Genomic DNA, 57,671 nt, shown 5'->3' on the forward strand with positions numbered 1-57,671 from the left:
TGCAAGGTAGTGTCAACCACCTCTTCGATGTCGACGATCTGGGGATTGGTGATTTCGAAGAGGAGGCTGGAGTGAGCTTCGAAGACGTTCGGTTTACGGATCTGGTGGGCGGCAAGTAGACCGACCAGCACCACAGCGGCGAGAAAGCCGAGCAACCAGCGCTCCCGGATCATGAGGAGATAGTCCCGGAGGGAGCGTTGCTCGTTTTGTCCGGTTGTCTGGGCGCTCCGTCGAGGCGGGCCGCTTTTTCGGGAATCGTCGTGAAAATTGGATTGGTTGCCGTTGGACCTCATAGGAAATGATGGATGTAAGTTTCGGTAGGAGGGGTGTTTTAAAACAGTCTTTCGGGCACCCAGATCACATCGCCGGGATGGATGTCGACCCGGTCTACGGAGTCGCCGCGGCCTCGACCGGTGATCATTCGTTCGACATTCACCGTGAAGTCCATGGTTTGACCGCCGGGGCCTTTGCGGGTGACCCGGACTCGGTTGGAGCGGGCGATACCGGTGAAGCCGCCGGCCCGGGAGATCACTTCGACGATGTCGAGAGAATTGGCTTCAATCGGAAACTCCAGTTTTCCGGGAGAGGCGACCGCCCCGAGGACGGAAACCTCTTTCGGGGCGTAATCGGCCACCCGAATCGTGACCATCGGTTCACGCAGGAACCGGTTCTCCACGTATTCCTTTTCGAGGAATTCTTCGGCTTGGCGGACCGTCATTCCCGCCAAGCGGGTGGTTCCGAGAAGGGGGACGCGAACCTGCCCCTGCCCGTCGATCCGCTGCTCGACGGTCAAATCCGGCTCGCCGTAGACGATGAGTTCAATTCGATCGCGGACGCTCAACTGATAATTGGCAGCGGCGGCGCTGCGGTTTTCCCTGAGGTTGGCGGAGGATTCGGATTGGCCCTCCAGCGTCGACGGATTCGCCGCGAAAAGCAAAGCGACGCATACCAGGTGGATCAGCCAAAACGCTCCGGCGAAGGCTGCGCGTTTCGGCCGACGATTGCCTGCGGTTAAAGTCGATTCGATCATAGATGTCGCACTAGAAGGAGTATCGAGTAAAGAGTTGGACGGTTTGACGGATAAAATCGGCGGGTGCTTCGTTGGACGAATTCGCTGTCAGCGCATAGCGGAACCCCGCGTTCCAGTAGCGGGAAAACTCATAGTCGACTCCCGCCCCCAGGTAGAAGCTGTCGTCGCGGCGGGCGCGCTCGCCGCGGAAATCGAGATGGCGGAAGCCGACCCGCCCGCGAAGATCGATCTTTTGGTTCAATTCGTGATCGACGTCGAGGTAGAGCCCTGTCGTTTCGACGGATTCGTCCGTCGGCGAGATATCGACGTCTCGATTGGCGGAGAGCGTGACGTCGGTCTTGGGCCGCCAGTCCCAGATCACTGAAATCACGGTGACGAGAAGTCCTCGGTCGGGCCCGGCTCCCCGGGCGTCGGTGTGTTGATAACCGGCGGCCACGCTTCCGGTCAGCTTCGGAGCGAGGACACCAACCGCTCCCAAAAAGAGGGCGTGGTCAAGGTTGTCCACCTCGGCGCCGTCCGCCGGTACATTTCCGCTCGATTGGGCCTGTCGGATCCGGTAATCCGCGAACCAATCCAAGTGAGGGGAGTAGCTCCAGCGGAATCCGAAAGTGCCGGTGATCGAGTCGATGTTGCTGAAGTTGTTCACCGTGGTTCGGTCGTAGGCGAGGGTGTTGCTCAATCCCAACCGCTCGCTGACCCGATAGGTGGTGGTAAGCCCGAGGACCGTTTGCTCCGTGCGGACCCGGTCGTTGACGAAATCGTCGACGGCCGTCTCCTGGGTAAAGGCGACGAAAGCCTCACCATCCAAGGGCGAATCGGCGCTGACTGGATAGGTGACGCGCAGGGAGCCAAAAAAATCTTCGGAATCCTCGGCAGAGACATCGAGAAACCGGGTCACATTGACCCCCGCCCGAGCGTCGATCGTTCCCCGACCGGCTTGACGCAGGAATTGGAGTTCGGGAATCAAAGATAGGATCACATCACTGGGCGCTCCACTACGGCCGTAGATATTTGAGTCGTAAACCAACCGGCCCTCAGTGTTCAGAATCACTTCACCCCGAGCGACTTCCCAGAACGCGGTGACTGAGGGAGGGACTGCCGTGAAGAGCGCCAAAAACAATCCCAATCCGGCTGCGGCGCGCCCCATCCGCGGGGGGGCGACGCCCGGCAACAACCGGCTTTTCCTATTCCGGCGAATAGGTTCGTTGGAAACAGAGACTTTCATCGATAATGCACTATAAGAAAGGGGGCGGTTCCGGACAATCGGGCCGACCCCTGTCACGGTTCTCAGGCATTGGGCGAGGTAGACAGGGGAATCACCGGTCGGAATATTCCGGGAAACAATGAGTGAGGGACTTTGGGGCTGCGGGAAGTCGGCCTGTCGGGCCATATCCGCAGGATGGGCAACAGGTTAAAATCTTGTCGAGGGCCCCACCCCTCGATGGGAGAACCCCTGAGTTTACGCGGGTGGTGTCCCCTTTGAGAGAGGCGGCTTGGGGGGAAGGAGGGTCACGATGGTCGCACCCCAGCCTCCGGCGATCGGGTCGGCCTGGCGGTAGGAAACGACCGTCGGGAGGCGGGCCAGCAAACTCTGAACGGTGCGGCGGAGCGTTCCTGTTCCTTTGCCATGGATCACCCGGACCTCAAGGATTCCTTTCGCGCGGCAGGCGGAGAGGTATTCCGGAACGAGGTCGCCGACTTCGTTGGGACGAAAGGTGTGCAGATCGAGGGTCCCGTCGATCGGAATTTCGATCGGCTCCTCCTCGTCGGGATTATCCGGGAAATCGGTCATGCGAAAGGTCCGTACGCCCAAGGACCGCCGGCTTTCGCCGACGGTCCCGGAACCCAATAACCGTAGATCAAAACGAATCCTTGCAGAAGGAAATAGAGCGTGAGCTCTATTCGTTTTAACAAGTTCTCAGAAACGGGTCGCGGGAAAAAGTTCAAAAAATTATTCACATCCGCTTTTTAATCGAGAAAAGCGGTGAGAGGACTGGTTGGTTCGGCCTTGTTTCCGGCTTCCGGGAGGCCCAATTCGAAGGCGCACCGGCCGGCTTGGGCGGCGGCGGCGAAGGCGCGGGCCATGCGGATCGGGTCGGAGGCGATGGCGATGGCGGTGTTGACCAAAACCGCGTCGGCTCCCAGTTCGAACGCGGCGGCGGCGTGCGACGGTTGGCCGATTCCGGCGTCGATCACCACCGGGACGCGCGCCTGCTCGATGATGATTTCGAGCTGGTGCCGGGTGTCGAGGCCGCGATTGCTGCCGATCGGAGAACCGAGAGGCATCACCGTGGCGGTGCCGACGTCCTGAAGGCGCTGGGCCAGAACCGGATCGGCGTTGATGTAAGGGAGCACGACGAACCCTTCGGCGACCAGGATCTCGGCGGCCTTGAGCGTTTCGATCGGATCGGGCAGGAGGTAATTCGGGTCGGGATGGATTTCGAGTTTCACCCAATTCGGGAGTCCGGCGGCCTGGGCCAACCGGGCCAGCCGGACCGCTTCGTCGGCGTTCATGGCCCCGGCGGTGTTGGGCAGGATCAGGTAGCGGTCGGATTCCAGATAATCGAGTATGTTGGCGAACGGATCCTTTTGTCCGCTCAAGTCGGCTCGTTTCAAGGCGACGGTGACCAATTCCGTTTCGGAAGCCGCCAAAGCTTCCTTCATGGTCTCGTTGCTGGAAAACTTGCCGGTGCCGACAAAGAGCCGCGAACGAAACTCGCGGCCGGCGATCACCAGCGGTTCGGATGGAAACAGAGTGGTCATAAAATCGAATTTCCGAATCTAGAAGGAAACCGGGCTGAGGCAAAAGATAATTGATCGGATTCGCGCGAAGTCGCTTCGGGCGCGATTGAAAGTGGTGGGAAAAACAGACAATCATCTGTCATTGCGAGGAAGGAGGAACGACTGACGCGGCAATCCACGTTCCGGTAAAGGGGGCGCGGGTCGCTGTTTCGTGGATTGCTTCGTCGGCGGAGCCTCCTCGCAATGACACGACGGTCGCTTCCAGCGGTTCTTTCCGTTGGCTTGCAAAAGGCGAGGGAGGCGGGGAGAATGGGGCTTTATGGCAACGAGATTCGGAAGGATGACGAGGGGGGCGGGAGTGGTTGTGGCGTTGGTCTGCGGGGCGGCCGCCGGAGTTTGGGGTCATGGTCCGGGCGACGGTGCCGGCGGTTGGTCCGAGGCTTTGTTGCCCGAAGCGGAAGCGAAGTTGGAGGAAGGCGATCTTGCGGGGGGAATCGACCTGTACCGGGCCGCTCTCGCCGAGGCCGAAGGGCCGGAGGCCCGTCTCGCGTTGGCGGGGCCGTGGGCCCGGGCGCAGTTTATCGGCGGTCGACTCCGGGAAGGGCTGGCGGTGTTCGAGGACCCGGCGCGGGCTCCGGGGGAACCGTGGGAGGCGGCGGTGATGCGGGCGGCGGTTTGGCAGTTTCTCGATGATCTGGCGACGGCCCGGAATGAAATCGCCGACTTGTCGGATGCGGAGTTGCCGGAGCGGTTCGCGGGGACCTTGGAGTTGCAGCGGGCGGTCTGGGCGGCGGAGACCGGGTCGGCGGAGGAGGCGATCGCGCTTTTTCGCGTGGGAATGGAGGCGGACGATTCAGCCGAATCGGTGATTCATTATATCGAGGCCTTGATCCGGGCGGAAGCCGGGGATGATTTGGCTGAATTTGTGGAAAGTAGGATGGGGCGCCTCGAAACGGAAGGGGAGCTGTGGCGGGGGTTTTTGCCGGAGCTGACGGAGAATGAGGCATTTGATCCGACCATCGCGCTTCTCGAACAGGGGTGGAGAAATTCGGAAGAGAACCTGGTGGTTCTGTTTGCCCTGGCGGAACTTCGGCTGTTTCAAGGACGAATCGAGGAGGCGGAGGAGATGTTTTGGCGGATTTTCGAAACCCGGGAGGCGACCGCCGGAGCAAGCGGAATACGTTACTTTCAGCGTCTTAACGCTTTTTTGCCGAACCGGTTTTCGGTGAAGAACCGGATTTCCCGGGCGACGGGTCGCTACGGTAGTCCGATGGCGCGGGATTTTATGTTGTCGGGATTCGACGACAACGTCCGGGTGGGGAGCGTCGAACAGGCCCGCGATCTCGCGTTGCATTATCTGCGGGAGTTGCGGCTTCCGGTCGAGTCGAGCGGGGATTTTCTCGCCCGGGTGAGGGACGGCCTCGATGCGGGCGGGCAAGCGGCCGGTCCGAGGATCCTCGCGTTCGCGGCCATGGGTGCGCCGAAGGCGATGTTGGACGAGGTCGAGGCGTTTGTCGAAAGCGAGGTGAGGGACAATGGGGCGGCCGAATTCTCGCTCTTCGCGATGAACCGTTATGTTCTGAGTTCGAGCCGGTTTCCGGAAGTCGGCGAACGTGTGCTGCAATTGACTCCGAAAATCGCCGGCAAGTTTGAAGATGAGCGACCGTCCGGTTTCGCGGAGCGGACGGATGAACTGCAGGCCCGAATTCTTCGTCGGCTGGGTGAACGCCCGGAGATGACCGGAGAGGCCGATCCGAGGGAACAGGCGCTGGAACGGATGCAGCGGGCGGTCGAGGAGGGTGATATCGAAGGGGCCGTGGGATATTACCGGGCGGCGATCGCCGACGGTTCAGCGGAGGAATTGCGATCGGCGCTTTTATATTTGGCGGGACTTTTTATGCGTGAAGGCAGGTTTGATCGAGCGGCGGATTTGGTCGCCGAATATTTGGAACCGGTCTATTCGAAAGATCCCCGCGCCCGTTTTTTTGTCCCGGTCGATTGGGAGCGGGCGGGACCGTTTCCGCCCCCCGGTCCCTTTTTCAATGAAATGGAGATGGAAGAACTCCAGGGAGCGTTTTCCACGGTCGCGCAAAGCGACGCGGCGGGATTGTTGAAAGAAAAAATTGCCGGGAGTCGCGCCGAGTTGCCGGAGAATCGACGGGCCGGGGCGGCGGCGGCGCTCGCGACGTTCCATGTTTGGTCGGGCGAAGAGGAGGAGGCTTTGGCGGTGATTCGCCAAAGCGCGGAGGAATTGAAGGATCCGGCTCTGCGGGTGTTGGAGGCTTATTTGCTGGGAATGCGGGAGGATTTCGCGGAGGCGCGGGAGTCGTTGGAGGAAGTAGTGGCCAATGGCGGCCCGCTTCGGGAAGCGGCGTTGCGTCTGCGATTTGCTTGGGCGGTCGCGGCGGGCGATGCGGAGGAAGCGACGCGGGACGCCCGGGCCTTGAGTGAAGTCCGGTTGCCTGGAGGGGATCGGTTGCGAGTGGCGGCCGGCTTGCTCTCGGTCGGCGACCGGGACGCCGGAACCGCCTGGTTGGAAGGAGTCCGGGCGGAGGAAGTCGGTTGGCATGATGGGGAGTTGTTTCAGGAATTGCGGTGGGAGGTTCTATTGGCGGAAGGAGAGCGGGAACGGGCGGCGGGTCAGGCCAGGTTCGTGTTGTTGAAGGATCCGGCGCTTTCTCCGGCCCGTCCATTCGACCGTTTGCGCGCCGGCGCCCACCGGGTTTTGGATCGCACCGGCGAAATCGAGGGATATGCCCGCGATTTGGAAATGCTCCTGACATTGGCTCCGGGCTCCCGGACGCTGCATGTCCTGCTGGGGGATCAGGCGACCTACCAAGCTTCCCAGGCGGCGGACCGGGGGGATGGCGAAGCTCGTCGCCGGCATCGGGAGACGGCGCTCAAACACTACCGGACCGCGTTCGAATTGCGTCCGGACGATCGCGAGGCACGGGTTGGTTATGCCGAATGGTTGGCCCGGGAGGAGTTTGCCGAATTGGCGGCGGAGGAGTATTGGGAATTGGCGCACCAAGATGCCCAGATGGTGTTGATCGATTTCACCAGCGTGTTGGACGTCTTCGAGAAGGCGGGCGATTTGGCCCGTTGGGTCGACTTTTTCGACGAGTGGTCGGCGCCGGAAGCGGCGTCGATGGACCAGTTTTACGGATTGCAGCCGACCGAGCACTTAATTCGGCCACTCGGGGAACGACTGTTGAGGCAAGGGGAACGGGCTGACGCGGCTCGGGCGTGGGCCAATGGGTTGCGGTTGAATCCGATCGGGTTCACCGAGCAAATTCGAGTGGCTCTCTCCAGACTCTATCGGGAGGAAGAGGATCGGGAAGGGGTGCTCCGACTCCTGAGAGATTACGTGGCGGAACCGAATCCCGACCGTCATCTTTATGCGGTGCAACCGTTTGCCACCCCGGCCTCACGTTGGGTCGAACGGACCGTCGGCGCGGGTGGCCGGGATGCGCCCCCGGTCGACGTCCTGATTGAGGACTCGATCCAATCCGGACACGTCGAGGAATTGAGGGCGGCGGTCGGTGCGTGGCGCGAGGAATGGCCCGATCGATTTTCGTTGGAAGTGTTTGAGGTTTATCTCGCGGCCCACCTGGGCGACGACGGGTGGTCCGAGGCCTTGGAACGGATTGAATCCGGTCTGCCCGGGCGCGAAGGATTCGTCCAGGGGGCATGGCCCTTGGTGGAAGAAGTTTTCAAGCGGTTTTGAGGATCGTTTCCGGCCATCGAAAAACCTTGAAGGGTTTTTCGCGGGAGTGGGGTTAGACTTGGCAGATGAAAGACGAAGACGCGAAACTCGACCGGCTCCTCGGGGAATGGCAACCGTCGGCGCGGCGCAATCCTGATTTCGGGGCGGCGGTCTGGCGGAAGATCTCCGAGCGGGAAGAGACCCGATGGGAAACCGTTGGCGACGATCGGAAAGTTGTGTCGTTCCAGGAGCGGTGGACCGGATTAGCCATGGCCGCTTGTCTCGGGATGGGGGCGATCCTGGCGGGGATTGGTTTGGCGGAGGTGCGGTTGCAAGGGGAGCGGGAGATCGCTTCCGTCCAGAGTCCCCAGCAGGCGTATTTTGAATCGATCAACCCGGTTGCCTTAGCACGGCACGAACACGTCCACCAATGAAAAACTGGGTCTGGGCAATCTTAACGGCTGTCGCGCTGGGCGTGGTGGCGTTTGGCAGTTATTCGACCTGGCATCATGCGGCGGCGGACAAACGGGGCGGCGAGTCCGACCGGCTGGAATGGCTCCGGGTTGAATTTGCCTTGAGCGACGAACAGTTCGCGCAAGTCCAGCGAATCCACGCCGAATACGCTCCGGTTTGTGAAACCCTGTGCGCGATGGTGGTCGAGGCGAAGCGGGAGTTTGAGCGGGCGATGCTCGAATCGGCGGACTATTCGGAGACCATCGACGGAAAACTGGTGCACCTGACCCGCATCAAGGAAGAGTGCAACCGGTCGATGCTCCAGCATATTTACGCCGTCGCGGCGGTGATGGAGCCGGAGCACCGGCAGCGATACCTCGAAATGGCGCGAGGACAATTCACCCGCGAGATGCATGGGCATTAAAAGGAAATCGCGAGGAATGTCGCCTCGGTTTGCCTTCGTCGGCTATTTTAATAACATCTCCGCGAAACGATGACCGCCGAAGAAAAGAGCGACGCCACCCTGATGCAGGAGTTGCGGGATGGAAACGACGGGGCGCTTTCGATCTTGATCGAACGTTGGCAGGGACCGTTGTTGTCGTTCGCCTTTCGATATACCCAAAATCAAGTCGACGCGTCGGACGTGGCGCAGGAGACGTTCGTGCGGGTTTATCAGAGTCGGGAACGTTACCGGCCGAAAGGGAAATTTTCCACCTGGTTGTTTACGATCGCCGCTAATCTTTGCCGAAATCGGGCGCGGTGGCGCAAACGGCATCCCTCGGTGCCCCTCGAATTTCCCTCCGACGACGGCCGGACAACGGACGGCGAGGAGTGGCTGGAGGACGAGCGGGCGACTTCACCGGATGATTCTCTGTTGCGGGGGGAACGGATCGACGCGGTGAAGGAGGTGATCGGAGAATTGCCGGACGACCTCAAGGTGGCACTGATTTTATTTCAATACGAAGGAATGTCGCACCAGGAGATCGCCGAGGTGGCCGGGTGCTCTCCCAAAGCAGTGGAGACCCGGCTCTACCGGGCCCGAGGTTTCTTGAAAAAGCGGCTCGCTCGTTTCCTGCGCGACGATGTGATTCCGGGGCGGCCCCCGCCGTTTATCACATTGTGAACAGGAAAACCGATCCGACGACGAACAGTATGATCAAAATCAGCACGATGAAGCCGCCGACCGCCAGCTTCATTCCGAACTTTTTGATCAACCAGCCTTTAAGCAGAAATTTCAGGAGTTTCACCTCTCCAATCTAAGCAAACTGAGCTGATTTCGCAAAAACGGTAGGGACGTTCTTCCGTCAGGCGGTTCGACCGGTCAGGCGGCGGGTGCAAAGCTTTTCCAGTTCGACCACCAGAAGCGTGACCAGTCCGGCGGCGAGCACCAGGAGCAAGGTTCCCGCCGGCAGAGCGGCGGTTCCGAACAGCACCTGGACGGGCGGCAGATAGGTGAAGGCGGCCTGCAGGACCAGGAGGACGCCGATGGCGAGCCAAACCTTTGGATTGCCGAATAGACCTTCGCGGGTCAGGACGTTGCCGTAAATGTAGCGGCTGCTGAACAGATAGAAGATGCTCGCCATCACCAGGACATTAACGGCGGTGGTCCGGGCCACCTCCAGGCTGGCCGCCTCCTTCATGTAGACGAACGATCCGAACGCCAAGGCCAGCAAGATCAATGAAACGTAGGCGATTCGGAAAACGAAGTAGCCGGTCAGTATCGGCTCTGACGGATCCCGGGGCGGCGTTCGCATGAAGCCGCGTTCCGGCGGTTCGAAGGCGAGGGCGAGGGCGAGGGTGACCACCGAGACCATGTTGACCCAAAGGATTTGCACCGGGGTGATCGGGAGGACGCTCCCCATCAGGATCGCCAGCACGATGATGCTGGCTTGGCCGCCATTGGTCGGGAGGAGGAACAGGAGCGTTTTCCGGAGATTGGCGTAAACCGTGCGGCCCTCTTCGACGGCATGTTCGATCGAGACGAAATTGTCGTCGGCCAGAACCATCTCGGCGGCTTCCTTGGACGCCTCGGAACCTTTGATTCCCATCGCCACCCCGACGTCGGCCCGCTTCAGCGCCGGAGCATCGTTCACCCCGTCGCCGGTCATTGCCACCACGTGGTTTCGTTTCTGCAACGCCTGGACCAACCGGAGCTTGTGTTCCGGGCTGGTCCGGGCAAAGACATCGTTTTCCTCGGCCAACCGGTAGAGTTTGTCGTCTCCGGTTGATTCGATGTCGTGGCCGGTGATCGCGTGCCGACCGTCGCCGATATTCATTTGCGCGGCGATGGAGCAGGCGGTCGCGGCGTGGTCCCCGGTGATCATTTTTACCCGGATGCCCGCGGCGTGACAGGTCTTGACCGCTTGGATCGCCTCTTCGCGTGGGGGGTCGAGGATGCCGACCAACCCGACCAGGACGAGGTCCTGCTGCACGTGGGAATGATCGATTTGAGAGGCGGCGCTTGCGGGCTTGGAAGCGAGAGCGAGGAGGCGTTCGCCGCGGGCGGCGGTCTCCTCCAGTTTGCGTATCCAAAAATCCCGGTCGATCGGGGTGTCGCCATCCGGGCCCCGCTGGGCGGAGCACATGTCGAGGAGACGGTCGGGCGCTCCTTTGACGTAGATGATGTCGGCGTCCTGGTGGAGAGTCGCCATGTATTTGTGCTCGGACTCGAAGGGGACGTGATCGGTGCGGGGCGTTTGTTGATTCAGATGGTCGCGGGAGAAACCGGCTTTGAGGGCGAGGGTCAAAAGCGCACCTTCCGTAGGATTCCCGTTCAGTTTCCAAATGCCATCCTCGTCCTGGTCGAGTTGCGAGTCATTGCAGAGGACCGCGGCATGGAGAAGTTCGCGGAGGACCGGGTGGTCGGAGGAATCGGCTTTGTTGCCATCGGCTTTGATCTCGCCCTTCGGCTCGTAGCCGGTGCCGGTGACAGTGAAATTCCGGGCTCCGGTGATTATGGTCCGGACCGTCATTTCGTTGCGGGTGAGGGTTCCGGTCTTGTCGGAACAAATCACCGTGACAGAGCCGAGGGTTTCGACCGCCGGCAATTTCCGGATGATGGCGTTGCGTTGCGCCATCCGGCGGACGCCGATTGCGAGGGCGATGGTCATGATCGGGGGCAATCCTTCCGGGATGGCCGCGACGGCGATGCCGACGGTGGCGAGAAAGAGCTCGTCGAAGGTGTAATCGCGGAGGAAAAAACCGAAGGCGAAAACCGCCGCGCTCGAACCGAGAATCACCAGACTCAGCCACCAGCCGAATCGATTGATCTGGCGCAGAAGGGGGGTGGTGAGTTCTTCCACCTCGGAGACCATTTCGCTGATCCGTCCGATCTCGGTTTGCCCGCCGGTGGAGGTGACGATTCCGCGGCCCCGGCCTTGGGAGACGATTGTTCCGGAATAGGCCATCGAGAGTCGATCGCCCAGACCGGAGTTTTGCTCGACCGGTTCGGGAGATTTTTCGACCGCTTCGGATTCGCCGGTCAGGATCGCTTCCTGGATTTGGAGGTCCTTGCAGTCGAGCAGACGGATGTCGGCAGGGATTTTGTCCCCCGATTGCAGGAAAACGATGTCGCCCGGGACCAGTTGGTCGGCGGGGATTTTGCGTTTTCTGCCTCCACGCATCACTTGGGCGTCGAGCGACAGCATCTTACGGATGGCGTCGAGAGCCTGGTTGGCCTTCCCCTCCTGGATGAAGCCGACAATGGCGTTGACGATCACCACGCCGAGGATGACCGCGCTGTCGATCCAGTGTTGGAGGAGAGCGGTGACGACGGCGGCCGCCAGCAAAATGTAAATGAGGATGTTGTGGAATTGGGCCAGGAAACGTTGGATTGGCCCTGGGCCGCTTTGTCGGGGAAGGGTGTTCGGCCCGTATTCGTCGAGGCGTTGGCGGGCGGTTTCGTCCGTTAGGCCGTCCGAAGGGTGAGAGCCCAAGCGGGTCACCGCTTCGTCGGCGGCGACGGAGTGCCAGGGAGTCGAGGACGGATTCGAAGGGTCGGTTCGGTCGGCGGGCTGGTTCATGGGTGCTCCGATTCCAGCTTGGAGACTCTTTCCAGAACGGGCAAGACACTATCGGGGTTCAAGGAGATCGAATCGATGCCGGCTTTCACCAGAAACTCGGCGAATTCCGGATGGTCGCTGGGAGCCTGGCCGCAAATTCCGACGGGGCGTTTCTTTTCGTGGGCGTCGCGGATCAAATTGGAGATGGCGAGTTTGACCGCCTTGTTTTGCTCGTCGAACAAATGCTTCAACTCCCGGCTGTCGCGATCGACCCCGAGCACCAGTTGGGTCAGGTCGTTGGAGCCGATCGAGAAACCGTCGAATCGGTCGGCGAAGTCTTTGGCGAGGAGAACGTTGGACGGGATCTCAATCATCACGTAAATTTTGAGACCGTTTCGCCCGCGCTCCAGGCCGGCCTCCTTCATCACTTCGAGAACCCGGTCGCCCTCTTCCGGGGTGCGGCAAAACGGAATCATCACCACTACATTGTCGAACCCCATAACTTCCCGGACCCGGCGGAGGGCCTGGCACTCGAGGAGGAAGCCATCGCGGTAATGGTCGTTGTAGTAGCGTGATGCTCCGCGGAATCCAAGCATCGGATTGCTTTCGCGGGGCTCAAAATCCTCCCCGCCGATCAGTCCGGCGTATTCGTTCGTTTTGAAGTCGCTGGTCCGGACCACCACCGGATCCGGATATTGGGACGCGGCGATTTGGGCGATGCCATAGGCGAGGTGATCGACGAAAAAGTCCGGTTTCCGTTTGTATCCGGCGGTCAACGCGGCGATCCGCTTTTTCGCGGCCTTGTCGGTCACCCGTTTGGGCTCCAGGAGGGCCAACGGATGGATCTGAGTCGAATTGCTGATGATGAATTCGATCCGGGCCAAACCGATGCCCCGGCAAGGCAGTTTGTGCCAGCGCATGGCGGCGCCCGGACTGGCGATATTCATCATGATCCGGGTGCGGGTCTCGGGAGCCCTCTCCAGCTGGATCTCCTTTTCGTCGAACTTCAGGATTCCTTTGTAAAGGATCGCTTCGTCCCCTTCGGCACAGGAGAGGGTGACTTCCTGGCCGGTCTTGAGAACCTTGGTCGCATTCCCGCAACCGACCGCCGCCGGGATCCCCAGCTCGCGACTGACGATCGCCGCGTGGGCGGTTCTTCCTCCGAGGTCGGTGACCACGGCGGCGGCCCGTTCCATGATCGGCCCCCAGTCGGGGTCGGTCATCTCGGTAACCAAAATCTCCCCGTCTTTGAAGCGGTCGCCCTCCTGCGGTTTTTTCAACACCCGGACCTTTCCGGCGGCGATCGCGTCGCCGATCGCCGCGCCACGGACCAGTTCCCGGGAACGCTCGCGTAGGGCGTAGGTCTTGAGCACTCCGAGCTGTTTGCGGGATTGCACCGTTTCGGGCCGTGCCTGGACAATGAATACATCGCCGGATTTGTCCTGCGCCCATTCGATGTCCATCGGTTTGCCGTAGTGTTTTTCAATGACGCATCCCCAGCGGGCCAGGGTCAGGATTTGTTCATCGCTCAAGACGAACGCCGCGCGCTCCTTACGTCCGGTTTTCACGTTCTTGACCTTGGCTCCTCTGCCTCGGGCGTAAACGGCCTTGATCTCTTTCGTTCCTTTGCGTTTGCGAATGATCGGGACCAATCCGGATTGGGCGAGCAAAGGCTTGAAGACGAGGTAATCGTCCGGATTGACTTCGCCCCCGACGACCGTTTCGCCAAGTCCCCAGGCCGCGCTGATGACGACGGCATCGGTAAATCCGGATTCGGTGTCGAGCGTGAACATCACCCCGGCGGCCCCCTTGTCGGCTTGCACCATTTTTTGGATACCGACCGAGAGGGCCACTTCCAGATGGTCGAAGCCTTTGTCCTCCCGGTAACTGATGGCGCGGTTGGTGAACAAGGATGCCAAGCAACCGCGGCAAGCCTCCAGGAGGTCGCGCTCCCCGGTCACATTGAGAAAGGTCTCCTGCTGGCCGGCGAAACTCGCTTCGGGCAAGTCCTCGGCGGTGGCGCTGCTGCGGGCGGCGACGCTCAATTTCCGGCTTTTGTAGCGCCGCGAAAGCTCCTGGTAGGCGCCGGTGATCGCCGCCCGAAGGTCATCGGAGAATTCCGCTTTGCCGATCAGTTTTCGGATTTCGCTGCCGGTTCGGTCGAGGGTTTGCTTTTTCCGTTTCATCCGGTCGATTTGGTGACGGATCTTCTCCTCCAAATCATTTTCGGCGATGAAATCCCGGTAAGCCTGGGCCGTCGTAGCGAATCCGTCCGGCACGCGGATTCCCTGTTCCTTCAGTTCGCGCAGCCTCTCGCCGAGGGAAGCGTTCTTGCCTCCAACTGCCGGGACGTCGTTCGAACCAAGGGTGTCGAACCAGCGGATGTATTCGTTGTTCTCCGCCATCGGAGTTTTCAGCGAGAGGTGAGCGGAACGCCGGTCGGGGATAAGATCTCACCGGTGTAAAATCGGCCGTCCTCCGACGCCAGGAAAACGAACGAAGGCGCGATTTCGGCCGGTTGGGCGGCCCGTCCCCAAAGGTTGCTCGAACCAAACGACTCGACTTTGTCCTCGAACCGGGTCGCCGGGATCAGGGGAGTCCAAACCGGTCCGGGGGCGATGGTGTTGGCCCGGATTCCCTGGTCGGCCAGGCTGACCGCGAGGCTTCGGGTAAAGTTGTGGATCGCGGCCTTGGTCGCGGCGTAGTCGGTGAGCCGGGGATGTCCCTTGAAGGCGACGACTGAGCCGACGTTGAGGATGACGTCGCCGGCGCGCATGCGGGGCACCGCGCATTGGGCCGTCCAGAAGTAGGAAAAGAAGTTCGTCCGGAAGGTGCGTTCGAGTTGTTCCGGGGTGATTTCGAGAAAGTTTTCCACCTCATGGTGGAACGCGGCATTGTTGACCAAAATGTTGATGCCGCCGAGCTCATCCACAGTCCGTTCGATCAATGATTCGCAATGGGACCGGTCTTGGATGTCTCCATCCATCGCGATCCCTTTCCGACCGGCTTTTTCGACCCACGAAAGGGTTTCCCGGGCATCCTCATGTTCGTTGTAGTAGGCGATCGCCACATCGGCCCCCTCCCGGGCGAACGCGATCGCCACCGCCCGGCCAATCCCGCTGTCGCCGCCGGTGATCAACGCTTTCTTGCCGGCGAGTTTTCCGCCCCCTTTGTAGGTCTCTTCTCCATGATCCGCTTTTGGACTCATTTCCCGGTCGGAGCCGGGCCATTTTTGATCGGGCTGGCGCCCGGGCTCGCCCTCAAGGATCTCGCTCCGTTTTGGATTCGATGGGGCATTCAAGCCGTGATGCATATCTTCGTGCCGTTTGATCATAGTTCCTCCTTTTAGTGAAAAACGCGTCTCCCTTACCATCTTAACCCGGCGACGGGCCGGTGTCCAATGAACGGGCCGGGGAGATGGGCGGAGGCCGCCGTCGCAAAGTTTTTTCTTATTTTTAATGATTTGCATTTGCATCAAGGAAGAGGGGCTTCATAGTGATCGGCGATGTCTAGTGAAGGAATTTCCTCTTTGTCGGATGAAACGATGCCACTGCCGGAATCGGCCCGCCGGGTCGATCAGTTGGGCGTTTATGTGTCGGCCGCGTGCGCCGTCCATTGTTTGGCTCTGCCGCTGTTGGTAGCGGCCATTCCGACCGTGAGCTCGATGATGTTCATCGGTGAAGGAATCGAGGTGTTGCTGGCGATTGCCGCGGTCTTATTGGCGGTCGCCTGTCTTTGCTGGGGCTTTCGCATCCATCGGAAAAAGCGACTGTTTTTGACCTTTGCCGCCGCCGCCGCTTTTATCGTCTGGGGTCAGTTGTTCGCCGAAGGATGGCTGGAAGTCTTGCTGGTAGTGACGGGCGCCTTGGGATTGATCGGCAGCCACTTGCTGAATCGGAAGCTATGCGACGGTTGCCACACCTGTTCCGGCGACCATTCGCACGGCTGAGTCGGGGTTAATTGGGGTAAATTACCGTAGTCGGGTTGGCTTCGCCGCCCGACCGCAGCGGCCGGGGATGACCGGATGAAGGGGATGACTTACGTCGCTGGCGGAGTCGATGATTTGTGCGCGCATCGAACGGCTCGGAAATGGGGCGGCAAAGCCAACCCCACTACTTCAGAGGCGTCCGAACCGGCGCGCGCGTTCTCGCTCATTCCAGAAGTTTGAACACCGAGGAGGTGAAGGCTTCGAGAATAGGGCCGGCGAAGTCGGAGGGTGAAAGTTTCGGGTTTTCGACCAGCGGGGTGAGATCGACCGCGTAGGCGATCCGCTCGGCGTCGTCGATGCTATGGGAATCGAGGAAAGTGGCGTTGGCCAATCGACGGCCTTCTACCGCGCGGTCGTAGCGTTTGCCTCCGATGATTTGGGAATCGAAGGCTCCATTCAAGGCGGCGGCCAGATTCGGATGGGCGCTGACGTCATGGAGCACTTTGAACTCATCCGGCAGCCAGTCGAGGCCGCGCCAGACCTCGCATCCGAACACCTTTTTCGGACGTGCATCCTCGGGAAGCCGGCGGAGGGCGGCCAAGGTGGCTTGGAAAACACCGATGTGGGTCGCGTGTTTGTCGAATGGATTGTGGGTGTAAACAACCTCCGGGCGGGCCTCCAGAAGGATCGCTTCGATGTCGTCGACCATCGGGCCCTGTTCGGTCGCATTTTTGGCGACGGAGCTGGGATGGCCGAGTTGGGCCATGAATGAATATTGACCGAGAATGGCCGCAACCTTCTGTTCGTCGGCCCGCACGGCGTTCATTTGGGCGTCGGTGAAATCGGCGTAGAGGCCGGTCCGGGCGCTGCCGGCGCCATCGGTGCAGGTGATGCCCCCGAACCAACGGTCCGCCCGTCGGAAACATTGAAGGATGCCGTGCAACGCCATGAATTCGAGGTCGTCCTGGTGGGCCCCAATTCCGAGATGGGTGGTACGGGGCAAACCTTCGGTGGCGGGCCGGGCGTCGGGAATGAACAGGTCGTGATGGGAATGGGAAAGTTTCATGATAAAAGATTTAGGGTTTTCAAATGCGAATTGAATTCATCCGATCGCTGTAGGGCGTCTGCCTTGTTGGAGTTTCGGCTTTAGCCGGTCTTTGCGTTGAGCTGTGGGGACCGCCTGAAGGCGGGACTCCAACAACCTGACGCTCCAACGGTTTTCATTTCATTCGTGTTTATTCGTGTCCATTCGTGGTTAGCTCCGTCAAACGGCTGTATCCGTTTCACCGAGCGATGCGCGGAAGGCTGGCTGCGGCGGCGGCTTGGCCGTGTCGTTTGGTTTTTTCGTCGGGAATATGGAATTGAATTTTTCCGGAGATCGCCGGGAACTCCGTTTCGAGAACTTTGCGGGCCTCGTGCAAAATGGTGTCGCCGCCGGCGCCGGAACTGACGCGGCCGAGGAACAGGAGATGTCGGTAATCATAGAAGTCGGTGTAGTGGGCCAATGAATACCCGAAGCAGACTCCGATCGACGAGTAGATCGCGGCAGCCCGGGCGTCGCCTTCCGCCATCTTTTGTTGGACGAGTTCGAGTTGTTCCGGCAGACCGGCGTCCGCGTCGAACGGGATGCCCGAGGCGGGAAGGAGGCGGCCGACGGCTTGTTGAGAAAAATATTGGACGCCGCAACCGCGGTCGCCGCTCCATTCGTCGACCGGACCGTCGGACCGATAATCGACCGGCACGAAGGCGAGTTCGTTGAGCCAACCGGTGATCCGCCCGCCGGGGTCGATGTAACCGGCGGCGAGGCTGGTTCCCATCGCGATGCCCAAAATAGCGTTTTGGTTGATCGACAAGGCGCCGGCGAGGGCGGTCACATCGCCGTCGTTGGCGATTTCGAACGGAACATGATTCCATTCGGCCCGAAGGTCGTGGAAGAGATTGCGGATCGAGCGGTCGAAATCCTCCGGACTGATGCCACGGAAAAGTGAGCCGACCCGCGGTTCGTTATCAATGTAAATGCCGGCCGCGCTGCCGCCGATGGCGTCGACCCGAGGCAGATGCCGGGCCGCCCGTTGCAGGCTGTCGCGAATTCCGGCCCGGTGGTACTCCGGGTCGCTTTCGAAGTAGGGATTCCATTTTACCTCTTCCGAAAATACGATCTCGCCGTCGATCAAAGCGGCGCATTTTCGGTCGCTGCCACCGAGATCGAATCCGATCCGGCACCCGTCCAGATGGCGTCCGACTGGGCTGTTGGATTGACCGGCGTTTCCGGTTGGGATTTCTTGCGTCCCGCTTTCGTCGATGATGAACGGCTGGAGAAAGCAGGTCTTGCCGAGAAATTTCTCGTCGAAGGCCCGTGCTCCCCCGGGGTGGTAGATTTTTTGGAGGCTGGCCACGATGTCGGGAGCGCCGGAAATGGAGACCCGGTGTCCGCCCCAAGCCCAGAGCAGCGTCTTGACCAGGCGTTCGCTGAAGAGGAGGTTCAATTCCCGGAATTCCGCTTCGTCAGGGAGCATCCGGGTGGAATAGGTCCAGGCGACCCCACCCTGGCGATGGATTCCAAAGTGGACCGGACGTCCCGACCGGTGGTCGGCGGCCAAGGATTGGTAGGCCCTGTTCCAGAGGGAGGCGGGAAGGAAGTCCGGATCGAGTTCCGGGCGAAAGTGCGGTGTGATTGGGAGCATGGTGTGGGGTCAGAGTTGGATTTTCCAGAGTTTGAAACCCTCGATCGCCTCGTATTCGGCGAGACCGAGGGCATCGTAGGCGTCGGCGGTCGCGTGGTTGATCTCGCTGGCCAGATTCCACGTGTTGCCGCTTCCCCCCTTGGTGATGGTCGGGGATTGGTTGCGTTGAGTCTGATGTTGGTAAATGCCGTGGATTTTGTTTTCCAGTTCGTCCGGCGAGAGGGGAACGGCCATGTCGATTTCATGGGTTTCCCATTCCATCCCGGGACCGCGGAAGAGCCACACCTTGCAATCGTCCAACCACTTTTCGGTGCTGATTTCCCGGAGGGCGTGGCGCAGGATTTCGAAGCCGAGGGCGGGAACGGAGAGCGGATCGTTGCCGTAGCCGGTGGCGAAGATCTGGTGAGGACGGAGCTCGCGGAGGAGTTCCACCAGTTTGGCGGTGTCTTCTTCCGTCGGCTGGAATCGCCGGTAACGGCCCTTTTCGTAAAACGGGAGGTCGAGGAATCGAAGCCGGTCGGAGTCGACGTCCAGAATTCGGGCGGAGGAACGACTTTCGGCCCGGCGCATCAACCCCTTCAATCGCCGAATTTCGGGAGTGTCGTCGCCGAAGTCCCCTTTGTCCCGGAGCTGTTGGGCGACCAACCGGGCGAACTTGAGGTCCTCGGAACTCTGGCGTTCCTCACCGAGTTCGAGCATCAATTCGATCACCTGCCGCACCTCGCTATCGGGGACCGCGAGATTGCCGGAAGTGAGGTAGGCGACGGTGACATCGTTCCCCTGGTTGACCAGGCGGTGGAAGGTCCCTCCCATGCAATAGACGTCGTCGAGTGGTTCCGGACTGAGAATCAGGGACCGCTTTGGAAACGGTTCCGCCCGCTCCGGACGGTGGCTGTCATCGGCGTTCGGTTTGCCGCCCGGCCAACCGGTGATGGTGTGCTGGGTCGTATTGAACATCCGGATATTCAATTCATAGGCGGAACCTTTTTCGGTCAGAAGATCGGCCATGCCATTCTCCGAGTAATCTTCCTCGAGCAGCTTCAGAAGCGGTTTTTGCACCTTCCGGGAAAGCCAAATGACAGCGCGGCGGATCATCTCGGGCGTCCAGTCGACCGTCTTGACCAACCATGGGTAACGGACCCGGGTCAACCGGCTGGCGGCGGCTTCGTCGATGCAGAAGACGCAGGCCGGATGTTGTTGGAGGAAACTGGCCGGAATCGCCTCGGTTTGCGGTCCTTCGACCGATTGGACGATCACGTCGGCCTTCGCTTCGCCCCAGGCCAGGAGGAAAACCTTCCGGGCGTCGAGGATGGTGCCGACCCCCATGGTGATGGCATGCCGGGGGACGTTTTTCTCGCCGAGAAAGTCGCGGGCCGCGTCGCGCCGGGTCAGACTGTCGAGGGTCACCAGGCGGGTCCGGGAGTCGGGGGTCGAACCCGGTTCGTTGAAACCGATGTGACCGGTCCGACCGATGCCGAGAATCTGGATGTCGATGCCGCCCGCCTTGCGGATCGCTTCCTCGTATGTGCGGCAGGTTCGCAACACCTCCTCGCGGGCGACGGTCCCATCGGGAACATGGGTGTTCTCCGGTTTCACGTCGATCGAGTCGAAGAGCTGTTCCTGCATGAACCGCCGGTAACTCTCCGGATGGTCCCCGGCGAGCCCGTAGTATTCGTCGAGGTTGAACGTGATGACGTTGGCGAACGAAAGACCCTCTTCGCGGTGCCGGCGGATCAGTTCCCGGTAAAGCCGGACCGGGGTCGATCCCGTGGCGAGACCGAGAACGGCGTTTTTGCCCGCCGCCTGGCGCTCGGCGATCAATTCGCAAATCGCATCGGCGACGTGGGTGCAGGCTTCGTCGGCGGAAGTGTAACTGACCGTGAGGATACGTTCGTTTTGGGCGGATTCGGACTCGAAAAACTTGGCCATGGTGGGAGTATATCACGCGGGTATAGTTAAGGTTTTGACAATATCGGCTGATTTTTTGATGATTTCGGCAATTTGAAGGACCCAACCGAGATCGATTTTCCCCAAGTGGGGGCGGAGCCGCCGAGTTATTACCGGGGTCTCGATTCCCCTTCCCGGATCCGGACCCGCAACGTGGTGGTTTTCATGCGGGATTCGAAAACCAATCTTCAACAAAGCCGCCTGACCAATCTCTCCCATCATCGGCACGTCTTGATTTTCGTGGTGGCGACGGCCGGCGTGGTCAGCCTGGAAGGAAGCCGCCGGCCCTTGCGACCGGGCGACGCGCTCCTGGTCCTGCCGTATCAGTTTCATCATTACATGGATCTGGAGGAGACCGACTTGCGCTGGTTGTTCGTGACCTTCGATCTTGAGTCGGGCAACGAGGAGCTGGAAACCTTGAATCAGCGTATCCTTCGCCCGGACCCGAGGACGGTCGGGCTCCTGCGGCGGACGGTGGAGGTATGGAATGCCCCGGAGGAGGAACTGGGGAGGGCGGCCGAAATCCTCGTGACGCTCGATCAAGTCATGCTCCGCCTGACGGCTGGGCTGGAGGCCTCTGGCCGGGGGGATCCCGGGGCGAAAGCGGTGGGGGTATCGTGGATCGCGCGAGTGGAGTCGTTGGTGTTGCGATCGTTGCGTGAAGGGTGGAGCATTCGGCAAATTGCGGAAAAGATCAACGTTTCGGAGCGCCATCTTCGCACTCGTTTCCGAGCGGAAACCGGAGTGAGTCTCCGCCGTTACCGGGCGAACATCCAGCTGCATCGGGCTATCGCCGGTATGAAGCAAGCCCACCTCTCGATCGGCCAAATCGCGGAGTTAAGTGGTTTTCGTTCGCAAGCGGTCTTCACCCGTTTCATCCAACGCGAAACCGGCCGCACCCCCAGTGAATGCCGCCGCCTCCTCCACACCGGCGCTTTGGATGAACTTTTCGCTCCCTGACTTTGCTTGGAAGCTCCGAATTCTCTCCTCACGATCGAAGCATCCGCCACCGATTTGTTTCACGGCGAATGCCGGGGGATGGCATTGCAGGCGGCCAAATCGAGGGGCTTCCGCCGACCTTCTTCTGAAACCGACGCCGACGGCGGACGGCAGGATGCCATCCAGCCTGGTGACGCAGCAGTTCATTCCAGGGTGGGTCCTGGACGCAGACTATTTGGCGGGGAGGGTGGTGTTGCGTTGGATGAGTTCGGATTCGAGGATTTTTCGGGGGAGGGGGGAGGAACTTGGATTTTCCACGGCGTGGATCAGCATGCGGACCGCTTCGCGGGCCATGTCGCCGGAAGGGCGGCGGATGGCGCTGTAGGTGGGGCGGCAGATTTCGCCCACGCGGAAACGGCCTCCGATCAACATGTCGCCGATCACAGTCAATTGCAGGTCGTCGGGGAAATTGAGATGGTTCTCCTCGGCGTGTTTCAGAATGTCCAGGGCCATCCAGTCCCCTTCGCAAATCAAACCGGAACGGCTCGTGAGAGTATCGAGAGTCGAGCGGATGTCCTGGTCGCTGTTGACCGTGACGATTTGGCCGGAGACCGCGTGACGTTGGCAGAAATGATCGAAGACCGCGGCGCGGCGGGCCCGCATCTGGTGACCGGTTCCCGGAGTGAAGAGGACGAGTTGTTCGCAGCCGGATTTCAGGTAGCCTTCCAGGACCCGCAGGAGGGAGGTTTCGTAATTCACCTCGACCAAGCCCGCCTCCGGCAGACCGGGAAGGGCTCCTTCGAGGAAGACCGTCTGGGTGCCGGATTGTCGCAACAATTTGAGGGTGCGGGTGTAGCCCCAAGCGGTGTCGGACGGGAGCCAGATCAGGCCGTCGACCCGCTGGCCGAGCACGTAGCGGATCGCCTTTCGTTCGGCGTCGAGGTCGGGAGCGACGGTGAAATGGATGGAAAGGCCGTAGCCGTGGGCGTTCGCTTCCAGTTCCGCGGCGTCGAGGGCTTCGGGGGTGTTCCAGGGGACCACCAGGCTGATGAACTTCGACCGGCCCTCGCGGAGGCCGGCGGCCAACCGGTTGGGAATGTAATTCAATTCCTGCGCTTTGGCGAGGATCCGCGAGCGGGTGTCCTGGGAAAAGCGGGTGTTGTCAGGATTGCGGAGACATTGGGAAACCGCGCCAATCGAGACGCCGCATGCTTCGGCCAAGGTTTTCAGGGTGATCGGAGCCTGCGACTTGGTCGCGTCGGAATTATTGGGAGTGTCAGTCACCGGCATGAAGTTGGTTGTCCTGTGTTGAGAATGATTAAAGAGACGAAGTCGGGTCCAGTCAAGGGAAGCTCCCCGGGAGGAGCAAGCCCAACCGTTGCGTTTTTTGCGACAGAATCGACCTTCGATGGAAAAAGGGAGAATTCTCCTTGATTGGGAAAAATGTAGTGTTATAACCTTTTAGCACAAGTAAAAAACGCCCTTCCGGGGATGGAGCAGGATTCTTTCCCGGTCGGCGGACACCTCGGTTTTTCATGAATCTTGTTATTCTTTGGTCAATGTGCCCGACGTCCGGGCGAAAGTTTCACGGCCTCGCGGTCGGATTGAAATGAACGACGCCGTGGTTCAACGGGACGGGGAAGTTCTGCCGTCGCCTCCTCAGGCGACGTTGCGGATGGTGGCGGAGGCCTGCGGGTTTTCGATCGGGGCGGTTTCCCAGTGTTTGCGTAATCCGGAGAACCGGCGGTTTTCGGAAGCCACCCGGAAATTGATTTTGTCGAAGGCGAAGGAACTCGATTACATCCCGAATCGTCTGGCGACCGCGCTTCGCAACGGCAGGACGCAATTTTTGAGTTTGGTGGCCCCGTGGAACACTCCGGAAATGCTTGACGCCGGGGAGTTGGAAGCGAAGGCGCACGGGTATGGGATGTCGATCCATTTCAGTTTCAGTCCTGACCGCGACGCCGAACGTAAAGCGATTCAGCATGCGCTCGGTCAGCGAGTCGATGGCTTGCTCTGGTTGCCGTCGGACGCGGCATGGGGTTGGACCCGGACGATCGAGCAATTGCGGCAATCCGGCACCCGGACGGTGTTCCTGGAATCCGCTTTGCCCGGACTTCCGGAAGCCGGTTTGGTGGAGGTCGATTATGAAACTCCGTTGCTTCAGGTCTTGTTGGGCTTCCGGCGCGCCGGCTGTCGTCACTTGATCCTGTTCACTCCCGGCACCGGTCATCAATTGCGATCGCGTCGCGCGGCGGTGTTCCAGGGATTCGGCCACCACCGGGATTTGCGCTGCGAAGTGGTCGAAGTGGCGGGCAAGGAGTGTGTGGAGAGGGCCTTGCGGGCCGTCGAGCACCCGTGCGGGGTGATCTGCGAGGGGGACTGGATGGGGCTCGATGTGCTCCAGGCCGCGGAAGAGCTCGGATTGGCGGTTCCCCGGGACCTGCAATTGGTGGTGATCGGCGACATGTTGATCGGCGGTCGTTTTCGGGTCGGCGACATTTGCACGCCTCCGTATAGCGCGATCCGGCGGCCATCGGGCGAAATGGTCCGCGAGGCGGTCCGGATTCTGATCCGGGGAATCGAGCAACGGGATGCCGGACCGATGAGGCGGACCTTATTGGAGTCGACATTCACAAAACGCCAAACCACCGATTGGTAGCGGTCTTTCCTTTCAATTCGAAGTATCCGAATATGCGTCAGAACAATCCCGTGAGTTTAGACAAAAATGAACCCCGTCGGGGGTGGTGTGCCCGCCGTCCGATCCGCTCGTTGTTGGCCTTTGGCGCGGCGACCGGTGCGTTGGCTTTGACCGCGTGTGGAGCTCCCGGCGAGACGGTCGCGGTGGAGCTGTCGCCGTCGGCCGAGGAACGATTCACTGTGACCTCGCCGTTGCCTGGCTTGGAGTTGCGGGAATCGCTCGGCGCCGAGACGTTACGGAGCGGGGCGGTGGAGCTTCGGTGGTGGCTGGAGGCGCCGGGGACCACGGACGTCGAAATCAGGCGACGGACGGTGCGCCCTCGGGAGAGTTCCTGGACGACGTTGGCGACGGTGCAAGCCGATCGTTTCGTCGACCGCGAAACCGCCCCTCGCCACGTTTACGAATATGAACTGGCGGTGGCGAACGGCGGTCGGTCGGCCCGGGTGACCGCGACGGTTGAAAACGTGCTGCCGCCGTTGCCCCCTCGGTTTTTCGAAGTGGTGTCGCGTGGAGATGAAGTGGTCGTTTCCTGGCAGTGGCAGCGGGAGACGCGGGCGGGGAAGACGCGTTTGTCGGGGGTTGATGGGGAGGGACGGGAGCGTGAACTGGCTGTGTTGTCGTCGAATGAAACCACCGTCACTTTGCCCGCGCCGGAAGCCGGGATTCGGGTGTTTCGTTTGGTCGTGACCGATCCGGCCACCGGAGGGGACGTCAGGATGGAGACCGAATTGACCGGGCATCGGCCGACGGTCGAGCGACCGTTGCATCCGCACCCCCGCCTGTTTATCACCGAACCTCAAATCAAGGCCCTCAAGGAAATGGCGGAGACCGATTCGGAGATGAAAGGGGCGCTCGATCTTTTGCGACGGGAGGCGAGGGTGGCCTTGCCGTCGCTGCAAACCGGACGACGTGATTTGCCGAGAAAGCGGGACGGGCAGCACCAGCGGAATTCGGTGGCCCTTCGGCAATTGGCTTTAGGCTGGGCCTTTTTCGAAGAAGAAGATTTTCGTCGTGCGGTGGCGGATACGTTGGTCGAATACGCGGAGTTTTACGCCGATATCCCGGTGGTCCGGCAATACGCCGATGGACGGCTTACCGGCCAGACCTTGAACGAAGCGATGACCTTCCTGGATCTGGTCTGGGCGTATGATCTGATTTATCCGACGCTGGAAGCGGATGAGCGGGAAAAGATCGAGCAAGGGTTGATGCGGGAAGGATATGTGACGTTGACCCGCAACGACCGGAGGCAAAGCAATTGGCAAACCTGGCACAACGCGGCGATCGTCAGCCTCGGAATCGTTCTCGACGATCCCGAGTATCTGGACCACGGATTGAACGGACCGACCGGTGTTTTCTGGCAACTTGCCAACACCCTTGACCGCGAAGGGATCTACTACGCGCAATCGATCGCCTATCACTATTTCACCAAGCAGGCTTTCGCACTGACGTTGGGGGCGTTGTCGGCCAACGGCCTGGATCTCTGGAATTACCGGGACGGCGAGCGGGAGTTGCGCCGGATGTTCGATGTATCGTTTTGGCACGCCTTCACCAACGGCAACCAAGCGCCGTTCGGAAATTCGCAGACGGCCTACACGTTGCCGATGCAGTTGAACGCCTGGCAATACGCTTTGGCTTACCGCCACTATCCCGATCCGGCTTACCGGTGGCAGTGGGAAGCTTCGCGCGGCATTCGGCGGGCCGACGCCCGCCTACCGGTCATTTTAAGCCTCGGGCATCTTCGCGGCATCGAGCGGGATGGAACGTTCGTGGAGGATGAACGGTTTCGGGCTGCTCCGGCGCCGATGGTGATCGGAACCTCGCTCGACGGTTCGGCGGTGCGTCATGTGGTCGGAAGCACGCTTCTGGACGATGTCGGGATGGCGGTGTTGCGGGGGTCGTCCGGTCGTTCGCCGGGGGAAGGGGCGATGATCTGGAAACCGCAAGGAAAGACCGCCGGGCACCACCACGCCAATTCTCTCGGCCTGTTTTGGCAAAGCCAGGACCATCGGTGGTTGTCGGGTTCCGGGAAGTGGGCTAGTTATACGACGGACATTCATCGTTATTGGGTATTGCCGACGGTGAGCGACAACACCCTGGTGGTCGATCGCCGATCGCACGCGCCGGTGACTGAGACGAGTCCGACATGGGTGAGCGACGAGGAAGGAAAATCGACCGCGGGTGAATTGGAGGCGTTCACGGCTGGTCCAGACTTCGGTTACGTCCGGGCCGCCAACCGTCGGGTGTATGAGCACGCCGCGATCGGTCGCCGGTTGATCAACGCGGGCGATTACACCTTGGACATCGCCATGGCCGAAGCCACCCGTCCGACCGTCGTCGATTACGCGCTCCATGTTTTCGGAGAACTCGATCAGTCGAATCTGCGCTTCCGGGCGGACTCCGCGAAGTTGGCCGACGCCCATGGGTATCCATATTTGAAAGACAGACAGTCGGTATCCTCGGATCGGGATTGGCAGAGCCAGTGGAGCCACGGGGAGACGGAAGAACGGTTTTTCCTGACGGTGTTGGGGGCGGGTGAAACCACCTACCACGCCGCAACCACCCCCTGGACCGGCGATAGGACCCGTTCGACGATTTTGGTTTCACGCGAAGGGAAACGCGCGGATTATGTCGCCCTTTGGCGTGCCGGAAAGGAAGGCGATCCGGTGGCGGGGATTGATCCGGGGCCGGGCGCCGCTCCCGCCGGCGAGGAAGGCGCGGTCCGGGTTCGGATGGCCGACGGGCGGGTCGATCTGTTGACTTGGGGCCGGGGAGGACGTCACGGGAGCTTCGGCGATGTGCGGTTTTTCGGGCGGGATGTGTTCCTCCGGCATGATTCCGGGGGCGAATTGGTGGGAGCCACTTTGGTTGAAGGACGGCAGTTGAATCAGCCCGGGTTGGAGATCGCCTTGACTCTTCCGGCCCATTGGAGTTGGAAGCGGCTGGAGGATGGCGGTTTTCTGTTGGTCTACGATGATGATTTTCCGGCCCGGGTGCGGGTGTCGTCGGCCAACGGAAGCATGGCGGCGACGGTTCTCGATGGGGAGGGGAAGCCCGGCGAACGTTTGGAGCCGACGGAAGAGGGGATCTGGGAGCTGGTCCCCCGGCGCAATTACCGATTCGGTCCGGTCGATTCGGATCCGGCGGCGGGGTTGCCGGTATTGACGAAAACCCTCGAGTGAGGGAACGGAGCAAGTCAATGGGCAAGGTGCGAATGGAACTGAGGGAAGTCCGGGCTTGGTTCTCGGAGCATTTCGAACGGCTGCGCGTGCCTGGGGCCGGCCCCGGCGTCTATCATGACGGCCGGAGCGGAGCACCCGACTTTTATGCATCGATGGATGTCGTCCATATGCATTTCAAGCCGAGGACGGCACTTTCCGGGACCGTTTCGGACAGCCATCAGTGGACTGATATTTTCGGTGATCGGCGTTTGTATCAGACCGATGTTGTGCCTGGATCGTCCATGTGTTTTCCTGTGTGATAAATGAACTCAAAAACCTATAAAATCGGCATCATTGGATTGGGAGGGATGGGGTTTCGGTTCCTCGACTCCTTTAAGAACAGTCAGCGGTGGGAGATCGCGGCGGTTTGCGACCTGAACGAGGATCGTTTGGAGAAGGCGAGGAAGATGCTGCCCGCGGGAGTAAAGATGACGAGGAACTCTCACGATTTGATGCGTGATCCAACCATCGACGCGGTCGGGATCTACACCTTGGCCGACGTGCGGCCCCGGTTGATGATGGACGCGTTGCAGGCGGGAAAACACATCGTGGCGGAAAAGCCGATCGCCGATACGATTTCCGGCGAACGGTCCTTGCTCGATACGATCGAGAAGTCGGGCAAAATCGTGGCGGTCAATATCTTCAATCGCAATGCCTGGTATCACGACGAGATCCAGGATTTCATTCGCCAGGGAGAGATCGGCGAGTTGGCGGTCGTGTCGGTTTTTCACCAGACGCCCGGCCTGATGCCGACCGAGGGGCACAATCCGGAAGGTCCGCCGTTCCATGATTGCGGCATGCATTATGTCGACGTGGCGCGCTGGTATGCGAACAGTGAATACGACCGTTGGCACGCTCAGGGGGTTCGGATGTGGGGGTGGAAGGATCCGTGGTGGGTGAACGCGCATGGGACGTTCAAGAACGGGATCGTTTTTAACATCACCCAAGGATTCGTCTACGGGCAATTGGCCGAGACCAAGACCGTCAGTTGCGGCCTGGAGGTGATCGGCACCAAGGGGGTGGTCCGGATGCGGCACGATTTCAAGACGGCGCGGATCGAGTATCACGGCGTCGGATACTGCGGCGTAAAGGAAGCGCCTTATGGTGGAAAGAAGACCGATGTCATGGTCGAGCGTTTCGCTCAGGCGCTCGACACCGGGGATGTTTCGCGCCTTCCTTCGGCCCGCGACAGCGTCATCGCCTCGGAAGTTTCCCAGGCGATGCTCGATGCGGCCAGTCTCGAAGCTCCGTCGATCGGAACTCCCCGGGAAATGGACGAGATCCTCGCCCATCGGGCCGAAGCGCGGGCAGCGGCGGCCGCCGCGGCTTGCTGACGTCAGCGGGCCAGCTTCAGGATCAAGTCGTATTCCTCGCGGGAAAGCGGCATGACCGACAGGCGGCTTTGTTTGATCAAGGCGATTTCGCTCAAGGCCGGGGTCTCTTTAATGCGGTCGAGCGTAACCGGGTGGTCGAGTGTCTTATAGGGAGTCAATTCCACCGCAATCCAGCGGGGGTCGTCGCTGGACGGATCGGGGAAAGCGGCCTGGGAGACCTTCGCGACGCCGACCACCTCGCGCGGTCCGACGCTGTGGTAGACGAGGACGTGGTCTCCTTTTTTCATTTTTTGAAGATTGTTGCGGGCCTGATAGTTCCTCACGCCGTCCCATGTCGTTTTTCCGTCGCGCACAAGATCCTGCCAGGAATACGCTTCGGGCTCCTGTTTCACCAGCCAGTATTGCATGGGAATCGACGCTAGGAGTGGAGCCGAGGCGGGGCAAGTCCGGAAGGTTAGAGCGTCGCCTCTTTCACACGTGGGGACCGCCTGAAGGCGGGACTCCAACAATCGTCCAGATGAAATAGCTCTGGCCTCTTTCAGTTGCCAAGATGGCTTGGGCGATCAACAGTTTGCGAATGGATCCCGATCTGGTTCAACCCGAACTTCCTTTGCTCGCCGGCGCGGTCGCCCTCGGCGCGGTGGCCGCGATGGCGGCGACTTTGGTGTTCTTTCCGCTGATCGATCGTTTCGTGCGCCCCCGTTACCGCTTGGAGCGGGGCGGCGCGATGCTGGTGTTATTGGGAGTGAGTTTGTCCGTTGGTTTGGTCGCCGGGATTTTCGGATTCTTTTGGTTGCGGGACCGGCAAGTGGAGCCCCGGGAAACGGAAGGGGTCGCCGAGGTGATCCGGGTCGTTGATTCCCCGGGTGCGATCTTGACCTAAAGCCGGGTTTGATCGAGGGTTGCACCGGTATGAATGATCCTGTCGCAGCCTTGAAAGAGTATATCAGTTTTCCCAGTGTTTCGGCCGATCCGGCTTACGCGCGAGGAATGGAGGGCGCCCGCGATTACGTGTGCCGGTTACTGACGGAGGCGGGGATGGAAGTGGAAGTGGTGCGGACTCCTCTTCACCCGATCATTCTCGGTCGTCGCGGCGGAAACCCGGAATGGCCCCACGTGATCATTTACGGACATTACGATGTGCAGCCGCCCGATCCGTTGGAACTTTGGTCCAGTCCGGCGTTCGAGGCCGAGGTCAGGGGCGAACGGATTTACGGACGCGGGGCGGCCGATAACAAAGGGCCGTTGATCGTGCATTTGGCGGCGGTTACGCAATTGCTGCGCGAGCGGCCCGATTTGCCCTTGAGGATCACCTTCCTGATCGAGGGGGAGGAGGAAATGGGCAGTCCCAGTTTTCAAGCTTTCCTGGACACTTATAAGGAGCGAATGAAGGCGGATTTCGTGCTGCTCTCCGACACCGGCAGCCCGCGTCCGGACCAGATCGTGATCACTACGGCGCTCCGGGGGATCATCGCCCTCGAGGTGGAGGTCACCGGGCCGAAGAGTGATCTTCATTCCGGGGTGCACGGCGGGGCGATCATGAATCCGATCCAGGCGCTCACCGAAATTTGCGCGTCGCTTCATACGGCTGACGGACGGGTGAACGTGCCCGGTTTTTACGACGAGGTGCTCGATGTGCAGGCCTGGGAGCGGGACGAACTCGCCCGACTGGAGACCAGCGAAGAGGATTATGCGCGATTCTTAGGGGTGAAGGAATTTCATACCCCTCCGGAGTTTTCACCGTTTGAGGCGGTCCGTTTTCAACCGACTTTGGAGTTCAATGGAATTGGCGGGGGATATCAAGGCGAGGGGAGCAAGACGGTGATCCCGAGCAAGGCGAGGGTTAAGATCACTTGCCGGTTGGTCGCGAACCAGGATCCGGACACCATTCGCAAGCGGGTGGTCGACGCCATCCGGGCACGTTGTCCGCGCGGTGTGACGCTTGACATCAAGAATTCGCATGGGGGAGTGCCGTATCTGGTGGTTCCTCCGGGACGTCCCAACACGCCTTCGGACCAGAATCCCGCGTTGAGCCGTGCCTTCCAGGCTTCGGAAGCCGCGATCTCGGAGAATTTCGGTCGCCGTCCGCTCTATCTGCGGGAAGGAGGAAGCGTGCCGATCATCGGAGATATTAAACGGACCTGGGGATTGGATTCGCTGATGATCGGGCTGTTTTTGCCGGAGGACAATCTGCACGCGCCGGACGAAAGTTTCCATCTTGGCGTCATGAGCCGAGGCATCGAGGTTTCCCGGCAGGTATTGGCGGCGGTGGCGGACGGTGGGGGGACGAACGCGGGCTGAGCCAAGTCTGCGAGATTTTCCCTGGGGAAACCGGGGACAAAAAAACCGGAGCCTCGCGGCCCCGGTTTTTTTGGGAAAAAATTCTTTCCGCGAAGGTTTAGTTTCGGAGGATGACGAGTTCGGCGCGCCGGTCGCGGGCCATTTCCTGTTCGGAGGCGCCTTGGCGGGCTTCGAGGTCGCCTTTGGAAAGTACCTCCAAGCGATTGGCTTCGACGCCGATTGAAATGAGATAATCCCGGACCGCGGAAGCGCGGCGATCGCCTAGACCGAGGTTGTATTCGGTGGTGCCACGCCAGTCGCAGTGTCCTTCGATCAGCAAGCGGTCGCGGGAATTACTGCGGAGGTGTTCCGCGGCGGCCACTGCCTTTTGACGTTCGGCGGGGCTGAGAGTCGAGCGGTCGAACTCGAAATAAATCGGTTGGAGCACGCCGCGAACCTGTTCCCCGTAGAGGTCGCCGGCGCCCCGGGCCTGGAGCCTGGAGTCGCTGTCGAAGAGGAGGTCCCCGCCGCTGCCCCCGACCACGTCGAACGGGAGATTGTCGCCCGGACCCATGCCGCTGAGGGTTTGGTCGGGAGACGGACGGTTGGGCCGTTGTTGGCAGGCGCTCAGGAACAGCACCGAAACAAGCAGCGCGAGATGAATCGAACAAGTGAGAGCTTTCTTCATGGATGAAAATGGCTGGTTAGCGGTAAACGTATCTTGAAATTCTTCCGGTGAATTCAAAGGATCTTCAATTGGGCGGTATCTTTCCGAATCCTTTTTTTAAAAACAATCCTAATCGTGGCTTTTTTCGTCCAGTTTCGAAAAATATGGTGACCTGCCTCCTGGTGGACAACGGCTCGCTGCGGGCGTCGTCGACGCTGAACTTGCGCCGAATCGCCGCGCAGCTCGGGGAAGCGACGGGGAGGTCGGTGGCTCCCGTGTCGTTGCTGCATTCGAGCAAAGTCGATCCGGCGGAGCTGGGAGGGATCCCGGCGGAGGTCTTGCAGCCGGCGCTCCGGCGTCGGTTGGAGGATGGGGAGGAGCGGTTTCTTTTGATTCCGCTGTTTTTCGGGCCGAGTTTGGCCTGGACGGATTATTTGCCGAAACGGATCGCATTTCTGCAAAAGGAGTTTCCGGCCCTCCGGGTCGGGGTGGCTCCGACGATTTTCGATGTGGAGGGAGGGGGCGACCTCCGTTTGGCGACGATTTTGCAGGAGCGGGTCGAAGAGAAGATTCCGGCGGGGGAACGACCCGCGGTGGTTTTGGTCGACCATGGAAGTCCGGTCCCGGAAGTGACGTATGTGCGGAATTTTGTGGCCGGACAGCTCGCTTCGCTTCTTGAAGGGAAAATATCGCGGCTCGCGGCGGCTTCGATGGAACGACGACCGGGGGAGCTTTATCGGTTCAACGACCCGTTGTTGGAGGCGATTTTGACCCGTGACGGCTTTAATCAAGGGAGGGTTGTCCTGGCGCCGTTGTTTTTGTCCCCGGGGCGTCACGCCGGCGAAGGGGGGGATCTCGACGTCATTTGCCGGGAAGCGGAAGGAGCCCACCCGGGGTTGCAAGTTATCAAAGCCGGACTGGTCGGCGATCATCCCCGCCTGATCGAAATATTGGCCGATCGCATGCGGCAAGGTCTGGCCAAGGTGGGGGATTGAACCCGGTCATTATCCTATCCTGAGAAAATCAGTGGATCGCCGCGAAAAGGCGCAAAATACGCAAAAAAGGAGAGTGAAATGAAGGAGTTCCGTTTTTGAGCCTTTTGAGGTTTTAGCTTCGCTTACGCTACGTCGCGGCTATTTCAAATGCAGAGTGTAGGTTTATTGTTTCTCGACCCGGAGTCGGAAAAACCGGCGAGGGTGATCGGAGGAACCGGTGGCGGGAGTTCGGACGCGGACCGTTTCCCAACCGTTTTCGACCGGGTCGATTTCAACCTCGGGGGTCTCGAGCGGAGCCCAGTCGATCAGGTCGGTACTTGTTTCAAGATGATAGGTGATGCCGGCGGCGGTGGGGTTGGAAAACCGAAGGTGGCTGACCTCCCAGGATCCGTTTTGTCGACTGAAATGAACCGGGGGAGCGGAATCCGGGATGCGCGGGTCGCGGTTGAGGGCGTATTCGAGGAGATTGGGGAGGCCGTCTCCGTCGGGGTCGGCGGTGGGAGCGACGGTGGCGGGATCGGCGAGTTGTTCGGGGGAAAAGGTCGCGGCGATCCAGGCGTCGTATGGGTGGAGAGGGAGTTCTCCGCCGGTCGTTTCGATTTTCCGGAGGAAGACGTGATCGAGGCCGAAGGGCTCGGTTCCGGTATCGGTTTCGGCGTAGAAAATCGCGTTGGTCAGCGGTTGGTCCCAATCGAGTTGAATCTCGCCGGACAGGCGCGTCCAGCGGGTGTCTGAGAGTTCACGTTGGACGTTGCGGAAGACGTTCCGGCCGTCGTAGGTCAACCGGACGGTGAGTTTGCCGATCTCACCGGGAAGATCGGAACGCATGTAACCGGAGAGTTGATACCGTCCGGGTCCGTTCGCTTCGAGGGCGGTCCGGATCGATTGGCTGGGGCCGTTCCATGGCAGCGACCGGTTTTCGGCGCGGAGCCCCCGGGTGCCGTAGCGACGGCCTGATTCGCTGGTATTTGACGAAAGAGTGAAGCCACCAAGGGCGGTCCAAGGAGCGGTCCCGGCTTCCATGGTGCCGTTTTGCAGTAGGTTGCCGTCGCCGAGGGAAACGTCGTCGAGGAAGAAGTCGACCGTGCTGCCGGGAGTCTCGGCGTAGACCGTCGCCTCGGTCAATTCCTTGAACCAGGTCACGTGGATCCAGTCGCTGATACGAGTCCATTCCGGACCGGCGACGCCGTCGACGTTGAGGTAGCGGATGACGCCGGTGGAGTCGTTGAGCCGAAGAGTGAGGCGGACCTGGGTGGGACCGGAGGGGACGCGGAACCAGCCGGCCAGTTGATAACGTCCCGCTCCGGCGTCGTTGGCGAGCAGTCGGGTTCGGACGTTTTGGGCGGGGCCTTCGAATGCTCGGTTGCGTTTGCCGACGGCCAACGCCTGGTTGCCGGAGTGTGGGTGGTCGGTGGCGATGGTGAGGGAAAGATTGGGATTCCCGTAAGTGGTCCAGTGTTCGAGTCCGGCCTCGAACCCTCCGTTCAGAATGGCCGGAGATCGCTGTTCGTAAAGAAGCGCATCCTGGATCGCGTAGTAGGCCGGTTTGGGAGCGAAGGCGTGGCCGGTGGCGGGGTCGTTGAACGGAAGCGGGCGAAGGGCGCTTTCCATGTGACTGTAGCGGTCGCTCAATCCCCAGGTTTGGAAAACGGTGAAATGAGGGTTTCGCAGGGCGACATCGAGCACATTATGGTAAATCCGGGCCTGGCGTTCGAGACCGGCGTCGCCGGAAGCGGTGATGGTATCGAGTTCGGTGATATGCAAACTGAGGCCGAGGTCGGAAAGTCGTTTGAAATTATCCCGCATTTGGGCGTAGTTCGGCTCGTTTTGTCCGAGGTGCATCTGGAACCCGACGCCGTCCACCGGGATGCCGCGCGCGACGAAATCTTGCAGCATCAAATATTGGGCGTTTGAGCGGGCGCTGATGGTGTGGTTCCAGTAGTCGTTGTAGATGAGTTCGTAACTCAAGCCGTGGGCGTCACGCACTTCGGCGGCCTTGAGGAAGGCCAACTCCGCGTAGTCCGGACCGATGTGGTCGTGGAAATGATCCTCCCCGGGAGGACGCAACGCGTCGCGCCAATCGGTGATGTTGGCGGGGATGTTGTCGGAGAAAATCTCGTTGGCGACGTCCCAGACGTGCATCCGTTCTCCCCAGCGCGCGCCAAGGGCCGCGATGTGGGCGTCCTGGATGGCGATCAGGGCTTCCCGGTTTGTTTCCTGAAGGACGAACGAAGGGAGATTGTTCGGCTTGTACCAAACCATCGGGTGTCCGCGTAACAGCCCGTTGTGGTCCCGGGCGAACTGGTCGTAAACGTCGGCGGCGGCGAAAGTGAAATGGAAGGGGGTCGGGTGGACGAATTGGAATTTGTGCTGGTTTTCCGGAGTGAAGATATTGAATTCGCGTCCGGCGACGGTGGCGAAACTGTCGTAGGCCATGTGACCCATCGCGGCGCCATTGAGTTGGTCGCGCAGGGCGACGCCGATCAGGAGACCGCGTCGTTCGGCGAGATCCCGCAAGCGGGGACCTTCGGGAAGCGGGGGCATTGGGAGAAGGGGAGTGTAGGTGACGGAGCCGATGTCGACCCGGGTCCAGCTGTCGTTGCCGCCGGCGCTCGGGTGGGAACGACGCGATTCGAGGGTGAGGGCGGAACGGCGTTCGCTTTCGTCCGTTCCCCAGCGTTCGGTCGGGATGCGAAAGGTCCCATGCCGGGTGATCCGAGTGCTGGCCCCGAAAGTTCCGTCCAAGGCGATCCGGTAACTGATAACGGAGACGCCGTTGTGCTCGCCGATGCGGTTGACCGATAACTCCACCCGCGAAATCGTTCCGGTGTAGGGAAAGTCCTGGACGAAGCTCTCTTCGGTGCTGGTTCCCGCCCGGAATTCACCGTCGACGTTCGGTTGGTCGAGTTTGAAACCGAAACGGACGTGGGCAGGATGAATGCGCAAGGTGATGGCGTCGTCCGCCAAAAACTGACGGCGGTCCTGGGAGGTCAAAGCGATCCGGAAATAGGCGTCTTGGGCGGCGAGATTTGAAGTGGTGTGGGAGAAGCCGTTCAAGGTGAGGGTGAAGCCGGTCGTGAAGAAATCGAAATCGAGCGGGCTGGTCACCGCGGCCGAGGCGAAGGCGGTGTCGCGGGCGCGGAGCACCAGATTCCCGTTGAAGACAAAGGGGTTGTTGCCGGGAATGTCGGCGTAGCGGGTCCAGTAGGTTTGGTCGTTGGCCAACGAGCTGTAATTGAAGTCGTCGATTACCCGGAATTCGGTCGCGGCGGCGGAAGTCGTTTGGGAAAGGAAACCCAGGGCGACCCAAGCGACGAGGGCGAAAACGTGGTTGGAGGCGTTGGCGAGGAAGGTCCGAGGATGCATGGCCGAAGTGATGGTGAGGGACGAGTGATAGCTGGGGCTGAACAAGTTCAACGTCGCACGGCGATCGGTGACGGGCCAGCCCAGGCTTATTGAACCCGTAAAGCGGAAGGGTGTTCCATCTTCCCGGTAGAGATGGAGGGTGTTTTACGGGTTAAACGAGGCGGACATTGTCCGAAGGATCAACGCCGACCAATTTCGCCGGGAGATCGAGGGTGTCGATGACCTTCGATGAAACCTAAGAAACTAAATGCCCACATGAAGATGAAACTTACGATTAAAACTGCTTTGGCCCTATTGTCACTCACCGCCGCCGCCTCGATGCAGGCGGAACAATTGGGGATTTATCTGTTTGGCGACAATACTACTCCTTCGCTGGATGCCACCGGCGTGGCTCCTGGTTTCACCTTCGGGGCCATCAACAAGGCCGGTTCCAGTCTTCCCGACAATGGTTTCTACACCTCGACCACTGAAGGGGGAACTCAACCGAGTCGCGTTTTGATCACGAAGTTCGGGCATGCTGCCGCGACGACACCTCAAGGGGCGGTCAATACCGATACTTATTTCCAGTTCACTGTCACCCCGACGGCGGGACAGTTGGTCGATTTCACCACGCTGACTCTCGACGCGACGCGCGGTGGCGGGGCGCAACGGGGGTTTGCGGTAGGGAGCAGCGCGGACAACTTCGCGACGCTCTTTCCCTCGAACGTCCCGTCAACCGGCATTGAAACCCAGTCGACGGTTTATACCAACTACACGGTCGATTTGACTTCGTTGGTTGGGATCAGTGAGGCGGTGACATTCCGTGTTTATCTCTGGTCCTCTTCGGCTGAGTTCAATGCCATTTACTTCGACAACATCGCCGTCAACGGCACGGTGATCCCCGAGCCGTCGACCTATGCGATGTTGTTCGGGCTCGGCGTTCTCGGTTGGGCGGTTTTCCGCCGTCGCAATTCTTAAGCAGCAGTTGGCTCAGGCTTCGCCGTCCGGCCGCGGATTCAGGGGCCGAGACGGCAGCTGTGACAAGAGAATCCGGCGCCGAAGGAGACGAGCCAAAGGTCGTTGGAAACCGGGCCGTTGTTCAAGCGTTCCTTTACCGCGAAAAGGACGGAGGGACTGCTCATGTTGCCGTACCGGCGGAGAGTGGCCGCGCTTTCTACTAGATTTTCGCCCGGCAGGGGATTCTTCAGGGCGGCGAGGACGTCGCGGCCGCCCGGGTGAGCGATCGTTCGTTCGACCGGTTTTTCGCCGCGGCGCCGGGCGAGGGTTTCGACCGCGTGGGCGGCGATTTCCGGGACCGCTTTGGCGAGCCGGTTTCTGAGTTTTCCATTCCTGGTTTCGAAGCGGAGTTGTTCCCGGTGTTCGGGCCAATGGAGGGTGTCGAAGCCGGTGACCTGCAGATTCGCGGGACGTTTTCGGCCGGTCCAGACCGAGGCGGCCGCGCCGTCGGCGAAGAGGCAGGCGCTGATCAAGACTCCCGGGTCGTCGTCGAGATAGAATGCGGCCGAGCAGATCTCGACGGCGATGCAGGCGACGGTCGCGTCGGGGTGGGCGGCCAGGAAGTGGTTCGCGCTCCGGAGCAGGGGAATCGCGGCGCCGCATCCGATTCCGACGGCATCGTGCAGATGGACCTCCGGGCGCAATCCGAGCTTTTCCGCGACGTGGCTGGTCAGCCCGGGGCAGAGGTAGCCGGTGCAAGTGGCAATGAATAGGCCGTCGAGTTCCTTTGGCAGAATGCCGGCTTCATCGAGGGCTTGGCGGAGGGCTTGTTCGGCGAGTTTCGGGGCTTCCCGTTCGAAACCCTGAGCCAATTCATCGGGGCGGAAGTCGAAGATCCGCTCGAGGTCGTTGAGGGCGAAGTGCCGTTTGTCGATGCCGTTGTCGTTGAGGAGGACTTTTTGCAGGAGGGTGAGCGAACGCTCCTTGAGCTTTGGGCGCAACGGTGAGCGTGCGATGGCCTCCCAGCACTCGGGCTGGGTGAAACTATGCGGCGGAGTGGCGGTGGCCAAGGCTTGCAGGAACATCGGATTATCGTAGCAGGCGGTAGAACAGGTGGAAAGGCAGGATTTGGTGGGCGGCGCTCCAACAAAGCAGACGTTGCGGAGCCGGGTTGAGCAGAAGCGGGTGGAGAACCCGTCCGCCGGTGGTTCGGAGGCGAAACCGGCGGCGCAGCTTCTGGTGAATCCGTCGACGGGCGCTCTCCCAGGAAGAGTCGCCGGAGGCGTATCCAAGGATTGGATCGAGGGCGATGTTGGCGCTCTCGAAGGCCATCGACATTCCGTTTCCGGCGAACGGTGGGATTGATGTATTGGAGTCTCCGATACAGATCGCTTCGGCGGGCCACCGGTTTTCGACGAAACGCAGGGCGGTGGTGGCGGTGATCGAGTCGGGATCGATCTCGGCGGCCTCCAACTGGTCGGCCAGGCGGTCGAGTCCGGCGGCGCGGAGGTAGGCGGGAAGGATCCCGGCTTTGCCCGGGGAGAGGCCGCGTCGGAGCCGGAACAAGCCACAGACGTTTTGGCGTCCCTCCTCGATGCGGGAGATTCCGATGTATCCGTGTCGCCCGAGGTGCATCGCGAGATCCGTTTCCTGGGGGAGATCGCGGCAATGGAGTTTCAACCCGATCCAGTCAGTCGCGTTTCCCTGGCGTCCGGCGGCCCAGACGGTTCCTTCCGCGGGGAACGGAGGAGCTATTCGGTTGCCGGTAATCAATCGTCCTCCTTCGGTTTGGAACCGGCGGGCCAAACGGGAGTCGAGACGGTGGCGCGAGATGCCGAACGCCGGGGTGGGAAGGGAGGCGGAGAACACTTTTCCGGTCGGATCGAACCAACTGGTCCGGCGGTTTTCGACGGTCCCGGCGAGCAGGTCGCCGAGGCCGAGCGCCTCGAGAGCTTGTTTGCCCGCGCCGCTGATGAACTCTCCGCAGACCCGGTGACGTGGGTAAAAGCCGGCCTCCGTGACCGTCACCGGGACATCGGCCCGGCGCAAGGCGATCCCGAGGGTGAGACCGGCGAGACCGCCGCCGATGATGTGGATCGGTTTCAAGCGGGAAAACCTGGATGGCGAACGGCGATTGTCCGGTGGGATCCGAGAAAACCGCTGCGGGAGCGGACCTGCCATTCGGGACTGGCGAAGCCGAGGAGGTGGGCGAGTTCGTGGTCGCGGAAACCTGCGTTGATGCTGACGTGTCCGTCGTGGCGGCTGACCGGGTGAAGTCCGAACGGCTGGAGGAGTTTGAGTTGATGTTGATGGATCCGACGACGGGCCGGTTCATTGGCGATGAGAAGGCGGATTCCGGCGGTTCGCAGGCGCTCGCCGAGTTCGGTGAGTTGTGGGTCGGTGAATTGGTGAAGGATCAGGTTGGCGATCACCACGTCGAAATCGCCGAACTGGGCGAACTGGAGCAAGTCTCCTTGGACCCAATCCCATTCCCGCCGCCATACCGGGGGCCGGGACCAGAAATCGAGCCCGGTGTAGGACGTGATCCCGGCGGTGGTGAGGACCGGTTGCAATTCCAGGCCGAGGTCACCCCGCCCGGCGCCGAGTTCGAGGATGCGGTCGCCGGACCGCAGGAGAGGCGGGAGCGTTTTGCGGAACCAGCGGCCGTTTCCCATGATTCGGTTGATCAAGCGGAGATCGCGTCGGTTTGCGACCGCGTCCGGGTGATTTTCCGGAAGGGAGTCGAGGATCTCGGGTTGGACGGAACGATTCATCTCCGGGCGAGGTTTTCGATTTTACAGGTCATTCGAACCCAGTATGAATGAATGGATATGAAAAGTCATTCTTTCCCCGCTTTCTTTCGGAAACGCGCCCCGGTTTCGGCCGTATTGGCGGCTTCGGTGATGCTCTGGCTTCCCGGAGGGTTGCGGGCCGAGGAGGCTGTGACATCCCCGGCGGAGATCGAGCCGAGGGAAATCGTCGCGGTCCTGCGGGCTCCGGCCCCGAAGATCCTGATCCCGAAATTGATGGAGATCGCCCGTCAAATCCAGCCGGGGATGCAGACCGAGGCATTGCCGTATGTGTTGGGCGGATTCCTGGGAGATCCGATGTTGACCGGTATTTCACCGACCGAAAACATCGGTCTGGTGTTGGTGGCTGATGGCGAAAGTCCGGCGCCGTATCTGGTGCTTCGGTTGACCGAGGAAAGTCTGTTGCGCGAGTCGTTGCGACGCTATGAAATGACGCTGAAGGATCACGGTGAATGGACGCTGGTCGCTCCGGAAGGTTATTCGTTGGATTGGATCGCCGGACGGGAGGCGGAGTTGGTCGGAGCTGTCCGGGCTCAGCGCCGCCATGATCTGGACCTGGCGGTGAACGTCGGGCTCGTGGCCGCCGGTTTGAAAAGTGAATTGGAAAACCTCCCGGTGGACGAAGGGGAAGGAGTCGAGCGGGCGATGCTCCAGGGCGTGATGGCCGAGGTGGAATCGGTGGTCGATTTGGGATTCGGGTTGAATTTCTCCGCCGATTACCTGGAGCAGGTTTATTTCGTGAAGGCGCGGTCCGGGTCGCCGTTGGCGCGCTTCCTTAACCAGAAACGGGCGGATGATTTCGGATTCGCCCGATTCATTGAAGGGGACGGGGCGATCTCGTTCCTCGGTGGCTTCGACGTCGGGGCGACCCGGACCTATGTCGAGCATTGGATCAACCTGCTCAGCGGGATCGACTTGGGGGGGATGGAAGGAAGCTTAACCCGTCTGGTCGATTTGGCGTTCGGTTTTATGGAGCGGACCAACGGGCTTTCCGGTGGAACGTTCTCGTTCGAGGGGATGATCCCGCGGATGACCTCGGTAGCGCCGGTCACGATGAGTGACGAGGAGCTGGTGACGATGCTGCGGGAGATGGTCGCGGCGATGGGGCCGATCTTTCAAGTCGCCGAAGCCGGCGATGGAGGTATGCGATACGAGTTGGTTCCGGAGACCGTGACAATCGGGGAAACGCCGGTGCACCTGCTGAAGATGGAATTTGATTTCGGCCCGGAGGAGGAAGAGATTTTCGCCACGCTTCCCGGAGGAATGGTTTGGTCGCAACAAGAGACTTATTACGCGGTGGTCGATGGACAGTTGGTTTCCGCGAGCGACGTGGGGCAGATCGCGACTTGGATCGAGCGGGTGAAGAAAGGAGAGCCGGTGGAAAACAATCTGGCGGATCGGTTGGCATTGAAGCCGGAGGAGTTGTTCGCGTTCGAGATCGACCTGATTCAATACTTCGGGCAAGTCTTCGCGATGATCATGCCGGGTGCCGCCGAAACGATGCGAGAGGATCGGCGCTGGGCGCCGGTCCGCGGGTCTGTGGCCGTGCGGGACGGGGAAGGGGATATGCGGATGGCGGTTCCGGTCGGCTCGATTGTTGCCGCCTACCAGACCGTGATGTCGATGGTGGGCGGATTGACTCCCGACCAGATTCTTCCGTCGGCCGAGGCTCCCTAGAACATGGAGGTGGTTTTTTTGGGAACCGGGACCTCGCAGGGGGTGCCGATGATCGGGTGCGATTGCGCCATTTGCCGGTCGGATGATCCCCGCGACAAGCGGACCCGCACGAGTGTCCACGTTGAAATGGACGGCTTTCACGTGCAGGTCGACGCGGGGCAGGAGTTCCGGTTGCAATGTTTGGCCAATGGGATCACTTGGACCGATTTGGTGATTTTGACCCATGGGCACGCCGACCACATCCTCGGAATGGATGACTTGCGAAGGTTTTGCGACCTTCTCGGCGGCGAAGCGCTGCCGGTCTATTCCACGACGGAAGGGGTGGCGCGGGTCCGGGCTATTTATCCTTACGCGGTCCTCGACCGGCCGATGACGCCGGGATATCCCGCCTTCCGCTTGGCGGAAATGCCGCCGCTGCTGGAGACGCCGGGAGGAACGATTCGCCGGGTATTGTTACCGCATGGAGCGATTGAGGTGCTCGGCTTGCTCTTTGAAGAGAAGAGCAGTGGCAAGCGATTCACTTACTTCACCGATTGTAAGCGGGTCGGTCCGGCCGAGCGGGATTTGGCGCGGGGGTCGGATCTCTTGGTCCTGGACGCCTTGAGACAGAAGCCGCATCCCTCCCACATGAACATTGACGAAGCGATCGAAACGGCGCTCGCCATCGGGGCGGGGGCGACCTACCTGACGCACCTGACCCACACCGTGGAGCACAAGGCCTACGATGACGTGCTGCCGTCGAACGTTTTTCTCGCCTACGACGGTTTGCGGGTGAAGTTGTGACCGAAGGGAAGTCGTCGGATCGCAGGATTTTCCGGTTTTTTGACGTGCCATCAGGCGGAAATCGTTCTTTATCTTTCCGAATGCATATTTTCCCGGCAATTGATCTGCGCGGCGGCCGTTGCGTCCGCCTGCTGCAAGGAAAAGCGGAAGCTGAGACCGAGTATTTTCGCGATCCCGCGGAAGCGGCGAAACTCTGGCGCGACGGCGGGGCCGAGTGGATCCACGTTGTCGACCTGGATGGCGCCTTCACCGGAACGCCGCAGAATTGGGCGAGCATCGAAAAAGTGGTCGCCACCGGGGCCAAGGTTCAAATGGGAGGAGGGATGCGGACGGAGGAGAGCATCCGGCGCGCGTTTGACCTCGGCGTGAGCCGGGTGGTAATGGGGACGAAGGCATGCGAGAGCGAAGATTTCGTCCGGCAACTCACGGAGCGTTTCGGCGATGGCATCGCGGTCGGGATCGATGCCAAGGAAGGGAAAGTCGCGATCAAAGGATGGGTCGATACGACCGATCTTCGCGCGATCGAGTTTGCCCGGCGGATCGCCGAGTGCGGGGTCTCCACCATCATTTACACCGACATCGGGACCGACGGCATGTTGACCGGACCGAATTTCGCGGCCCAGCGGGAAATGTTGGAATCGGTGAAGTGCGATGTGATCGCTTCCGGCGGGGTCGCCCGTCGGGAGGATGTGGCCGGGTTGGCCGAGCTCGCCGGGACTCATTCGAATCTCCTCGGCGTGATCGTCGGCAAGGCCCTCTACGAAGGGAAGGTCGAGCTTCCCGACTTGATCGGGTTGGCGCGCTCAGCGAAGAGCTGATAGCCGATAGACGATAGGCGATAGGCGATTCAGGGGGCTTTTTTCTCGATCGCTTCGGCCAGTTCTTCGATCGGGTAGCTGAGCATTTCGGCGAGGGTCGGGTGATACCATGGAGTCTTCAACAGATCGAAGACCGTGGCTTTCATCGTGAGGGCGACCGAGAAACAATGGATCAACTCGCCGGCGTCTTTTCCGGTGATCTCGGCGCCGAGAATCTCCCCGGTTTCGGCGTCGGCCAGGAGCCGGGCGAAGCCGTAATTGGCTTCCATGAGGATCGATTTTCCGTGATCGTTGAACGGATACGAGGCCGCGAGGAATTTCCGTCCCTTCGCATTTAGTTGTTTCTCCGATAGACCGGCCGTTGCCACTTGTGGATCGGTGAAAACGACTTGGACGAGATGGTCGTAATGGATCTCTTTGGTTTCACGACCGAAGGCGTGGCGGGCGGCCGTTTCCCCCTGTTGGACCGCGATGTGGACGATCTCATGGGGACTGCAACAATCGCCCGCCGCGTAGATGTCGGGGTTGGAGGTCTGCTGGAAATCATCGGTGATGATCCGTCCGGTCGGGGTGGTGTGGACCCCGGCGGCGTCGAGACGGAGGAGTTCGGTGTGGGGGCGGCGGCCGAGGGCGTTCAAGGCGTGGCGGGCCCGGCGGCGGAGTTCACGGGCGTTGCAGTCGAACGTGATCTCGATTTCGTCCCCGTCGTTCCGGATGTTTTTGACCGCCGTGCCGGTGATGACTTCCATCCCTTCATCGCGAAAGGCTGCCTCCACCGGTTCCGCCAGATCCGGGGCGAAGCCGGTCAGGATGTGGGAACTGCGTTGGATCAGGGTCACCTTGGAGCCGATCCGTTGGAGGAATTGGGCCAGTTCGCAACCGACAATGCCGCCGCCGAGAACAATGACCGACTCGGGGACGAAATCGAGATCGAGTACCTCGTCGCTGGTCCAGAGCCGCGTTTCCTGGAGGCCGGGGAGGGGCGGGTAATTGACTTTCGAGCCGACCGCCACCACGAATTTCCTGGCCCGGAGGCGGGTGCCGTCGGCCAGTTCGATCTCGTTGGGGCCGGTGAAATGGGCGAATTGGCGGAAAAGGTCGAAGGTCCCGGATTCGAGCCCTTCGCGCCGGTAATCGGCGAAATCGGCGATGATCCTTTTTTTTCGGGCGGCGACGGCCTTCATGTCGGCCTTGGCTGATGGGATTTCGAGGCCGAAGGTGGCGCCGTGACGGGCATGGTGGAGGAGTTCGCCGACGTAGATTAAAGTTTTCGACGGCATGCATCCCCGGAGGATGCACAGGCCGCCCAACTCCTCGGCACCGTCGACGACGGCGACCTTGTCGACGAATTCGCGGGCGGTTCGAGCCGCGGCATATCCGCCGCTTCCTCCGCCGAGAACGATCAAGTCGTAATCCATATGCGACGAAATTGGGGGAAAACGAGCGGGAGGGCAAAAGGTAAATCAAGAGTACGGAAGGAGTTGAGGATGATTGAAATTTTTCTGCTATATCGTGAAAAAAGTTCTTGCATTCGCTCAAAGGAAACCTAGCATCCGTTTACATAGTCACTTTCCCCCGCATAGCGGGGGTTTTGGGGTAACTAAGAAAGCAGCTGGCGGGTCGCTTAGGGGTAGGCGACCCGCCTTTCTTTTGGCTGAATTCGAGACCGGGGTCGATCGGACCTCCGTTTGAAAACGAGAGCACGGGGGATATCTTGGGCGAAGGTGGAACGCAACGAACCGACGGGTGACGATCGAAGGAAAGCGGCGGCGCCGACCGTGGCGAAATGGGTGTTTTGGATCGTGCTCGCGCTCCTGCCGGTTGGGCTGTTGGCGTTGGTCGCATTCCGCACCGCGGCCAACTCCGTCGACGATTTTGTGAAGGCCAACAGTTTTGCGGCGGCGACGGTGGCGGCGGAATTCGTCCGGGACGACTTGGGCCGCAGCCTCGGATCGACTCGTTCTCTGGCGGAGAGGGTGGAATTCGTCGAGGCCGTCCGGACTCGCGATGTCGAGGCGGTGCGGTCCGCGTTTCGTTCGTTGGTGGAATTGTATCCCTCGATCGACCGGGTATTCGTCCATGACATCGACGGGGTGCTGTGGAGCGATTATCCGGAGGCTCCTGAATCGCTGGGAGTGAGTTTCAGTGGACGGGATTGGTATCAAGGCGTTTCCCGGGAGGGCGAACCGTATGTGTCCGTCGCCTACTTGCGAAACGCTGAGCCGCGTATTCCGGTGGTCGGCGTCGCCGTTCCGGTGCGGGAGGAGAACGGGCGAATTTTGACGGTCCTGGTGACCCAATACCGGCTGGACAGTATCCGGGAAGGTCTGCGGTATTTGCGGTTGGGGGAAGAAGGAACGTTGTTTTTGTTGGATCCGGCCGGGCGGGTGGCCGGTCATCCGGGACTCGATTTGACCGCTCGTTTGCATGACGACTACCAGGAGCTCGACCTGGTGCGGAGGGGATTGCGGGGCGGCAGTTACACCGGCCGGTTTTGGGATCCGGTGTCGGGGGAATGGACGGTGGCGACGGTGTTGCCGGTGGAAATCACCGGAGGGAACTGGGTGGTGGTGGCGCAGCAACCGGTGGCGGAGGCTTACGCGCCGGTGCGGCGGATTGGTTGGACGATCGGCGGGGCCGGGCTGATCCTCGCTCTGGTGGCCGCCGGGGTCGTAGTGGCCCTGTGGCGGATCAGTGAGAACAACCGGGCGTTGAACGCGGATTTGGCGCGACGAAATGTGGAATTGCAGAAGGCGACCATCGAACTGGAACGTTCGAACCGGGATCTGCAGGATTTCGCCTACGTGGCTTCGCACGACCTCCAGGAACCGCTCCGGATGGTCGGGAGTTACACCCAACTGCTGGCCCGGCGATACCAAGGCAAACTCGACGAGAAGGCCGACAAATACATTTTCTATGCGGTCGACGGCGCGAAGCGGATGCAGGCGTTGATCCAGGCTTTATTGACGTATTCCCGGGTCGGAACTCTCGGAAAGGAATTCGAGCCGACCGATTTGGACGCCGTGGTCCGGCAGGCTCTCTCGAATCTGGGCGTCGCGATCCACGAGGCGGAGGCGGAAGTGACCTGCGAGCCTTTGCCGGTGGCCCGGGGGGATCCGACCCAATTGCTTCAGCTCTTCCAGAACCTGATCGGCAACGCCATAAAATTCCGTGGGGAAGCGCGGCCCCGGATCCGGGTCTCGGCGGAAGCAGGGGAGAGTGAGGTCGTTTTCACGGTCGCCGACAACGGGATCGGAATTGATCCGGAGTACGCGGACCGGGTTTTCGCGATATTCCAGCGGTTGCCCACCGGGCGGGATGTTCCCGGCACGGGAGTCGGGCTGGCGGTTTGCAAACGGATCGTGGAGCGCCATGGGGGGCGGATTTGGGTCGAATCCGAGCCGGGGCGGGGATGCCGGTTCCGTTTTGCGCTTCCGGAGAATCCGGAATAAGTTGAGGCGATGGAAGGACTTGGCAGAGATATCGAGATCCTCTTGGTGGAGGATAATCCGGGCGACATCGATCTGACCATCGAAGCGCTTTCGGAAGCCAAGGTATGCAATAATTTAAGCGTGGTGCGTGACGGCGTAGAGGCGATGGACTTTTTACGGAGGGAGGGAACGCATGCGGGAGCGCCGCGCCCGGATTTGGTTCTTCTCGACTGGAACCTGCCCCGAAAGAACGGGCGGGAGGTGTTGGAGGAGATCAAGACCGACGCCATCCTTCGCCGGATTCCGGTCTGCGTGCTGACGACCTCCGCCGCGGACCAGGACATTTTAAAAGCCTACACGCTGAACGCGAATTGCTACATCACCAAGCCGGTTGATATGGAGCAGTTCATCCAGTTGGTTAAATCGATCGAAGGGTTTTGGCTGAGCGTGGTCAAATTTCCCCCGGAATAAAGGTGCTGAAGTGAATCGGGAAACCTCCACGCCGATCTCCCCCCGGGACAAGCTGCAACCGATCCGGGTCCTCTTGATCGAGGACAACCCGGGCGACGCGTTGTTGATGCAGGAGTGGGTGTCGGAAACGGCGGGCGATCGTTTTTCGATGGAATGCGAAGGACGGCTCGCGGCTGGAATCGACCGGCTCCGGGAGGAGGAGTTCGACCTGGTCGTGCTTGATCTTTCCCTGCCCGATAGCCGGGGGTGGAAAACCTTTGTCGAAGTGCGGAAGCATTCCCCCCAGATTCCGCTGATCGTGCTCAGCGGGCTGGACGACGAGGCGCTGGCGTTGAAGACAGTCCAGGAGGGGGCGCAGGATTATCTGGTGAAAGGCCAGGTGGATGGGCCCTCGCTGGTTCGGGCGATGCGGTATGCGGTGGAGCGTCGCCAAGCGGAAAAAGCGTTGGCGGAGGAGCGGAACCTGCTGCGCATCCTGCTCGATAGTCTCCCGGACCCGATCTATGTGAAGGACAAGGAGGGCCGCTATTTGATGGACAACGAGGAGCATATGCGTCTCCTCAAGGCGGAATCGAAAGGGGAAGTGTTGAACAAGACGGTCTTCGATTTTTTCCCTCCGGAGATCGCGGAGAAATATCAGGCGGACGACGGTTACGTCCTGCGGACCGGGAGCTCGGTTATCAACCGCAGCGAATGCCATCGGTTGCGGGAAGGGAAGGAGAAGTGGGTCTTGACCACCAAAGTTCCGTTGCGGGACACCGAAGGAAAAGTCTGGGGGCTGGTCGGCATCTCGCGGGACATCACCGAACGGAAAAAGGCGGAGGAGCAATTGGCGCATTATAATCTCGAACTCCGCAAGAAGAACGAACAATTGGAGGCCGACCAACGGATGGCGCGCGAGATCCAGCAGGCGCTCCTGCCGAACCAGTATCCGACTTTTCCCCACAACGTCCGGCCGGAGGAAAGCGCGCTGCAGTTCTGCCATTGTTACCGGCCGACGGAGTTGGTCGGGGGAGACTTTTACCATGTGCTGGCCTTGTCCGACACCGAAGCCGGGATTTTTATTTCGGACGTGATGGGGCATGGAGTCCGGTCCGCGCTGGTCACGGCGATTCTGCGAACGGTGGTGGAGGAGTCGGCCTCGGTCGCCCATAATCCGGGTCGTTTTCTGCATGAAATCAACCGGTCGTTGAGCACCATTCTCACCCGGACGGGAACGCTGATGTTCGCGACCGCGTTTTATGTGATCGCCGATGTGAGCCGTAACGAGTTGCGATTCTCCAATGCCGGGGGGCATCCGCCCCCTCTGCGGATCCGCCGCGAGAGCGGGGAGGTCGAACCGATCGTTGCCTCCCGGGGAAGTCCGGGACCGGCGCTCGGCTTGCTGGAAGACGCGGTTTACGCTACCTCGGTTTCCGATTTGATGCAGGGCGACCGGCTGTTTTTTTTCACCGACGGCATCTTCGAAGTGGAAGGAGCCGACGGGGAGAATTACGACCAACATCGTTTGGCGGAAGCGGTCAAGGCCGCCATCGATCTTCCGGTCCAGGATTTATTCGACAACCTTCTGTCGGAAATCCAGCGTTATGCTGCGGCCCATGCCTTCATCGACGACATCTGTCTGGTTGGCATGGAGGTGCGGAAAACCGGTTTTTGTCCGGAAGCGAAAAGCTCCGGATTTTGAACCGGCGGCATGGCGGCGATCGTCTTCCCCATTGGTCATCGGTTGTCCGGGACTAGTCGGATCCTTCTTTTCTCTCGATTTGTTTTTGACAACCGGCGCCCTTTCTTCCCATTAAAGGCGGTGTCCCGGACTGCGGGGCCGTTTTAATCAGAGAGGAAGCACTTCTATGCCAATCGCCACACCTAAACAATACGCCGAGATGCTCGCGGCCGCCCAAGAGGGCGGTTACGCCTACCCGGCCGTCAATATTTCGTCGCTCGCGACGCTGAACGCCTCCATGAAGGCATTCGCGGACAAGAAGTCAGACGGGATCATCCAGGTTTCGACCGGGGGCGGTGAGTTTGCCTCCGGTTTGAACGTCAAGAACGCGGCCCTCGGGGCGATCGTTTTGGCCGAGGCGGCCCATCGGCTCGCCGACCAATACGACGTTTTCTTCGCGCTCCACACCGATCATTGCCAAGCGAGCAAAGTCGATTCTTTCCTTCGCCCGCTGATCGAGGCGACCGCGAAACGCCGGGCGGCCGGTCAGGGAAATTTGTTCCAGTCGCACATGTTCGACGGATCGGAACTGCCGTTGGACGAGAATTTGAAACTGTCGAAGGAGCTCCTGAAGCTTTGCGCGGAAAACGAGATCATCCTCGAAGTCGAAGCCGGCGTGGTCGGCGGGGAGGAAGATGGCATCGACAACAGCGGCCTGCCGGCCGAAAAACTCTACACCACTCCGGAAGATATGCTGGCGGTGTATGAAGCGTTGAATGGCGTCGGCAAATACATTTTCGCCGCGACCTTCGGCAACGTTCACGGCTCCTACAAGCCCGGCGCGGTGAAACTTCGTCCGGAGATCTTGAAAAAAGGTCAGGAGGCGGTGATCGCGAAATACGGCAAGGAAGCCGAATTCGACTTGGTGTTCCATGGCGGATCCGGTTCGGACTTGTCGGAGATCCGCGAGACGCTGGATTACGGGGTGATCAAGATGAACATCGACACCGACACTCAATACGCCTTCACCCGGCCGATCGTCGACCACGTGATGCGCAATTACGACGGCTGTTTGAAGATCGACGGCGAAGTCGGCTCCAAGAAGCAATACGATCCGCGCGCTTACCTGAAGAAGGCGGAAGCGGGAATGGCCGCCCGTCTCGGTCAGGCTTGCGAAGACCTTCTTTCGACCGGCAAGACCTTGTTCAAGAAATAATCGGGAAACCGATAGTGATAGTGGCGGAGGCATCCTGCCTCTGTGCGTGGGTTCAGCGGAACGAGCTTGGAAAACACACGGAGCCGGGACGGCCCCTCCCACATTCTCCCAGGCGCACGCTCGAAAAGAGCGCGCGCCTTTGCTCTGTAAGGAGAACCGCAGATGGGCGCAGATAAGCGCAGATGAAGAGAGGAGGGATGTGGGGAGCTAAACTCGGAGGTGGTGCGGGCGGAGGGAGTCGAACCCTCGTCTCAAGCTTGGGAAGCTCACATAATAGCCGTTATACGACGCCCGCAAAATTCGAGATCATCATCAATCGCCATAATTCGGCGGTTTTCAAGCCCTTTTTTCCGAGTTTGCGCCGGTCTACGCAGGGCGGAATCCTGGAACGGTTATCGGCCGAGGGTAAAACGGTGGCTTGCCAAGGAATGGTAAAATAGTGATATTCCGGCAACTTGATGCCGCCCGCGCGGTCCTCTTTTCCTGCCAATGTCGTATCGAACCTCTTCCGCTGTTTTTGTCATCACGCTTCTGTTGGCCGTCTTCCTGGCGGTGCGCCTGTTCGGCGATCGGCCGGACGACTCACCGGCTGGGCCAATTGAGGAAACCGCGGTGGAGGAGATTCCGCGGGAGGAGACGCCGTTGGATGACGCCGATCCGGTTCCGCCGCCGGGAGCGGAGATTCCATCCGACCGGCCGGTTTCGGTTTATGTGATTCCAATCGAGGGGGAGATCGGTCAGGCGCTGCTTTTCGTCTTTCGCCGCGGAATGAAGGAGGCGATCGAAATGGGGGCTGACGTGGTGGTGCTCGATATGAATACGCCCGGCGGTCGGCTCGACGTGACGTTGCAAATGATGGAGATGCTCGACCGGTTTTCCGGTCGGACCATCACTTACGTCAATAGCGACGCGATTTCCGCCGGGGCCTTCATCTCCGCCGCGACCAATGAAATCTGGTTCGCGCCTCGGGGGGTGATTGGCGCGGCCGCTCCAGTGGCGGCCACCGGACAGGAGATTCCCGAGACGATGCAGCGCAAGATCATGAGTTACCTCGGCGCCCGGATCCGGGCCTTCACCGAGGATGTTCCTTACCGGGCGGAAGTTTTGATGGCGATGGTGGACGCCCAATACGTGCTGGAAATCGACGGCGAAGTGATTTCGCCCGAGGGGGAGCTTCTCTCGTTGACCGCGACTGAAGCGATGCGGGAGTTTGGCGATCCGCCCCAGGCTTTGTTGGGAACCGGGATCGCGCCGAGTCTCGAAGCGCTCCTGAACGAAAAGTATGGCGAAGGTAACTACACCGTGGCCGAGTTTATTCCGACGTGGTCGGAGGAATTGGCTCGATGGCTCACCTCGATCGCCCCGTTGCTGTTGGGGATCGGACTCCTGTGCATATTTTTCGAATTCAAGACCCCGGGTTTCGGTGTGATCGGCGTCACGGGATTCCTCTTGTTGACGCTCGTTTTCCTCGGCCATCATTTGGCGGGGTTGGCCGGGATGGAACCGCTTTTGGTCTTCTTGCTCGGGGCACTTCTGGTGTTGGCGGAGATTATTTTCTTCCCCGGGCTGATCATTCCATCGGTCGTCGGAATCGTGTTGATGATCGGATCGTTGATTTGGGGGATGGTCGACATCTGGCCGGCGGAAGCGTTCGAGCTGACTCCCGATATGTTTGTCCGTCCGTTGCTCAATTTGGCGGCCGGTTTGGCCCTGGCCGTGGCGGGCGCGGTGGCGTTGGCGAAATTCATTCCCCGTTCCTGGTTCTGGGATAAAATGATTTTGCAAGGGGGGATCCTGGGGGATTCCCAGCACGACGGGCTGGCTCCGGCTGGAGGACCAGCGGTGCCCGCGAAGGCCGGGATCGGGGATGTCGGCGTGGCGGTGTCGGATCTGTATCCGTCGGGGGAAATCGAGATTGACGGGCGGCGTTATCAGGCGCGGATCGACCGGGGCTCCGCGTCCCGTGGAGATACTTTGGAAGTGGTCGGTTATCTCGATTTCGGATTGCTTGTCCGGCGAAAGAACCGGTAGTCTCCGGCTTTCGCAATACTCTCCTTTTCTCTTCGTCGGATCGCTTCCCGCGACCGTTTTTTGAACTATGCTGGCCATCATCGTCGGGCTCTTTCTTTTGGGGCTCTGTTTAATTTCACTGGAATTGCTGGTCCCGGGGGGCATCCTCGGTTTGGTCGGAGTGTTGTCTCTACTCGGCTCCTGGACTGTGGCGTTCGTCGAGTATGGCGTGGCGGGCGGAATGCTCGCGGTCTTGATCGGGTGCGTTGTGATCGGGATTTCGCTGACGATCGAACTGAAATTCATTCCCCGGACCACCGCCGGACAGCGCCTTTTCTTAAAAGGCTCGATCGGGGGAACCAGTCAGCGTTCGGTGGCACCGGCGGACATGACCGGGAAGCAAGGCAAAACGGTGACGACGCTTGCTCCGACGGGGGTGGTTGAAATCGACGGCAAGACCTACGAAGGCTTTTCGTTGAGCGGGCTGGTGGAACGGGGGGCGCGGGTGGAAGTGGTCGACGCCGACAATTTCCGGGTGCGGGTGAAGAAAATCTGAACCACTATGGGCGAAACGATTGTATTATTTGTTTTTCTGATGATCGCCGCCGGATTCACCCTGCGGAAAGCGGCGCCGGTATTCGCTTGTTGGGCGACCGTCCGCCGCAAGGGAGGAACGGTCGGGTTGTGGACGATCTGGAGCCTGTATCTGCGGAATCTTCCATTCGAGGCGTTGACCGCGGCCCACCTGACTGCCCGGCAGGCGGAGGTGCGGATCCCCCTGGCCGAGTTGGTCGCCCATGCCCGGGCGGGCGGCGACGTGCGTGCGGTGGTCCACGCTTATGTGGCGATGCGGCAGTCCGGGAGCGAAATCGATTTTGCCCGGGTTTGCGAAATCGAACTCGCCGATTTGGAACCGGAGGAGGTGGAGGTCCTCTGAGGCGAGGAATCGGTTCGAGCGACCGATTTTTTTCGTGTCTTTCCCGTTGAGTGTTATTAGCTTTCCCCGAACGAAATTTTCTCACCCAATAAACTGAGTAGGTAGAAACCGTAACCATGGAACTGAACTTCACTGTTATTGCCGTCATTGTCCTGGCGATCATCCTGTTGGTGGTCCTGGGGATTTTTCTCTCGTTTTTCAGCGTGTGGCTTCGAGCCTGGCTGGCCGGCGCCTATGTCGGGATTCCGAACCTGGTGGCGATGCGCCTCCGGCAGGTGCCTTATGACAAAATCGTCGACGCCCGGATCACCGCCAAGAAGGCCGGGATCGAAATGAGCACCGACGAACTCGAAGCCCATTATCTGGCGGGCGGGAATGTAATTCCGACCGTGCAGGCCTTGATCGCGGCGATGAAGGCGGGCATTCCGCTCGATTTCACCCGGGCATGCGCTATCGACCTCGCGACCAAAGGGAGCGGGAAGTCGGTGAACGAAGCGGTTCGCACCTCGGTTGACCCGAAGGTGATCGATTGTCCGAATCCCGCCCAAGGCCGGAGCACGATCGACGGTGTCGCCAAAGACGGGATTCAAGTGAAAGTGCGCGCCCGGGTCACGGTGCGAAGCAACCTGGATCGTTTTGTCGGGGGCGCGAAGGAGGAAACGATCATCGCCCGCGTCGGTGAAGGGATTGTGACGACCATCGGTTCCGCCGCTTCCTACAAGACGGTGTTGGAAAGTCCGGATTCGATTTCCAAAGTGGTGTTGCAACGCGGACTCGATGTCGGGACCGCGTTTGAAATTCTTTCGATCGACATCGCCGATGTCGACGTCGGCGAAAACGTCGGCGCCCAACTGCAGGAAGCCCAGGCGGAAGCGAATAAAAACATGGCCCAGGCCCAGGCGGAAATCCGGCGGGCCGCCGCGGTGGCGCTTGAGCAGGAAATGAAGGCGCGGGTCCAGGAGATGCAGGCGAAGGTCGTCGAAGCCCAGGCGCAGGTCCCGCTGGCGATCGCCGAAGCTTTCCGCGAAGGAAACCTCGGGGTGATGGATTACCAACGGTATATGAACATCCAGGCCGATACCGACATGCGGAAGTCGATTGCCAAACCGGGCCAGGAAGACGAAGGTAGAAAATAAGAAGGTTTGAACCTCGGCGGACCCGGCGCGGGAGTAATCCAACGCCGGGATTCGCCGGATCCGATTATTTTACATGGATTGGCTGACGGAATATTTCGACATCCTGTTGCCGGTGGCGTTGGTTCTCTTCTTTTTGTTCCAGCGGATGTTCGCGCGGGACGAAGGGGAGGGGGTGCCTCCGGGGGAGCCGTCGGAAGCCGAAGCGGAAGCCCGGCGCATCCAGGAGGAGATCCGGCGCAAAATCATCGCCCGTCAGCAAGGGAGAACGGAGGAAGCGGAGGAACCGGCGTTCGAGGAGTTCGAGCGGGAAGGTCCGGTGGTTTTCCCCCGGCGTCACCAGGAGTATGAGGAACGCCCTCCGGTGGTGCAGCAACCGCCGCCGGTTCGCCGTTCGCAGCCCGAGCCGAGGCCGACGGTCTCGACCGGTGGACCTCGCCGCGATATCCAGGAGGAATTGCGGATTCAGAAGGAACGCTTGGAAGAATCTCGTCGGGCCAAAGCCGAGGCGGTGCGCCGCACCTCGCGGGCGGGACTGCCCGCGGCGGAGCGGGTCGCCCAGGCCCATGTCCGGCGTGAAGTCGCCGGAGATTTGCGGGCGCAATTGTTCGCCGATCTGGCGACAGCCGACAGCATGAAGCGGGCTTTTTTGTTGAAAGAAGTGGTCGACCGGCCAGTCGGGCTCCGTTCGCGCCCGGACGTTTTTTCAAATTGGTCCTGAGGCGGCTGAATACGCGTGATCGAAGTCGCCCAATTACGGAAAACCTTTGCCGCGGGGCGTCAGACGGTCAAGGCGGTGGACGCGGTGAGTTTCACTTGCCGCCCGGGAGAGATTTTCGGTCTCCTGGGGGCCAACGGTGCCGGAAAAACCACTACCCTCCGGATGTTGGCGACCCTGCTCCGTCCCAGCGGCGGCAGCGCCCGCGTGGAAGGATTTGACGTGGTCGCCGAGCCGAAGGAGGTCCGGCGGAAAGTCGGTTTTTTGTCGACCGCCACCGCTCTCTACGGTCGGTTGACGGCGGAGGAAATGGTGTTGTATTTCGGGCGGCTCCAGGGACTAGGCGAGAGTGAATTGCGGGAGCGGGCGGAGCAGCTTTTTGGTCAACTCGGGATCGACAGTTTTCGCGATCGCCGTTGCGACCGCCTTTCCACCGGGATGAAGCAAAAGATCTCCATTGCCCGCGCATTGATTCACAATCCGCCGGTGATGATCTTCGACGAACCGACTTTGGGGCTCGACGTGATGGCGGCCCGTCAAATCGTGCAATTCATCCGGGAGTGCCGAGAGGCGGGCAAAACGGTATTGTTTTCCACCCATGTGATGAGCGAGGTTGAGAAGTTGTGCGACCGGGTGGCGGTCATTCACGGCGGTCGGATCCACGCGGAGGGAAGTTTGGAGGATTTGTACGACCGTTACGGCGAGCGGGAAATGGAAGAGGTCTTTGTAAAAGTGGTCGGCGAGGCGGAAGGCCGGGGGGAAGGAGTCCGGAGCGATGGCTGAGGCGAGAAATATGTTGGGTGTCGTTTATCGGAAGGAGTTGATCGATTCCCTCCGGGATCGCCGCGCCCTGATCTCGATGATCGCGGTCCCTCTGATTGTGATGCCCTTGCTTTTGGTCGGAATGGGCGGGCTCACCTTCAAAATGGCGGAACGGGCCCGGGTGGAGATCCATGAAGTGATGATCCTCGGCGGGGAGCACGCGCCGGAAGTGGTCGACAGTATCCGGGAGTTGGAGACAATCCGCCTGGCGGAGCCATCGGACGACTTTCGGCGGCGGATCGCCGACAAGGAGCTCCCGGCGGCGCTGCAAGTCCCGCAAGGCTTCGCGGAAGCGGTGCGGCGCGGGGAACCGGCCGCCCTGACGATCTTTACCTATGAAGGAGAGTCGAGGTCAAACGAAGCGGCGCGGCGCTTGAAAAGCCATTTGCGGGAGATTCGGCAGACGGTGGTGGTGGAGCGGCTCGGGGCCCACGGATTAGCAGAAACGGTGTTGGAACCGTTTGAAGTGAATCGGGAGAACGTGGCGCCGCCCGAACGGGTCACCGGGGCGGTGATCGGCCAGTTGTTGCCGTATATTTTGATCATGTTGTGTATCACCGGGGCGGTTTATCCGGCGATGGATTTGACCGCGGGGGAAAAGGAACGCGGGACCATGGAGACCTTGTTGAGCAGCCCGGTCTCCCGGACCACTCTGGTTTTGGGGAAATTTCTGGTGGTCCTGACCTTTTCCATCGTGACGGCCCTGCTCGCCCTGTCGGCGCTCGGCGGAACGTTTTGGGTCGCGGTGGCCTTGTTGCGGGCGACCGGGGGCATCATCGATTTGGCGATCAGCCCCCTCGCGATCGGGGGATTTTTCATTCTGCTCCTCCCGATCGCCGCCCTGTTTGCGTCGCTGTTGCTGGTGATTTCGCTCTTTGCCCGGACCTTCCGGGAAGCCCAAACCTACGTGAGTCCCTTGTTGATCGTGGCGATTCTCCCGGCGGCGATCGCATTGATGCCCGGGGTCGATTTGACTCCCGCCATCGCTTTGGTGCCGGTGCTTAACATCAGCCTCATCGGCAGGGACATTCTGAGCGGGATCTTCGATTGGGGGTATATTGGCCTGATCCTTGGATCCTCCACCGTGTATGCCGCGCTGGCCCTTTGGGCGGCGGTTCGGTTGTTTTACCAGGAATCGGTGGTGTTCAGGGGATAGGAAACGTCGACGATTTATGCCGAAAAAATCAACCGCCGAACGGTCGCCATTGATGTATGCGGCCTCCGATACCAACGCCGACCTTCTTTATTTCGGCCGGTTTTTCGCTCCGGACCCGTTTATCGCGTTTGAACATGGGGGACGGCGTTACGCGGTGCTAAGTCCATTGGAAATCGCCCGTGGCCGCCGTGAATCGCGTTTCGATGAAGTCCTCGCGCTGGAGGAATGGAAACGGAAGGCGAGTGAGAAGGCGAAAGGGAAGACCGCCGGCGTGGCGGAGATCATCGCGGCTTTGGCCGACGAGTTTTCGATCGCGGGCTTTCAGGTCGGGGCGGATTTTCCGTTTGGGCTGGCGCGGAAGCTGGAAGAGGCGGGGGTCACCCTGGAGATCGCCGCCGGCGGGTTATTCCCGGACCGCGAACGGAAGACGGCCGAAGAAGCTGAAATGATCCGGCGGGGCAACCGTTGCAGCGCGGCCGGAATTCGGGCGGCCGAAGTTCTTTTGCGGAAGGCGACGGTGCGGAAGGGAAAACTGTTTTTGGAAAACCGCTATCTGACCTCCGAGCGATTGAAGGAGGAGATCGAGATCGCGTGCTTGCGCGCCGGGGCCGTCGCCAGCCATACGATCGCGGCCGGGGGTGACCAAGCCTGCGATCCGCACTGCACCGGGAGCGGAGTGTTGCGGGAAGGCGAGTTGATCATCGTCGACGTGTTTCCCCGGGTGACGGCCACCGGGTATCACGGGGACATGACCCGAACGTTTTTGAAAGGGAAGGCCTCCGAAGCTCAGAAGAAGCTGATCGCAACCGTCCGGGCCGCGCACGGGGAAGCGATGAGACGGGTGAAAGCGGGCGTCAAAGGAGATACGATCCACCGGACGGTGATGCGAACGTTCGAAGAAGCCGGGTATCGAACCCGTCTCGATGGGGCGCAACCGGAAGGATTCTTCCATGGGACCGGTCATGGGCTTGGATTGGAGGTCCATGAAGCGCCTCGGGTTTCGCTGAACGCTCCCCGGTTGAAAGCCGGACAGGTGGTGACGATCGAGCCGGGCCTTTATTACCCGGGAGTCGGGGGCGCCCGGGTGGAGGACGTCGTT

48 protein-coding genes and 1 tRNA gene (2 of these 49 only partly in view) are annotated in these 57,671 nt (G+C 60.5%); 28 read left to right on the forward strand and 21 right to left on the reverse strand.

The annotated features are described in order from the left end of the window. The 5 genes from ACWUI2_RS18565 to ACWUI2_RS18585 all read right to left on the reverse strand — a co-directional run. A protein-coding gene (locus tag ACWUI2_RS18565; RefSeq protein ID WP_486984335.1) for a GumC family protein crosses the window boundary here: on the reverse strand, positions 1-293 show its 5' end (the start). The gene continues 1,924 nt to the left of window position 1, outside the view; only the first 293 of its 2,217 coding nucleotides appear in the window; its start codon is at positions 291-293; its stop codon lies off the left edge, out of view. 38 nt (positions 294-331) lie between these two features. Continuing rightward, positions 332-1,030, reverse strand: a complete 699-nt coding sequence (locus ACWUI2_RS18570) for a polysaccharide biosynthesis/export family protein (RefSeq protein ID WP_486984336.1) — start codon at positions 1,028-1,030, stop codon at positions 332-334. Positions 1,031-1,040: 10 nt separating this feature from the next. Further along, complete coding sequence (locus ACWUI2_RS18575; RefSeq protein ID WP_486984337.1) at positions 1,041-2,255, reverse strand: outer membrane beta-barrel protein; 1,215 nt, start codon at positions 2,253-2,255, stop codon at positions 1,041-1,043. A gap of 234 nt (positions 2,256-2,489) precedes the next feature. Further along, complete coding sequence (locus tag ACWUI2_RS18580) at positions 2,490-2,822, reverse strand: Smr/MutS family protein (RefSeq protein WP_486984338.1); 333 nt, start codon at positions 2,820-2,822, stop codon at positions 2,490-2,492. A gap of 176 nt (positions 2,823-2,998) precedes the next feature. Then, positions 2,999-3,793 carry a thiazole synthase gene (locus tag ACWUI2_RS18585; RefSeq protein ID WP_486984339.1) on the reverse strand — a complete coding sequence of 265 codons (795 nt, stop codon included), beginning with the start codon at positions 3,791-3,793 and terminating at the stop codon, positions 2,999-3,001. A 319-nt stretch (positions 3,794-4,112) separates the two neighbouring features. Between ACWUI2_RS18585 and ACWUI2_RS18590 the strand changes: the two genes are divergently transcribed. From ACWUI2_RS18590 to ACWUI2_RS18605, 4 genes are all read left to right on the forward strand, one after another. Then, positions 4,113-7,499: an ATP-binding protein gene (locus tag ACWUI2_RS18590; RefSeq protein WP_486984340.1), complete on the forward strand. Its 3,387-nt coding sequence runs from the start codon at positions 4,113-4,115 to the stop codon at positions 7,497-7,499. Positions 7,500-7,564: 65 nt separating this feature from the next. Beyond that, positions 7,565-7,912, forward strand: a complete 348-nt coding sequence (locus ACWUI2_RS18595) for a hypothetical protein (RefSeq protein WP_486984341.1) — start codon at positions 7,565-7,567, stop codon at positions 7,910-7,912. Beyond that, a complete protein-coding gene (locus tag ACWUI2_RS18600; RefSeq protein WP_486984342.1) occupies positions 7,909-8,355 on the forward strand; it encodes a periplasmic heavy metal sensor in 447 nt (148 codons plus the stop codon). The genes ACWUI2_RS18595 and ACWUI2_RS18600 overlap by 4 nt, the downstream gene beginning before the upstream one ends. A 69-nt stretch (positions 8,356-8,424) precedes the next feature. Further along, positions 8,425-9,054 carry an RNA polymerase sigma factor gene (locus ACWUI2_RS18605; protein WP_486984343.1) on the forward strand — a complete coding sequence of 210 codons (630 nt, stop codon included), beginning with the start codon at positions 8,425-8,427 and terminating at the stop codon, positions 9,052-9,054. Here the strand turns inward: ACWUI2_RS18605 and ACWUI2_RS18610 are convergent. The 4 genes from ACWUI2_RS18610 to ACWUI2_RS18625 are packed head-to-tail and all read right to left on the reverse strand — an operon-like array spanning position 9,044 to position 15,140. Continuing rightward, on the reverse strand, positions 9,044-9,178 hold the full coding sequence (locus tag ACWUI2_RS18610) for a hypothetical protein (RefSeq protein ID WP_486984344.1): 135 nt from the start codon (positions 9,176-9,178) through the stop codon (positions 9,044-9,046). The two genes, ACWUI2_RS18605 and ACWUI2_RS18610, sit on opposite strands and share 11 nt — an antisense overlap. A gap of 57 nt (positions 9,179-9,235) precedes the next feature. Continuing rightward, complete coding sequence (locus ACWUI2_RS18615; protein ID WP_486984345.1) at positions 9,236-11,953, reverse strand: cation-transporting P-type ATPase; 2,718 nt, start codon at positions 11,951-11,953, stop codon at positions 9,236-9,238. Next, complete coding sequence (ppsA, locus tag ACWUI2_RS18620) at positions 11,950-14,337, reverse strand: phosphoenolpyruvate synthase (protein ID WP_486984346.1); 2,388 nt, start codon at positions 14,335-14,337, stop codon at positions 11,950-11,952. Before ppsA ends, ACWUI2_RS18615 begins: the two co-directional genes overlap by 4 nt. Positions 14,338-14,345: 8 nt before the next feature. Next, positions 14,346-15,140 (reverse strand): SDR family oxidoreductase, encoded by a 795-nt coding sequence (locus tag ACWUI2_RS18625; protein ID WP_486984347.1) that lies wholly within the window; start codon positions 15,138-15,140, stop codon positions 14,346-14,348. Between the two features lie 297 nt (positions 15,141-15,437). Between ACWUI2_RS18625 and ACWUI2_RS18630 the strand changes: the two genes are divergently transcribed. Next, the gene (locus tag ACWUI2_RS18630; protein ID WP_486984348.1) at positions 15,438-15,881 is read left to right on the forward strand and encodes a MerC domain-containing protein; all 444 of its coding nucleotides are present in this window, start codon (positions 15,438-15,440) and stop codon (positions 15,879-15,881) included. A gap of 202 nt (positions 15,882-16,083) precedes the next feature. On the opposite strand, the gene ACWUI2_RS18635 is transcribed toward ACWUI2_RS18630, so the two are convergent. From ACWUI2_RS18635 to nagB, 3 genes are all read right to left on the reverse strand, one after another. After that, positions 16,084-16,926 (reverse strand): PIG-L deacetylase family protein, encoded by an 843-nt coding sequence (locus tag ACWUI2_RS18635; protein WP_486984349.1) that lies wholly within the window; start codon positions 16,924-16,926, stop codon positions 16,084-16,086. Between the two features lie 217 nt (positions 16,927-17,143). Next, positions 17,144-18,544, reverse strand: coding sequence for an ROK family protein (locus ACWUI2_RS18640; RefSeq protein ID WP_486984350.1), 1,401 nt, complete (start codon positions 18,542-18,544; stop codon positions 17,144-17,146). Between the two features lie 9 nt (positions 18,545-18,553). Then, on the reverse strand, positions 18,554-20,473 hold the full coding sequence (gene nagB, locus ACWUI2_RS18645) for a glucosamine-6-phosphate deaminase (RefSeq protein ID WP_486984351.1): 1,920 nt from the start codon (positions 20,471-20,473) through the stop codon (positions 18,554-18,556). 72 nt (positions 20,474-20,545) lie between these two features. Between nagB and ACWUI2_RS18650 the strand changes: the two genes are divergently transcribed. After that, on the forward strand, positions 20,546-21,451 hold the full coding sequence (locus ACWUI2_RS18650; protein ID WP_486984352.1) for a helix-turn-helix transcriptional regulator: 906 nt from the start codon (positions 20,546-20,548) through the stop codon (positions 21,449-21,451). Between the two features lie 210 nt (positions 21,452-21,661). Here the strand turns inward: ACWUI2_RS18650 and ACWUI2_RS18655 are convergent, their stop codons facing one another. Next, on the reverse strand, positions 21,662-22,720 hold the full coding sequence (locus ACWUI2_RS18655; RefSeq protein WP_486984353.1) for a LacI family DNA-binding transcriptional regulator: 1,059 nt from the start codon (positions 22,718-22,720) through the stop codon (positions 21,662-21,664). Between the two features lie 319 nt (positions 22,721-23,039). On the opposite strand from ACWUI2_RS18655, the gene ACWUI2_RS18660 reads away from it, so the two are divergent. The 3 genes from ACWUI2_RS18660 to ACWUI2_RS18670 all read left to right on the forward strand — a co-directional run bounded on the left by ACWUI2_RS18660 (position 23,040) and on the right by ACWUI2_RS18670 (position 28,683). Further along, a complete protein-coding gene (locus tag ACWUI2_RS18660) occupies positions 23,040-24,092 on the forward strand; it encodes a LacI family DNA-binding transcriptional regulator (protein ID WP_486984354.1) in 1,053 nt (350 codons plus the stop codon). A 50-nt stretch (positions 24,093-24,142) separates the two neighbouring features. Further along, a complete protein-coding gene (locus ACWUI2_RS18665; RefSeq protein WP_486984355.1) occupies positions 24,143-27,310 on the forward strand; it encodes an alginate lyase family protein in 3,168 nt (1,055 codons plus the stop codon). A 302-nt stretch (positions 27,311-27,612) separates the two neighbouring features. After that, positions 27,613-28,683 carry a Gfo/Idh/MocA family protein gene (locus tag ACWUI2_RS18670; protein WP_486984356.1) on the forward strand — a complete coding sequence of 357 codons (1,071 nt, stop codon included), beginning with the start codon at positions 27,613-27,615 and terminating at the stop codon, positions 28,681-28,683. 2 nt (positions 28,684-28,685) lie between these two features. Here the strand turns inward: ACWUI2_RS18670 and ACWUI2_RS18675 are convergent, their stop codons facing one another. Next, positions 28,686-29,090, reverse strand: coding sequence for an EVE domain-containing protein (locus ACWUI2_RS18675; protein ID WP_486984357.1), 405 nt, complete (start codon positions 29,088-29,090; stop codon positions 28,686-28,688). A gap of 170 nt (positions 29,091-29,260) precedes the next feature. Between ACWUI2_RS18675 and ACWUI2_RS18680 the strand changes: the two genes are divergently transcribed. Both ACWUI2_RS18680 and ACWUI2_RS18685 read left to right on the forward strand, forming a co-directional pair. Beyond that, the gene (locus ACWUI2_RS18680) at positions 29,261-29,566 is read left to right on the forward strand and encodes a hypothetical protein (RefSeq protein ID WP_486984358.1); all 306 of its coding nucleotides are present in this window, start codon (positions 29,261-29,263) and stop codon (positions 29,564-29,566) included. A gap of 29 nt (positions 29,567-29,595) precedes the next feature. After that, positions 29,596-30,984 (forward strand): M20/M25/M40 family metallo-hydrolase, encoded by a 1,389-nt coding sequence (locus ACWUI2_RS18685; protein WP_486984359.1) that lies wholly within the window; start codon positions 29,596-29,598, stop codon positions 30,982-30,984. Positions 30,985-31,081: 97 nt separating this feature from the next. Here ACWUI2_RS18685 and ACWUI2_RS18690 read toward each other — a convergent pair whose 3' ends face one another. Then, a complete protein-coding gene (locus tag ACWUI2_RS18690) occupies positions 31,082-31,651 on the reverse strand; it encodes an OmpA family protein (protein WP_486984360.1) in 570 nt (189 codons plus the stop codon). Positions 31,652-31,794: 143 nt separating this feature from the next. On the opposite strand from ACWUI2_RS18690, the gene ACWUI2_RS18695 reads away from it, so the two are divergent. Further along, complete coding sequence (locus ACWUI2_RS18695; protein ID WP_486984361.1) at positions 31,795-32,625, forward strand: sirohydrochlorin chelatase; 831 nt, start codon at positions 31,795-31,797, stop codon at positions 32,623-32,625. Between the two features lie 162 nt (positions 32,626-32,787). Here ACWUI2_RS18695 and ACWUI2_RS18700 read toward each other — a convergent pair whose 3' ends face one another. Next, on the reverse strand, positions 32,788-35,991 hold the full coding sequence (locus ACWUI2_RS18700; protein ID WP_486984362.1) for an endo-1,4-beta-xylanase: 3,204 nt from the start codon (positions 35,989-35,991) through the stop codon (positions 32,788-32,790). A 255-nt stretch (positions 35,992-36,246) separates the two neighbouring features. Here ACWUI2_RS18700 and ACWUI2_RS18705 point away from each other — a divergent pair, with 255 nt between their 5' ends. Next, positions 36,247-36,948 carry a PEP-CTERM sorting domain-containing protein gene (locus ACWUI2_RS18705; RefSeq protein ID WP_486984363.1) on the forward strand — a complete coding sequence of 234 codons (702 nt, stop codon included), beginning with the start codon at positions 36,247-36,249 and terminating at the stop codon, positions 36,946-36,948. Positions 36,949-36,986: 38 nt separating this feature from the next. Here the strand turns inward: ACWUI2_RS18705 and ACWUI2_RS18710 are convergent, their stop codons facing one another. From ACWUI2_RS18710 to ACWUI2_RS18720, 3 genes are read right to left on the reverse strand one after another with little or no spacing between them, the layout of a single operon-like run. Continuing rightward, positions 36,987-38,012, reverse strand: a complete 1,026-nt coding sequence (locus ACWUI2_RS18710; RefSeq protein ID WP_486984364.1) for a type III polyketide synthase — start codon at positions 38,010-38,012, stop codon at positions 36,987-36,989. A 4-nt stretch (positions 38,013-38,016) separates the two neighbouring features. Further along, positions 38,017-39,033, reverse strand: a complete 1,017-nt coding sequence (locus tag ACWUI2_RS18715) for an NAD(P)/FAD-dependent oxidoreductase (RefSeq protein WP_486984365.1) — start codon at positions 39,031-39,033, stop codon at positions 38,017-38,019. Next, complete coding sequence (locus ACWUI2_RS18720; RefSeq protein WP_486984366.1) at positions 39,030-39,701, reverse strand: class I SAM-dependent methyltransferase; 672 nt, start codon at positions 39,699-39,701, stop codon at positions 39,030-39,032. The genes ACWUI2_RS18715 and ACWUI2_RS18720 overlap by 4 nt, the downstream gene beginning before the upstream one ends. A 57-nt stretch (positions 39,702-39,758) precedes the next feature. Here ACWUI2_RS18720 and ACWUI2_RS18725 point away from each other — a divergent pair, with 57 nt between their 5' ends. The 3 genes from ACWUI2_RS18725 to hisA all read left to right on the forward strand — a co-directional run bounded on the left by ACWUI2_RS18725 (position 39,759) and on the right by hisA (position 43,015). Next, complete coding sequence (locus tag ACWUI2_RS18725) at positions 39,759-41,414, forward strand: hypothetical protein (RefSeq protein ID WP_486984367.1); 1,656 nt, start codon at positions 39,759-39,761, stop codon at positions 41,412-41,414. 3 nt (positions 41,415-41,417) lie between these two features. Continuing rightward, the gene (locus ACWUI2_RS18730) at positions 41,418-42,197 is read left to right on the forward strand and encodes an MBL fold metallo-hydrolase (protein WP_486984368.1); all 780 of its coding nucleotides are present in this window, start codon (positions 41,418-41,420) and stop codon (positions 42,195-42,197) included. A gap of 80 nt (positions 42,198-42,277) precedes the next feature. Then, entirely contained in the window at positions 42,278-43,015 is a 738-nt protein-coding gene (gene hisA, locus ACWUI2_RS18735) for a 1-(5-phosphoribosyl)-5-[(5-phosphoribosylamino)methylideneamino]imidazole-4-carboxamide isomerase (protein ID WP_486984369.1), read from the forward strand. 29 nt (positions 43,016-43,044) lie between these two features. Here the strand turns inward: hisA and ACWUI2_RS18740 are convergent, their stop codons facing one another. After that, positions 43,045-44,433 (reverse strand): dihydrolipoyl dehydrogenase family protein, encoded by a 1,389-nt coding sequence (locus ACWUI2_RS18740; RefSeq protein ID WP_486984370.1) that lies wholly within the window; start codon positions 44,431-44,433, stop codon positions 43,045-43,047. A gap of 270 nt (positions 44,434-44,703) precedes the next feature. Between ACWUI2_RS18740 and ACWUI2_RS18745 the strand changes: the two genes are divergently transcribed. The 4 genes from ACWUI2_RS18745 (at position 44,704) to fbaA (ending at position 49,796) form a co-directional block, all read left to right on the forward strand. Then, the gene (locus ACWUI2_RS18745) at positions 44,704-46,467 is read left to right on the forward strand and encodes a sensor histidine kinase (RefSeq protein ID WP_486984371.1); all 1,764 of its coding nucleotides are present in this window, start codon (positions 44,704-44,706) and stop codon (positions 46,465-46,467) included. Positions 46,468-46,476: 9 nt separating this feature from the next. After that, positions 46,477-46,917, forward strand: a complete 441-nt coding sequence (locus ACWUI2_RS18750) for a response regulator (RefSeq protein ID WP_486984372.1) — start codon at positions 46,477-46,479, stop codon at positions 46,915-46,917. Between the two features lie 10 nt (positions 46,918-46,927). Beyond that, complete coding sequence (locus ACWUI2_RS18755; protein WP_486984373.1) at positions 46,928-48,601, forward strand: SpoIIE family protein phosphatase; 1,674 nt, start codon at positions 46,928-46,930, stop codon at positions 48,599-48,601. Between the two features lie 166 nt (positions 48,602-48,767). Beyond that, the gene (fbaA, locus tag ACWUI2_RS18760) at positions 48,768-49,796 is read left to right on the forward strand and encodes a class II fructose-bisphosphate aldolase (protein WP_486984374.1); all 1,029 of its coding nucleotides are present in this window, start codon (positions 48,768-48,770) and stop codon (positions 49,794-49,796) included. A 220-nt stretch (positions 49,797-50,016) separates the two neighbouring features. Here the strand turns inward: fbaA and ACWUI2_RS18765 are convergent. Next, positions 50,017-50,091 (reverse strand) — tRNA-Gly (locus tag ACWUI2_RS18765). A 194-nt stretch (positions 50,092-50,285) separates the two neighbouring features. Here ACWUI2_RS18765 and ACWUI2_RS18770 point away from each other — a divergent pair. The 8 genes from ACWUI2_RS18770 to ACWUI2_RS18805 form a co-directional block, all read left to right on the forward strand. Next, a complete protein-coding gene (locus ACWUI2_RS18770; RefSeq protein ID WP_486984375.1) occupies positions 50,286-51,827 on the forward strand; it encodes an NfeD family protein in 1,542 nt (513 codons plus the stop codon). A gap of 67 nt (positions 51,828-51,894) precedes the next feature. Beyond that, on the forward strand, positions 51,895-52,362 hold the full coding sequence (locus ACWUI2_RS18775) for an NfeD family protein (protein WP_486984376.1): 468 nt from the start codon (positions 51,895-51,897) through the stop codon (positions 52,360-52,362). A 6-nt stretch (positions 52,363-52,368) separates the two neighbouring features. Then, positions 52,369-52,743: a flotillin-like FloA family protein gene (locus tag ACWUI2_RS18780; protein ID WP_486984377.1), complete on the forward strand. Its 375-nt coding sequence runs from the start codon at positions 52,369-52,371 to the stop codon at positions 52,741-52,743. Positions 52,744-52,859: 116 nt separating this feature from the next. Further along, positions 52,860-53,879, forward strand: a complete 1,020-nt coding sequence (gene floA / locus ACWUI2_RS18785) for a flotillin-like protein FloA (RefSeq protein WP_486984378.1) — start codon at positions 52,860-52,862, stop codon at positions 53,877-53,879. A gap of 73 nt (positions 53,880-53,952) precedes the next feature. Further along, entirely contained in the window at positions 53,953-54,597 is a 645-nt protein-coding gene (locus ACWUI2_RS18790; RefSeq protein ID WP_486984379.1) for a hypothetical protein, read from the forward strand. Between the two features lie 15 nt (positions 54,598-54,612). Beyond that, complete coding sequence (locus ACWUI2_RS18795) at positions 54,613-55,377, forward strand: ABC transporter ATP-binding protein (protein ID WP_486984380.1); 765 nt, start codon at positions 54,613-54,615, stop codon at positions 55,375-55,377. Continuing rightward, on the forward strand, positions 55,370-56,572 hold the full coding sequence (locus ACWUI2_RS18800) for an ABC transporter permease (protein ID WP_486984381.1): 1,203 nt from the start codon (positions 55,370-55,372) through the stop codon (positions 56,570-56,572). Before ACWUI2_RS18795 ends, ACWUI2_RS18800 begins: the two co-directional genes overlap by 8 nt. Positions 56,573-56,588: 16 nt before the next feature. Then, positions 56,589-57,671, forward strand: partial view of a M24 family metallopeptidase gene (locus ACWUI2_RS18805; RefSeq protein WP_486984382.1) — the 5' portion only. The gene runs 60 nt beyond the window's last position; 1,083 of the gene's 1,143 nt are visible here — the first part of the coding sequence; it begins with the start codon at positions 56,589-56,591; its stop codon lies beyond the right edge, outside the window.

Source organism: Verruconatronum alginivorum (genome assembly GCF_056590205.1).

Coding starts and splice junctions, on each gene's coding strand:
- ACWUI2_RS18730 (WP_486984368.1), top strand. CDS start 41,418: ATGGAGGTGGTTTTTTTGGGAACCGGGACCTCGCAGGGGGTGCCGATG.
- ACWUI2_RS18660 (WP_486984354.1), top strand. CDS start 23,040: ATGAACGACGCCGTGGTTCAACGGGACGGGGAAGTTCTGCCGTCGCCT.
- ACWUI2_RS18750 (WP_486984372.1), top strand. CDS start 46,477: ATGGAAGGACTTGGCAGAGATATCGAGATCCTCTTGGTGGAGGATAAT.
- ACWUI2_RS18655 (WP_486984353.1), bottom strand. CDS start 22,720: ATGCCGGTGACTGACACTCCCAATAATTCCGACGCGACCAAGTCGCAG.
- ACWUI2_RS18690 (WP_486984360.1), bottom strand. CDS start 31,651: ATGAAGAAAGCTCTCACTTGTTCGATTCATCTCGCGCTGCTTGTTTCG.
- floA (WP_486984378.1), top strand. CDS start 52,860: ATGGAACTGAACTTCACTGTTATTGCCGTCATTGTCCTGGCGATCATC.
- ACWUI2_RS18695 (WP_486984361.1), top strand. CDS start 31,795: ATGGTGACCTGCCTCCTGGTGGACAACGGCTCGCTGCGGGCGTCGTCG.
- ACWUI2_RS18615 (WP_486984345.1), bottom strand. CDS start 11,953: ATGAACCAGCCCGCCGACCGAACCGACCCTTCGAATCCGTCCTCGACT.
- ACWUI2_RS18675 (WP_486984357.1), bottom strand. CDS start 29,090: ATGCAATACTGGCTGGTGAAACAGGAGCCCGAAGCGTATTCCTGGCAG.
- ACWUI2_RS18720 (WP_486984366.1), bottom strand. CDS start 39,701: ATGAATCGTTCCGTCCAACCCGAGATCCTCGACTCCCTTCCGGAAAAT.
- ACWUI2_RS18625 (WP_486984347.1), bottom strand. CDS start 15,140: ATGAGTCCAAAAGCGGATCATGGAGAAGAGACCTACAAAGGGGGCGGA.
- ACWUI2_RS18790 (WP_486984379.1), top strand. CDS start 53,953: ATGGATTGGCTGACGGAATATTTCGACATCCTGTTGCCGGTGGCGTTG.
- fbaA (WP_486984374.1), top strand. CDS start 48,768: ATGCCAATCGCCACACCTAAACAATACGCCGAGATGCTCGCGGCCGCC.
- ACWUI2_RS18580 (WP_486984338.1), bottom strand. CDS start 2,822: ATGACCGATTTCCCGGATAATCCCGACGAGGAGGAGCCGATCGAAATT.
- ACWUI2_RS18635 (WP_486984349.1), bottom strand. CDS start 16,926: ATGAAACTTTCCCATTCCCATCACGACCTGTTCATTCCCGACGCCCGG.
- ACWUI2_RS18710 (WP_486984364.1), bottom strand. CDS start 38,012: ATGTTCCTGCAAGCCTTGGCCACCGCCACTCCGCCGCATAGTTTCACC.
- hisA (WP_486984369.1), top strand. CDS start 42,278: ATGCATATTTTCCCGGCAATTGATCTGCGCGGCGGCCGTTGCGTCCGC.
- ACWUI2_RS18575 (WP_486984337.1), bottom strand. CDS start 2,255: ATGAAAGTCTCTGTTTCCAACGAACCTATTCGCCGGAATAGGAAAAGC.
- ACWUI2_RS18670 (WP_486984356.1), top strand. CDS start 27,613: ATGAACTCAAAAACCTATAAAATCGGCATCATTGGATTGGGAGGGATG.
- ACWUI2_RS18725 (WP_486984367.1), top strand. CDS start 39,759: ATGAAAAGTCATTCTTTCCCCGCTTTCTTTCGGAAACGCGCCCCGGTT.
- ACWUI2_RS18680 (WP_486984358.1), top strand. CDS start 29,261: ATGGATCCCGATCTGGTTCAACCCGAACTTCCTTTGCTCGCCGGCGCG.
- ACWUI2_RS18585 (WP_486984339.1), bottom strand. CDS start 3,793: ATGACCACTCTGTTTCCATCCGAACCGCTGGTGATCGCCGGCCGCGAG.
- ACWUI2_RS18770 (WP_486984375.1), top strand. CDS start 50,286: ATGTCGTATCGAACCTCTTCCGCTGTTTTTGTCATCACGCTTCTGTTG.
- ACWUI2_RS18780 (WP_486984377.1), top strand. CDS start 52,369: ATGGGCGAAACGATTGTATTATTTGTTTTTCTGATGATCGCCGCCGGA.
- ACWUI2_RS18800 (WP_486984381.1), top strand. CDS start 55,370: ATGGCTGAGGCGAGAAATATGTTGGGTGTCGTTTATCGGAAGGAGTTG.
- ACWUI2_RS18605 (WP_486984343.1), top strand. CDS start 8,425: ATGACCGCCGAAGAAAAGAGCGACGCCACCCTGATGCAGGAGTTGCGG.
- nagB (WP_486984351.1), bottom strand. CDS start 20,473: ATGGCCAAGTTTTTCGAGTCCGAATCCGCCCAAAACGAACGTATCCTC.
- ACWUI2_RS18600 (WP_486984342.1), top strand. CDS start 7,909: ATGAAAAACTGGGTCTGGGCAATCTTAACGGCTGTCGCGCTGGGCGTG.
- ACWUI2_RS18775 (WP_486984376.1), top strand. CDS start 51,895: ATGCTGGCCATCATCGTCGGGCTCTTTCTTTTGGGGCTCTGTTTAATT.
- ACWUI2_RS18570 (WP_486984336.1), bottom strand. CDS start 1,030: ATGATCGAATCGACTTTAACCGCAGGCAATCGTCGGCCGAAACGCGCA.
- ACWUI2_RS18740 (WP_486984370.1), bottom strand. CDS start 44,433: ATGGATTACGACTTGATCGTTCTCGGCGGAGGAAGCGGCGGATATGCC.
- ppsA (WP_486984346.1), bottom strand. CDS start 14,337: ATGGCGGAGAACAACGAATACATCCGCTGGTTCGACACCCTTGGTTCG.
- ACWUI2_RS18685 (WP_486984359.1), top strand. CDS start 29,596: ATGAATGATCCTGTCGCAGCCTTGAAAGAGTATATCAGTTTTCCCAGT.
- ACWUI2_RS18640 (WP_486984350.1), bottom strand. CDS start 18,544: ATGCTCCCAATCACACCGCACTTTCGCCCGGAACTCGATCCGGACTTC.
- ACWUI2_RS18590 (WP_486984340.1), top strand. CDS start 4,113: ATGACGAGGGGGGCGGGAGTGGTTGTGGCGTTGGTCTGCGGGGCGGCC.
- ACWUI2_RS18630 (WP_486984348.1), top strand. CDS start 15,438: ATGTCTAGTGAAGGAATTTCCTCTTTGTCGGATGAAACGATGCCACTG.
- ACWUI2_RS18705 (WP_486984363.1), top strand. CDS start 36,247: ATGAAGATGAAACTTACGATTAAAACTGCTTTGGCCCTATTGTCACTC.
- ACWUI2_RS18700 (WP_486984362.1), bottom strand. CDS start 35,991: ATGCATCCTCGGACCTTCCTCGCCAACGCCTCCAACCACGTTTTCGCC.
- ACWUI2_RS18595 (WP_486984341.1), top strand. CDS start 7,565: ATGAAAGACGAAGACGCGAAACTCGACCGGCTCCTCGGGGAATGGCAA.